40 protein-coding genes (1 of these 40 only partly in view) are annotated in these 45,619 nt (G+C 64.7%); 32 read left to right on the top strand and 8 right to left on the bottom strand.

Features of this window, described 5'->3' with window-relative positions:
- The first annotated feature begins 324 nt into the window (after nucleotides 1-324).
- The 9 genes from ABDB87_RS13515 to ABDB87_RS13475 are packed head-to-tail and all read left to right on the top strand — an operon-like array spanning nucleotide 325 to nucleotide 9,007.
- The gene (locus ABDB87_RS13515) at nucleotides 325-1,470 is read left to right on the top strand and encodes a methyl-accepting chemotaxis protein (RefSeq protein ID WP_345927875.1); all 1,146 of its coding nucleotides are present in this window, start codon (nucleotides 325-327) and stop codon (nucleotides 1,468-1,470) included.
- Between the two features lie 35 nt (nucleotides 1,471-1,505).
- Nucleotides 1,506-1,874, top strand: a complete 369-nt coding sequence (locus tag ABDB87_RS13510; protein WP_345927873.1) for a response regulator — start codon at nucleotides 1,506-1,508, stop codon at nucleotides 1,872-1,874.
- A gap of 47 nt (nucleotides 1,875-1,921) precedes the next feature.
- Nucleotides 1,922-2,239, top strand: coding sequence for an STAS domain-containing protein (locus tag ABDB87_RS13505; RefSeq protein ID WP_345927871.1), 318 nt, complete (start codon nucleotides 1,922-1,924; stop codon nucleotides 2,237-2,239).
- Between the two features lie 3 nt (nucleotides 2,240-2,242).
- A complete protein-coding gene (locus ABDB87_RS13500) occupies nucleotides 2,243-4,396 on the top strand; it encodes a chemotaxis protein CheA (RefSeq protein WP_345927869.1) in 2,154 nt (717 codons plus the stop codon).
- A 23-nt stretch (nucleotides 4,397-4,419) separates the two neighbouring features.
- Entirely contained in the window at nucleotides 4,420-6,036 is a 1,617-nt protein-coding gene (locus ABDB87_RS13495; protein WP_345927867.1) for a methyl-accepting chemotaxis protein, read from the top strand.
- 10 nt (nucleotides 6,037-6,046) lie between these two features.
- Nucleotides 6,047-6,595 (top strand): chemotaxis protein CheW, encoded by a 549-nt coding sequence (locus tag ABDB87_RS13490; RefSeq protein ID WP_345927865.1) that lies wholly within the window; start codon nucleotides 6,047-6,049, stop codon nucleotides 6,593-6,595.
- Between the two features lie 21 nt (nucleotides 6,596-6,616).
- Entirely contained in the window at nucleotides 6,617-7,411 is a 795-nt protein-coding gene (locus tag ABDB87_RS13485) for a CheR family methyltransferase (RefSeq protein WP_345927863.1), read from the top strand.
- Between the two features lie 7 nt (nucleotides 7,412-7,418).
- Nucleotides 7,419-7,931: a chemotaxis protein CheD gene (locus ABDB87_RS13480; protein ID WP_345927861.1), complete on the top strand. Its 513-nt coding sequence runs from the start codon at nucleotides 7,419-7,421 to the stop codon at nucleotides 7,929-7,931.
- Between the two features lie 2 nt (nucleotides 7,932-7,933).
- The gene (locus tag ABDB87_RS13475; RefSeq protein WP_345927859.1) at nucleotides 7,934-9,007 is read left to right on the top strand and encodes a protein-glutamate methylesterase/protein-glutamine glutaminase; all 1,074 of its coding nucleotides are present in this window, start codon (nucleotides 7,934-7,936) and stop codon (nucleotides 9,005-9,007) included.
- Between the two features lie 19 nt (nucleotides 9,008-9,026).
- On the opposite strand, the gene glnE is transcribed toward ABDB87_RS13475, so the two are convergent.
- Nucleotides 9,027-11,690, bottom strand: a complete 2,664-nt coding sequence (glnE, locus tag ABDB87_RS13470) for a bifunctional [glutamate--ammonia ligase]-adenylyl-L-tyrosine phosphorylase/[glutamate--ammonia-ligase] adenylyltransferase (RefSeq protein ID WP_345927856.1) — start codon at nucleotides 11,688-11,690, stop codon at nucleotides 9,027-9,029.
- Nucleotides 11,691-11,892: 202 nt separating this feature from the next.
- On the opposite strand from glnE, the gene ABDB87_RS13465 reads away from it, so the two are divergent.
- From ABDB87_RS13465 to ABDB87_RS13450, 4 genes are all read left to right on the top strand, one after another.
- A complete protein-coding gene (locus ABDB87_RS13465) occupies nucleotides 11,893-15,981 on the top strand; it encodes a YhdP family protein (RefSeq protein ID WP_345927854.1) in 4,089 nt (1,362 codons plus the stop codon).
- Entirely contained in the window at nucleotides 15,978-16,793 is an 816-nt protein-coding gene (locus ABDB87_RS13460) for a carbon-nitrogen hydrolase family protein (protein WP_345927852.1), read from the top strand. The genes ABDB87_RS13465 and ABDB87_RS13460 overlap by 4 nt, the downstream gene beginning before the upstream one ends.
- Before the next feature lie 22 nt (nucleotides 16,794-16,815).
- Nucleotides 16,816-18,270 (top strand): metalloprotease TldD, encoded by a 1,455-nt coding sequence (tldD, locus tag ABDB87_RS13455; protein ID WP_345927850.1) that lies wholly within the window; start codon nucleotides 16,816-16,818, stop codon nucleotides 18,268-18,270.
- 173 nt (nucleotides 18,271-18,443) lie between these two features.
- Nucleotides 18,444-18,875, top strand: coding sequence for an EamA family transporter (locus ABDB87_RS13450; RefSeq protein WP_345927848.1), 432 nt, complete (start codon nucleotides 18,444-18,446; stop codon nucleotides 18,873-18,875).
- 197 nt (nucleotides 18,876-19,072) lie between these two features.
- Here the strand turns inward: ABDB87_RS13450 and ABDB87_RS13445 are convergent, their stop codons facing one another.
- Nucleotides 19,073-20,875, bottom strand: a complete 1,803-nt coding sequence (locus ABDB87_RS13445) for a TolC family outer membrane protein (protein WP_345927846.1) — start codon at nucleotides 20,873-20,875, stop codon at nucleotides 19,073-19,075.
- A gap of 193 nt (nucleotides 20,876-21,068) precedes the next feature.
- On the opposite strand from ABDB87_RS13445, the gene ABDB87_RS13440 reads away from it, so the two are divergent.
- The 4 genes from ABDB87_RS13440 to queF all read left to right on the top strand — a co-directional run bounded on the left by ABDB87_RS13440 (nucleotide 21,069) and on the right by queF (nucleotide 25,569).
- Nucleotides 21,069-21,722: a transglutaminase-like cysteine peptidase gene (locus ABDB87_RS13440; RefSeq protein ID WP_345927844.1), complete on the top strand. Its 654-nt coding sequence runs from the start codon at nucleotides 21,069-21,071 to the stop codon at nucleotides 21,720-21,722.
- Between the two features lie 43 nt (nucleotides 21,723-21,765).
- Complete coding sequence (locus tag ABDB87_RS13435; RefSeq protein WP_345927842.1) at nucleotides 21,766-23,688, top strand: bifunctional diguanylate cyclase/phosphodiesterase; 1,923 nt, start codon at nucleotides 21,766-21,768, stop codon at nucleotides 23,686-23,688.
- A gap of 67 nt (nucleotides 23,689-23,755) precedes the next feature.
- Nucleotides 23,756-24,733: an alpha/beta hydrolase gene (locus ABDB87_RS13430; RefSeq protein ID WP_345927840.1), complete on the top strand. Its 978-nt coding sequence runs from the start codon at nucleotides 23,756-23,758 to the stop codon at nucleotides 24,731-24,733.
- Nucleotides 24,730-25,569, top strand: coding sequence for an NADPH-dependent 7-cyano-7-deazaguanine reductase QueF (gene queF, locus ABDB87_RS13425; protein WP_345927837.1), 840 nt, complete (start codon nucleotides 24,730-24,732; stop codon nucleotides 25,567-25,569). Before ABDB87_RS13430 ends, queF begins: the two co-directional genes overlap by 4 nt.
- A gap of 99 nt (nucleotides 25,570-25,668) precedes the next feature.
- On the opposite strand, the gene ABDB87_RS13420 is transcribed toward queF, so the two are convergent.
- Complete coding sequence (locus ABDB87_RS13420; protein WP_345927835.1) at nucleotides 25,669-27,690, bottom strand: sensor histidine kinase; 2,022 nt, start codon at nucleotides 27,688-27,690, stop codon at nucleotides 25,669-25,671.
- A gap of 87 nt (nucleotides 27,691-27,777) precedes the next feature.
- Nucleotides 27,778-28,539, bottom strand: coding sequence for a uroporphyrinogen-III C-methyltransferase (cobA, locus tag ABDB87_RS13415; RefSeq protein WP_345927834.1), 762 nt, complete (start codon nucleotides 28,537-28,539; stop codon nucleotides 27,778-27,780).
- A 290-nt stretch (nucleotides 28,540-28,829) separates the two neighbouring features.
- On the opposite strand from cobA, the gene ABDB87_RS13410 reads away from it, so the two are divergent.
- The 3 genes from ABDB87_RS13410 (at nucleotide 28,830) to nadC (ending at nucleotide 33,410) form a co-directional block, all read left to right on the top strand.
- A complete protein-coding gene (locus ABDB87_RS13410; RefSeq protein ID WP_345927833.1) occupies nucleotides 28,830-30,728 on the top strand; it encodes a potassium transporter Kup in 1,899 nt (632 codons plus the stop codon).
- 79 nt (nucleotides 30,729-30,807) lie between these two features.
- Nucleotides 30,808-32,313 (top strand): NAD(P)H-hydrate dehydratase, encoded by a 1,506-nt coding sequence (locus ABDB87_RS13405; RefSeq protein ID WP_345927832.1) that lies wholly within the window; start codon nucleotides 30,808-30,810, stop codon nucleotides 32,311-32,313.
- 245 nt (nucleotides 32,314-32,558) lie between these two features.
- Nucleotides 32,559-33,410 (top strand): carboxylating nicotinate-nucleotide diphosphorylase, encoded by an 852-nt coding sequence (nadC, locus tag ABDB87_RS13400; RefSeq protein WP_345927831.1) that lies wholly within the window; start codon nucleotides 32,559-32,561, stop codon nucleotides 33,408-33,410.
- A gap of 72 nt (nucleotides 33,411-33,482) precedes the next feature.
- Here nadC and ABDB87_RS13395 read toward each other — a convergent pair whose 3' ends face one another.
- Together ABDB87_RS13395 and xseA are read right to left on the bottom strand one after the other, a co-directional pair.
- Nucleotides 33,483-34,064, bottom strand: coding sequence for a superoxide dismutase (locus ABDB87_RS13395; RefSeq protein WP_345927829.1), 582 nt, complete (start codon nucleotides 34,062-34,064; stop codon nucleotides 33,483-33,485).
- 101 nt (nucleotides 34,065-34,165) lie between these two features.
- Nucleotides 34,166-35,518: an exodeoxyribonuclease VII large subunit gene (xseA, locus tag ABDB87_RS13390; RefSeq protein WP_345927827.1), complete on the bottom strand. Its 1,353-nt coding sequence runs from the start codon at nucleotides 35,516-35,518 to the stop codon at nucleotides 34,166-34,168.
- Nucleotides 35,519-35,861: 343 nt separating this feature from the next.
- Between xseA and ABDB87_RS13385 the strand changes: the two genes are divergently transcribed.
- From ABDB87_RS13385 to adk, 6 genes are read left to right on the top strand one after another with little or no spacing between them, the layout of a single operon-like run.
- Entirely contained in the window at nucleotides 35,862-36,482 is a 621-nt protein-coding gene (locus tag ABDB87_RS13385; protein WP_345927825.1) for a MotA/TolQ/ExbB proton channel family protein, read from the top strand.
- Between the two features lie 10 nt (nucleotides 36,483-36,492).
- Nucleotides 36,493-36,915 (top strand): ExbD/TolR family protein, encoded by a 423-nt coding sequence (locus ABDB87_RS13380; RefSeq protein ID WP_345927823.1) that lies wholly within the window; start codon nucleotides 36,493-36,495, stop codon nucleotides 36,913-36,915.
- 7 nt (nucleotides 36,916-36,922) lie between these two features.
- The gene (lpxK, locus tag ABDB87_RS13375) at nucleotides 36,923-37,933 is read left to right on the top strand and encodes a tetraacyldisaccharide 4'-kinase (RefSeq protein ID WP_345927821.1); all 1,011 of its coding nucleotides are present in this window, start codon (nucleotides 36,923-36,925) and stop codon (nucleotides 37,931-37,933) included.
- Nucleotides 37,914-38,099: a Trm112 family protein gene (locus tag ABDB87_RS13370; RefSeq protein ID WP_345927819.1), complete on the top strand. Its 186-nt coding sequence runs from the start codon at nucleotides 37,914-37,916 to the stop codon at nucleotides 38,097-38,099. The genes lpxK and ABDB87_RS13370 overlap by 20 nt, the downstream gene beginning before the upstream one ends.
- Nucleotides 38,099-38,884, top strand: coding sequence for a 3-deoxy-manno-octulosonate cytidylyltransferase (kdsB, locus tag ABDB87_RS13365; protein ID WP_345927817.1), 786 nt, complete (start codon nucleotides 38,099-38,101; stop codon nucleotides 38,882-38,884). Before ABDB87_RS13370 ends, kdsB begins: the two co-directional genes overlap by 1 nt.
- An 18-nt stretch (nucleotides 38,885-38,902) precedes the next feature.
- The gene (gene adk / locus ABDB87_RS13360; protein WP_345927815.1) at nucleotides 38,903-39,559 is read left to right on the top strand and encodes an adenylate kinase; all 657 of its coding nucleotides are present in this window, start codon (nucleotides 38,903-38,905) and stop codon (nucleotides 39,557-39,559) included.
- A gap of 74 nt (nucleotides 39,560-39,633) precedes the next feature.
- On the opposite strand, the gene murJ is transcribed toward adk, so the two are convergent.
- Nucleotides 39,634-41,175, bottom strand: coding sequence for a murein biosynthesis integral membrane protein MurJ (gene murJ, locus ABDB87_RS13355; protein WP_345927813.1), 1,542 nt, complete (start codon nucleotides 41,173-41,175; stop codon nucleotides 39,634-39,636).
- Nucleotides 41,176-41,306: 131 nt separating this feature from the next.
- Here murJ and rpsT point away from each other — a divergent pair, with 131 nt between their 5' ends.
- Both rpsT and argF read left to right on the top strand, forming a co-directional pair.
- Nucleotides 41,307-41,579 (top strand): 30S ribosomal protein S20, encoded by a 273-nt coding sequence (gene rpsT, locus ABDB87_RS13350; RefSeq protein WP_345927895.1) that lies wholly within the window; start codon nucleotides 41,307-41,309, stop codon nucleotides 41,577-41,579.
- 151 nt (nucleotides 41,580-41,730) lie between these two features.
- Entirely contained in the window at nucleotides 41,731-42,651 is a 921-nt protein-coding gene (argF, locus tag ABDB87_RS13345; protein WP_345927893.1) for an ornithine carbamoyltransferase, read from the top strand.
- Between the two features lie 49 nt (nucleotides 42,652-42,700).
- Here argF and ABDB87_RS13340 read toward each other — a convergent pair whose 3' ends face one another.
- Nucleotides 42,701-43,465: a hypothetical protein gene (locus tag ABDB87_RS13340; RefSeq protein ID WP_345927811.1), complete on the bottom strand. Its 765-nt coding sequence runs from the start codon at nucleotides 43,463-43,465 to the stop codon at nucleotides 42,701-42,703.
- Nucleotides 43,466-43,622: 157 nt separating this feature from the next.
- Here ABDB87_RS13340 and ABDB87_RS13335 point away from each other — a divergent pair, with 157 nt between their 5' ends.
- From ABDB87_RS13335 to ABDB87_RS13320, 4 genes are all read left to right on the top strand, one after another.
- Nucleotides 43,623-43,856 carry a DUF2788 domain-containing protein gene (locus ABDB87_RS13335; RefSeq protein WP_345927809.1) on the top strand — a complete coding sequence of 78 codons (234 nt, stop codon included), beginning with the start codon at nucleotides 43,623-43,625 and terminating at the stop codon, nucleotides 43,854-43,856.
- Between the two features lie 86 nt (nucleotides 43,857-43,942).
- On the top strand, nucleotides 43,943-44,260 hold the full coding sequence (gene ppnP / locus ABDB87_RS13330; RefSeq protein ID WP_345927807.1) for a pyrimidine/purine nucleoside phosphorylase: 318 nt from the start codon (nucleotides 43,943-43,945) through the stop codon (nucleotides 44,258-44,260).
- 90 nt (nucleotides 44,261-44,350) lie between these two features.
- Nucleotides 44,351-44,845, top strand: coding sequence for a YajQ family cyclic di-GMP-binding protein (locus ABDB87_RS13325; RefSeq protein ID WP_345927805.1), 495 nt, complete (start codon nucleotides 44,351-44,353; stop codon nucleotides 44,843-44,845).
- A gap of 143 nt (nucleotides 44,846-44,988) precedes the next feature.
- Nucleotides 44,989-45,619, top strand: the 5' portion of a protein-coding gene (locus ABDB87_RS13320) for a nucleoside recognition domain-containing protein (protein ID WP_345927803.1). The gene runs 605 nt beyond the window's last position; only the first 631 of its 1,236 coding nucleotides appear in the window; the start codon lies at nucleotides 44,989-44,991; its stop codon lies beyond the right edge, outside the window.

The following is a 45,619-nucleotide window of genomic DNA, read 5'->3' as shown; positions in this document are numbered from 1 at the left end:
CGAGCGCAGATCCCCTCGTGCCGTACGCATGACCAAAACCCACTACCCCATCAAGAAAAATGCCGCTCAGTCTTAACTGAGCGGCATTGCCCGCTTGACGAGGCGTTTTTCATCCTCTTCTCTGCAATGCCCGTAAGGGCATATTCCGTGCAGTTCGCTTTGCTTCCGGCTGTTACGCCTCAAGACAGCACTTGCGCCTGAACCCGGCGGAATGCCGAGGACGGTCTCCCGTTTTCCGGCGTCAGGCGTGCCGTCATGGCCCGGCTCGACGCCTCATCACGGCGCGTGGCGGCTCGAAGGATCCGAACGCGGAGAACGGCAAGGATGGGCAGGCGAACAAGAATCCCGATCCTGCTGGCGGGGGGCGTCAATCTCGTTGTCGTCGCAGCGCTGGCGCAGTCTGTCTGGCTAGGCCTGGCCTGGGGCGTGCTTTGCCTGGCCGCGCTGGGCGTAGTGCTGTTTCTCGCAGACAGAACGCCGCCGGCCAACCCCAACACGCTGCTCGAGCGGGACCCTGCCGAGCCTGCTTTCGGGGAGCGCGCGCGTTTCGAAGACCTCAATGTGCTGATCCTGGAAATCGTGCCCTTGTGGAAACGGCATGTGGCGCTGGCGCAGGACCAGATCAGGCAGGCCATCGAATCCCTTGTCGGCAGCTTTTCGCAGCTGATCGGGATGCTGGCATCGGGGCCTGACGCCGATTCACATGGCGAGGCCAGCGTGATGGGCGCCATACGGCAGGCGGAGCTGAGCCTGCGCGAAATCATCAACACCCTGGACAGTACCCAGAACTGCCGCGAGACGCTGGTGCAGGAGGTGGCAGGCCTGTCGCTGCTTGCCCGGGAACTGTGGTCGATGGCGTCCGAGGTGTCGGCCATTGCCAAGCAGACCAATCTGCTCGCGCTCAATGCCTCCATCGAGGCCGCCCGGGCCGGCGAAAACGGACGCGGCTTTGCAGTGGTGGCCGACCAGGTCGGCGTGCTGTCAAACCGTTCGGGGGAAACCGGGCAGCGCATCCAGAGCACGGTGAGCCGCGTCAGCGAAGCCATCGCAAAGACGCTGGAAATGTCTGAATCTTTCGCAGCCCGGGAAAGCGTGGCGATCGCCTCCTCCCGCAATGCGGCCGAGCAGATCGTGCGCGACTTCAACCAGACGATGCAGAGCCTGACCGACTCGGTCAGGCAGATGAGCGAAGACCGCTCGCATGTGCATCACGAGATCGACAAGGTGATCGTCGAACTGCAGTTCCAGGATCGCGTGCAGCAGATCCTCGATCACGTCATGGCCGACATGGGCCGGATGATCGACGCCTCGATCCGCTCCCGCACCGATCCAGGCAGTCCCTTGCCTGACGTGGATGACTGGCTGGATGCGCTGGCGCGCACCTACACCATGCACGACCAGCGCGTGGTGCATGGCGATACCGCGGCCACTCCGGCCACGCCGGCCGCCAGCGGCGTGATGTTTTTCTGAATCCCCGAACCCCCTGATGACGAGGATGCCATCAAATGAGCAAGACCCTGCTGATCGTGGATGACTCCCTGAGCATGCGCCGGACCCTGGCGATTGCCCTCAATGGCGCCGGCTATGAAGTGGTCGAAGCCGCTGACGGGAAGGAGGGGCTGGCCAGGCTGGACGGACGCAAGTTCAACCTGATCATCTCCGACGTGAACATGCCGAACATGGACGGGATCAGTTTCGTGAAGGCCCTCAAGGCCTTGCCCAGTTACCGCTTCACCCCCGTGATCATGCTGACGACCGAGAGCGACGCGACACGCGTGCAGGCGGGCAAGGAGGCCGGCGTCAAGGCCTGGATCCTCAAGCCCTTCCAGCCGCCTGTGCTGCTTGATGCCGTGGCCAAGCTGGTCGCGCCCTGAACCGAACGCCCCCCGCCTCACGTCTCCACTTCCCAAAGGAGCCTGCGATGAACTGCTTCACGCTGGTGAATGACGAAAGCGATCGCGTGCTGCTCGCCGGCGAGCTCACGATCTATGCCGCCGCCGAACTCAAGCCGCGCCTGCTCGATCAGCTGCACAGGCGCGAGGCGCTCGAGATCGACCTCGCAGGCGTCAGCGAGCTCGATTGCGCAGGCGTGCAGGTCATGCTGATGCTTCAGAACGAAGCGCGTCTGCTGGGGCGCAAGCTCAGCTGGTCCGGGCACAGCGAGGTGGTCAGGCAGCAACTCGGAACCCTCAATCTCGGCCATGCCTTCGATGCGCCGGCCGCGCTGGTGTGGAGCTGAAACATGGACATTTCTTCGGCTCGTGATGTGCTGGTTCAGGAGGCGCGCGAACTGCTCGCCGCGATGGAGTCTGCCCTGCTCGAGATGGAGGCCTCGGGCATCAGCACCGAAGGCGTCAACGCGGTGTTTCGCGCCGCGCACACCATCAAGGGCTCGGCGGGGCTGTTCGGGCTCGACTGGATCGTGGCCTTCACCCATGTCATGGAGAGCGTGCTCGATCGTGTGCGCGCGGGCGAGCTGGGGATGCGGCCGGAGCTCTCCGCCTTGCTGCTGCGCTGTGGTGACTATCTCGGCAGTCTGGTCGATGCCGTCGAGGCGGGCTCCCAGGACACGCTGGCGGATCCCTCCACCCATGAAGCCCTGATCGGTGCCTTGTCCGCCTATCTCGGTGAAGCCCGGGTGCCGGCGCCGGTGGTGGTGGATGCCGAAGGCGAGCGAATCGAGCGTGACGAGGATTCGGTCGCCAGCGATCACTGGCATCTTTCCCTGCGCTTCCGGCCTGATGTACTGCGCGACGGGATGGACCCTTTGTCTTTCATCCACTACCTTGCCGGGCTGGGCGAGATCGTCTATCTGCACACGCTGACTGATGCCATCCCGCCGGTCGCCGAAATGGATCCTGAAACCTGCTACCTAGGTTTCGAGATCGATCTGCGGGCCGACGTCGACAAGCAGACGCTCGAGAACGTATTCGAATTCGTCCGCGAGGGCAGCCAGATCCGCATCCTGCCGCCACGCGCGCGGATCGCCGAATTCATCGCCCTGATCGAGGGGCTGCCCGAATCCGACCAGCGCCTCGGCGAAATCCTGGTGGCCGGCGGCACGCTGACTCGTGCCGAGCTCGATCATGTGCTGGCGCTGCAGCAGGCCGGTGCCGAAGCGAGCGGCGAGGCCGGCGCGCCTCCGCGTCTGGGCGAGCTGCTGATCCAGGAGCGCCTGGTGCAGGCGCCGGTGGTTGCTGCCGCGCTCGTCAAGCAGCGCCAGGGCGAGGAAAAGCGTTCGGCAGAGAGCCGCATCGTGAAGGTGGAGGCCGCCAAGCTCGATCAGCTCATCAGCCTGGTCGGCGAGCTCGTGATCGCCAGTGCGGGCGCACGCATCCTCGCCGAGCGCACCCGGCAGCTGGGGCTGGTGGAGTCGCTTGGTGAAATCGGCCAGCTGGTGAGCCAGATCCGCGACCGCTCGCTGGACCTGCGGATGATCCCGATCGGTGAAGTGTTCCAGCGCTTCCCGCGCGTGGTGCGCGACGTGTCGATGGAACTCGGCAAGAAAATCGAGCTGCAGATTACCGGCGCCGAAACCGAGCTCGACAAATCCATGGTCGAGAAACTCGCCGACCCGCTGACCCATGTGGTGCGCAACGCCATCGATCACGGGATCGAGCCGGTCGCACAGCGCGAGGCCGCGGGCAAACCGCCGGCAGGCCGGGTGCGTCTCCATGCCTATCACGACTCCGGCTGCATCGTCATCGAAGTCAGCGATGACGGCCGGGGTCTCGACGCCCAGCGCATCCGCGCCAAGGCGATCGAGCGCGGCATGATCGCGCCCGACGCCGTGCTCAGTGAGGCCGAGACCTACAAACTCATCTTTGCTGCCGGGTTTTCCACCGCAGAGCAGGTCACCAATCTCTCCGGGCGTGGCGTGGGCATGGACGTGGTCAAGCGCTCCATCGATCAGCTGCGCGGCGAGATCGAACTGGGCAGCAAACCGGGGCAGGGAACCACCCTGCGCATCCGCCTGCCGCTCACCCTGGCCATCATCGACGGCTTCCAGATCGGCGTGGGCACGAGCACCTTTGTCATCCCGCTCGACATGATCGAGGAATGCATCGAGTTCTCGGTGGTGTCCGGGCATGACTACACGAACCTGCGTGGTGAAGTCCTGCCCTTCGTGCGCCTGCGCGAGTTCTTTGAAATTCCGGGCGAAGCCGGCAAGCGCCAGAGCATCGTGATCGTCAAGAACGCCGGCCGCAAATTCGGCCTGGTCGTTGATCGCCTGCTCGGTGAGGCTCAGACCGTGATCCGGCCACTCTCCAAGATCTTCAGTCAGGTCAAGGGGATCAGTGGGTCAAGCATTCTGGGCAGTGGTGAAGTCGCTCTGATCGTTGATGTGCCTTCCCTTGCGCAGCAGGCGGAAGCTTCCCTCAAAACCGCAGTCTGAATCCGTTCGCAAGAGGAGGTCGTATGTCAGTCTTCAAGAGACTCTATCTGCTGGTCGCCATTTCCGCGGCCTGTCTGATCCTGTCGGCCGCACTCGGCTGGTGGCAGATGGGCCGGGTTTTTGAGGCCGCGAATTATTCCAACGTCAATACGGTGCCAAGCCTGATCGATCTGAACGTGGCGACCTCGAACTTTCTGCGTGTGCGCGCTGCGCTCTGGCAGATGTTCTCGGTCAAGGACGAGAAGGCCAGGGCAGGACTGATCAGCCAGATCGCGAGCCTGCGTGCCGCTACGGATGCGGCCGTCAAGAAATACGAGGAAACCGACATTTCCAACGATGAGGACCGCGCTTTGCTGCAGGCCGACAAGGCTGGGCTGTCGGAGTACTGGGCTTTGCTTGACCGCGCCTTGCAGCTGGCTGAGCAAGGCAAGACATCGGAGGCCATCGAGTACATCTTTGCCAATCAGAGCAAGGTCGCAGCGATCATCAAGGCCTTCGACAGCCACAATGATTTCAATGTGAAGCTGGCCGAAGCTTCGGCCAGGGAAGCGCAATCGGTGCGTTCCAGTTCGTCGATGCTGCAGCTCGGGATTTCCGTCCTGGTGACCATCGTCGTGGTGGCGATCGGTCTGGTGATCGTGCAGGGCCTCCGGCGTGTGCTGGGTGGCGAGCCGGCTTATGCCGCCGGCATTGTCAGCCGGATCGCGGAGGGCGATCTGACGGTGCAGGTGGCGACCCGGCCGGGCGACGAATCGAGTCTGCTGTATTCCGTCCGCGGCATGGCTGAAAAGCTCGCGCAGGTGGTCAGCGACGTCAATACCAATGCGCAATCGCTTGCCAGCGCTTCCGAAGAAGTCAGCGCGACGGCGCAGTCGCTCTCGCAGGGCGCCAGCGAGCAGGCGGCGGGGGTCGAGGAAACCAGCGCGTCAATCGAGCAGATGACCGCCTCGATCGGCCAGAACACCGAGAACGCGAAGGTGACCGATTCGATCGCGACCAAGGCGGCGCAGGAAGCCGAGAAGGGCGGCGAGTCGGTGCGCTCCACCGTGGCCGCGATGAAGCAGATCGCCCAGAAGATCAGCATCATCGACGACATCGCCTATCAGACCAATCTGCTCGCGCTCAACGCGGCGATCGAGGCGGCCCGGGCGGGCGAGCATGGCAAGGGCTTTGCCGTGGTGGCTGCCGAGGTGCGCAAGCTGGCCGAACGCAGCCAGGTGGCGGCACAGGAAATCGGCGAAGTGGCGTCCAACAGCGTGGAGCTTGCCGAACAGGCCGGCCGCCTGCTCGACGAGATGGTGCCCAACATCAAGCGCACCTCCGATCTGGTGCAGGAGATCTCGGCGGCGTCGGAAGAGCAGTCGAGCGGCGTCAGCCAGATCAACTCGGCGGTCAGCCAGCTGAGCCAGACCACGCAGCAGAACGCGTCCGCCGCCGAACAGCTCGCCGCGACCGCGGAGGAAATGAGTGGTCAGTCCGAGCAGCTGCAGCAGGTGATGTCCTTCTTCCATCTGGGGGGGAATGCCGAACTGCGCGCCCGGCCCAAGGCGGTGAGCGTGCCGCAGAAACGCGGCCCCGCGCGGGCACGGGTGCTCGCACCCACCGAGGCGCCCGACGAGTCCATGTTCACCAAGTTCTGAGGAGCGCACCATGGAAGCGGTTGTTCAGAGCGGAACTGCTGCACTGCCGGTCGTGGGCGAGACTCGCGCACCGGTCGTGGTGGCCGAGCCTGCGCAATACCTGACCTTCTGCCTCGGGGGCGAGATCTTTGCGATCGGCATCCTGGCGATCAAGGAGATCATCGAGTATCACGCCGTCACCGAGGTGCCGATGATGCCGGCGAGCGTGCGCGGAGTGATCAATCTGCGCGGTGCCGTGGTGCCGGTGATGGATCTGCAGGTGCGCTTCGGGCGGCCTGCCTCCGAGGTGACCAAGCGCACCTGCATCGTGATCGTTGAAGTGAGGATGGGGGACGAGCGTCAGGTCGTCGGCATCGTCGTCGATGCGGTCAACGAGGTGCTCGACATCGCGCCCTCCGAGATCGAGCCGCCGCCGGCCTTCGGCGCGCGCATCCGTGCCGACTTCATTCGCGGCATGGGCAAGGTCCGGGGCCACTTCGTGATCCTGCTCGATGTGGACCGGATCTTCGAACTCGAAGATCTGGTGCAGCTGGCCGAGCTGCCTGCCCTGACGGTGTGAGCGCCAGCCAGTGGAGGGTGGATGAAAGACATCACCGACCGGGAATTCGCGCAGTTCCAGCGGTTCATCTTCGACATCGCGGGCATCAGCCTGTCGGAAGCCAAGAAACCGCTGGTCTGCGGGAGACTCGGCAAGCGCCTGCAGTTTCACGGGCTGTCGTCCTATTCGGAATACTTCGCTCTGCTGCGAAGTGGTCAGCAAGCCGCGGAGCTGCAGATCGCGGTCGACCTGCTGACGACGAACGAAACCTACATGTTCCGGGAGCAGAAGCATTTCGACCTGCTGCGGCAGGTCGCGGCGCAAGCACGTCCGCATGCCTTCCGGGTCTGGAGCGCAGCCTGCTCCAGCGGTGAGGAAACCTACAGCATCGCGATGGTGCTGGCCGATTGCCTGCCCGCGCGCAGCTGGGAGGTGATCGGTTCCGATATCAGCCAGCGCATGCTCGAGCGCGCGAGGACAGGGCATTACCCGATGGAGCGCGCGCGCGATGTGCCGCAGGATTATCTGCGCAGATTCTGCCTGCGTGGCACCGGCAGCTATCAGGGCTCGCTGCTGGTCAGCAAGGATTTGCGCGAGCGGGTGAGCTTCATGCAGATCAACCTGAACGAGGAGCTGCCGGCGCTCGGTGCTTTCGATGTGATCTTCCTGCGCAACGTGATGATCTATTTCAACAACGATACGAAGCGGCGCATTGTCGAGCGCATGGTGCCCCTGCTGCGTTCCGGGGGCTACTTCCTGATTGGCCACTCCGAGAGCCTGAACGGGATCACCGATGCGCTCGTTGCGCGCGCGCCCGCCATCTATGTCAAGCCCTGAGTGCTTCATGGACGGGATCGAATCCGGTCATCACGAGATCTATCTCCAGCCCGGCGAGTACCTCGTGGCCGGGCCCGGATGCCGCATCCGCACGCTGCTGGGGTCCTGCGTGTCCATCGTGCTGTGGCATCCGAAGCGGCAGGTGGGGGCGATGTCGCACTGCCTGCTGCCTTCGCGCGGACGCAAGGCGCGGCCTGACCGCAGCGATGCCCGCTATCTGGACGAGGCCTTCTCCCTGATCCTGGGCGAGCTGGCCGGGCTGGATGTGCCGCTGTCCGGCTGTCAGGCAAAGATTTTCGGCGGGGGCAACATGTTTCCCGAGCATGCGCGCTCCGATCAGATGCACATCGGCCGGAAGAATGGTGACATGGCCCGCCTGCTGATCGAGGCGGCCGGCATTCCGACGGTGTCCGAGCATCTGTTCGGCGTCGGCTACCGCACCATCGTGTTCGACACCGGCAGCGGTGACGTCTGGGTGCGCCAGGTCAGCAATGCCGCCGGCATCGAGGCGGGGAGCTAGCGATGGCCAGGATCCGCGTGTTGATCGTCGATGATTCCGCCGTCATACGGCAGGTGGTGACCCAGCTGCTGTCGGCCGACCCGGGCATCGAGGTGCTCGGTGCGGCGGCGGATCCGCTGATCGCGATGGAGCGCATGAAGAAGGAGTGGCCCGACGTGCTGGTGATGGACGTCGAGATGCCGCGCATGGATGGCATTACCTTCCTGCGCCGGATCATGGCCGAGCGGCCCACGCCGGTGATCATCTGCTCCAGCCTGACCGAGAAGGGCGCGCAGACCACGATCGAGGCGATGTCTGCCGGTGCGGTCTCGATCATCACCAAACCCAAGCTGGGCGTGAAGCAGTTCCTCAACGATGCCTCGGCGGATCTGGTGGCGGCGGTCAAGAGCGCAGCCGCCGTCAATCCGCGCCGTCTGGCCGCCCGCCCGGTCATGCCCGTGCCGGAGAAGCACAGTGCCGACGTGATCCTGCCGGCGCCGACCCGGCCGATGCTCAAGACGACCGAGCGCGTGGTGGTGATCGGCGCTTCGACCGGTGGCACGCAGGCGCTCGAATACGTGCTGACCGCCTTGCCCGAAGTGGTGCCCGGCATCGTGATCGTGCAGCACATGCCGGAGAAGTTCACCGAGGCCTTCGCGCAGCGGCTCGACGGCCTGTGCAAGGTGAAGGTGAAGGAAGCGGCCAGCAACGACCGCGTGCTGCCGGGCCAGGCCCTGATCGCACCGGGCGGGCGTCACACCCTGCTGCGGCTGAGCGGGGCGCGCTATTACGTGGAAGTCACCGATGGCCCGCTGGTGAATCGTCACCGGCCCTCGGTGGACGTGCTCTTCCGCTCTGCGGCGCAGGCCGCGGGGGCCAATGCACTTGGCATCATCATGACCGGCATGGGGGACGATGGTGCGCGCGGCATGAAGGAAATGGCGACCGCGGGTGCCGCAACCCTGGCACAGGACGAGCAGAGCTGCGTGGTGTTCGGCATGCCGAAGGAAGCCATCCGGCACGGGGGCGTCCAGACCGTCGTGAGTCTGGACGAGATTCCAGGCCTGATCGTGCGTTACGGCCGTTCGCTCGGCTGAGCGAGCCTGGCTGGCGGGCTCAGCCGAACACGCTGGTCCAGAGCGCCATGACCGGCTCGCGCAGTTCATCGAGCGAGTCGTCATGCACCCGGCTGCGCTGCTGGTTCAGGCGCAGTCCGTGCTGGGCATGGCGCAGCGCGCGATAGCTGTTGGCACTGCGACGGGCAAGCTCCGCGGGGATCAGGCCGGCGTCGGCCGCGAGCCCCAGCAGCGCGATATTGCCCTTGTTGGCGGTGAGTGCAGGGTGGCGATAGGCATGGGCGAGCACCAGATACTGCACGATGAATTCGACATCGATCAGACCGCCGGCATCATGCTTGAGCTCGAAGCCCGGCCCCTTGTTGGCGAAGGCGTCGCGCATCTTCTGGCGCATCGCCAGCACCTCTTCACGCAGTTTGTCCGGATCGCGCTCGCGTTGCAGCATGCGGGTGCGCAGGGCGTCGAACTTTGCGCCCACCCCGGTGTTGCCGGCACAGAAGCGCGCGCGGGTGAGGGCCTGCAGTTCCCATATCCAGGCGTCATGCTCCAGATAATGTTCGAAGGCTTCGACCGAGACCACCAGCAGCCCGGCTTCGCCATTGGGCCGGAGCCGGACGTCGGTTTCGAAGAGGTGGCCCGCCGCGGTGCGGCTATCGAGCCAGGCGTTGATGCGCTGGGCCAGGCGTGCATAAACCGGCTGACAGGCTGGATCCGGGTCGTCATGGATGTAGACCAGATCAAGGTCCGAGGCGTAGCCCAGCTCCTTGCCGCCGAGTTTGCCGTAGCCGAGGATCGCGAAGCGGTGCGCTTCGGCATGGCGTCTGGCCCGTTTCCAGTTCAGCGCAAGCGTTTCTTCCAGCACCGCGTCTGCGGTGGCAGAGAGATGGTCTGACAGGTGTTCGACGCTCAGCTGGCCGGCCAGATCATGATTGAGCAGGCGGAAGACGTGCGCATGGTGATGTTCGCGCATGAGGTCCATCTGGCGCTCGACATCGTCGCCCTGATCCAGCATGGCCTTGTGCAGCTCGTTTGCGAAGACCTGCTCGTCCGGCATTTCGGTCAGCAGCCGGCTGTCGAGCAGCTCGTCGAGCAGCAGCGGGTGATGCGTGATGTAGTCCGCGCCCCAGCTTGAAGAAGACACGAGCTCCACCACGCGGCTGAGCGCCTGCGGATACTGCTGCAGCAGCGCGAGATAGGCCGGGCGGCGGCACACGGCTTCCAGCAGTTCGATCATCCGGGCCAGGGTGTGGTCCGGATTCTGGCGCAGGCCGGCGAGCTCAAGGATGCGCGGCATGATCGCATCGAGCCGGCTGCGGGCTTCGTCACTCATGCTCCGCAGGCGGGCGCTCTGGCGGAATTCCTGGAGTCTGCCGGTGCTGCCGGCGATATCCCGGTAGCCGATTTCGCCAAAGGCTTCGCGGCACTGTTCGGTGTCGCAGCTGCCCTGCCAGACGGGCGAGAGGGCATGCTCGTCCGCGACCGGGTCGGTGAAGACCTCCGAGAAATAGCGGCTGACCAGCGTGCGATGCGAGTCCAGCACCGCAAGCAGGGCGGGGTAATCAGGCTGCCCCATGGCGATCGCGAGGCGCTGCCGGTCTTCCTCGCTGGCCGGAATCGAGTGGGTCTGGGCGTCGTCCAGATACTGGATGCGGTGTTCCAGCCGGCGCAGGAAGTCATAGGCTGCCACCAGCGCCGCTTCACCGGCGTGATCGAGCTGGCCGCGATGTACCAGGGCGCGCAGCACCGCCAGTGTGGGGCGGATCTGCAGGCCGTGGTCGTAACCGCCCCGGATGAGCTGGAACACCTGCGCCATGAATTCGATTTCCCGGATCCCGCCGGGGCCGAGCTTGATGTTGTCCGCCATGTCGCGGCGCGCCACCTCGCGGCGGATCTGGGCGTGCAGCTCGCGCATCGCGTTGATGGCGCCGAAGTCCAGATACTTGCGAAAGATGAAGGGCCGGGCGAGCGCGTAGAGTGCCTCGTGCTGTTCGCCGGTGAGCGCGCGGGCCTTGATCCAGGCGTAACGCTCCCACTCGCGCCCCTGGGTGATGAAGTAGTTTTCCAGCATGTCGAAGCTGGCAACGAGCGGGCCGGAGTCGCCGTTCGGACGCAGACGCATGTCGACGCGGAACACATAGCCGTCGGCCGTCAGCTCGGAAATGGCCGCGATCAGCGAGCGGCCCAGCCGGGTGAAGAAATCGAAGTTGCCGATGCTGCGGCTGCCATCGGTTTCGCCGTCTTCGGGATAGACGAAGATCAGGTCGATGTCGGAGGACACATTCAGCTCGCCGCCACCGAGCTTGCCCATGCCGATCACGATGAGCGCCTGGCGTTCGCCGGCCGCATTGCGTGGCACGCCGAAGCGGGCTTCGAGCTGGCGGCCGAGCACTTCCTGCGCGCTGCACAGGGCGACTTCCGCCACGAGGGTCATTGCGGTGGTGACTTCCGCAAGCGGTGCCTCGCCAGCCAGATCCCTGACCATGGCGTGTGCGGCGACCCAGCTCTTGAGCGCGCGCAGGCGTGGCGCCAGCGTGCTGTCATCCAGCGGGCTTTCAGCCAGGAAGCGCTCCATGTCTTCCCGGGTCAGGGCGCGATCCAGACTGGCTTCGAGGCGCTCGGCGAGCCAGCTGCGGGCGTTCATCTGGCGTTCGAAATGGCGGCTGTGCGCCAGGGCGGTTGCGATACGCGCGGGGATTGGGGTCATCGGATCGTGAGGCGGAAGGGTTGCGGAAAACGGACACTTTCCGGAGGTTTGCGAAAGCCCGGAGAGGCCGGCAGCACGGGACGAACGGTTCGCCCGTCCTGTCATCGGTTTTTGCCGTCTGCAGCGGGTTCAAGCGCCGGACAGCCTGATAAAATCAGGCAACTTCATCATGCCGCGAGATCTGCGGCGGCGTCCAGTACCGATGTCTCCTACTGCAGGCAAGCCGGAAATCGATGCGCGCCCGCCCCGGGCCTCCTTTCCCCGACGGCTCGGGCTGGCCCTGCTGCGCGTGCCGCGTCACCTGCCGCGCGTCGTCTGGCGCCTGCTCGTCGGCCTGTTTTTCTTCCTCGCGATCCTGTTTCTGCTGATCCGCCATGTGCTCATGCCCCAGGTGGCGCATTACCGGCCCGACATCGAAGCCGCGCTGAGCCGCGGGGCGGGCCTGCCGGTAAAGATTGCCCGGCTGGATGCGGACTGGAACGGGTTGCGGCCGGCGCTGAACCTGCGCGGCGTGCAGTTCATCGACAGCGCGGGCGGAACCGCGCTCGAGCTGCCTGAAATCGGGCTGGAGGTGGCCTGGTCATCGCTCTGGCACTGGGATCTGCGCCTGCATCGCCTGGAAATCGTCCGGCCCGAGCTGGACATCCGTCGCGAACATGATGGGCGCATATTCGTGGCGGGTCTTCCGGTCAGCGGGGGGACAGCTGGCCGGTCGCCCTTCCAGGATTTCGTGCTGCAGCAGGACCGCATCCTCATCCGTGATGGCCGTGTGGTCTGGACCGATCTGCAGCGCGCGGCACCACCGCTCGCGCTGGATCATGTGCAGTTCCGCATCGACAACTTTCTCAACAGTCACCGCTTCGCCCTGCGTGCCGATCCGCCCGCTGCGTCGTCCACGAGTCTTGACCTGCGGGGCGACCTGCGCGGCGCGAGCTTTTCCGACCTCGAAAACTGGCGCGGCAAGCTCTACCTTTCGCTCGACAACGCGGACCTCGCGGTCTGGCAGAAGTGGACCGACTATCCGCTCCATCTGCCGCGCGGGCGTGGCGGCCTGCGTGCCTGGCTCGATTTCAACGGCCGCGACGTGACCGGCATGACCGCAGACGTGGCGCTGGCCGACCTGAGCCTGCGCATGGGGGAAGGCGTGCCGCAACTCGATCTGGCCTCGATGAAGGGGCGGATGAAGTTCTCGCTCAATCAGGGCGTGATGGCGGTGACGGCCGAGCGCCTGACGCTCGCCGCGCAGAACGGACTGCATATCGGGCCGACCAGCCTGAAGCTGCGCTACGCGCCGGCCCGGGGCAAGCAGGGCGCCCGCGGCGAGTTTTCGACCGAGCAGCAGGACGTGCAGGTGCTGGCGCGGCTCGCGGCCTTCCTGCCCTTGCCGGAGGAGGCACGCAGGCATCTCGTCACGGCCGATCCGGCCGGCCGGGTCGAGCGCATCGATTTCAAATGGGAAGGCAGCGCACCCGGCGTGACGCCGGCGCAGCCGCTTGCGCACTTCAGCATCGCGGCGCGGGCCAGCGCGCTGACGCTGCATCCGGTGGGCGGCATGCCCGGCTTCACCGGGCTGGGGATCGAGGTTCAGGGCAGCGAGCGTGCCGGCAGCTTCACCACCACCGTCAATGCCGGTGGTCTCTTCCTGCCGACCATCATGCATGAGCCCTGGCTGCCGCTGAGCGAGGCGCGGCTGGCGGGTGCCTGGTCGCATGAGCAGCCGGCCGGTGAAAAGCACGAACGGCTCACGCTGAAAGTGGAGCAGGGGCAGATCGCAAACGAGCATCTGAGCGCCAGCGTGAGCGGTTTCTGGCAGGCGCGCGAGAACGGCCCCGGCTATCTCGATCTCAAGGCGCGGGCGCCGCTCGCACCGCTCGGGGAAGTCTGGCGCTACATCCCGCATGCGGCCCCGGCCGATGTGGTGGTCTGGCTGCATAAATCGCTCAACGGCGGGCAGGGTGAAAACCTGCGCTTCCAGCTGACCGGGGATCTGGCGAATTTCCCGTTCAACAGGCATCCCGGCGTGTTCAAGCTCGAAACGCGGATCCGGGACGGCGTGATCTCCGAGTTCTCCCATGGCTGGCCGGGCATGCAGGCCCTGCAAGGCAGCTTCGTGCTGGATCGCCAGCGCATGACGATCCTGGCGGAGTCGGGGCGTTACGGCAACGCGGTGGCGCGCGGCGTGAAGGTCGAGATTCCGGACCTGATGAATGAGGGCAAGCAGGTCCTCACCGTGGAGGGCAAGGCCAGTGGCCCGAACACCGATTTCCTGAATTACGTGAATGCGAGCCACCTGCGCGAGATTTCCGGCGGTTTCACGGCCGACATCCGTGCGCAAGGCAGCGGCGAGCTTGATCTGAGGCTTGATATCCCGCTGCATGAGGCCGTGCAGACCCGCGTCAATGGCAGCTACGACTTCCAGGCCGCCAGCCTCCGGCTCACCCCGGTGTTGCCGGACTTCAGCGCGGTGAAAGCGCGGCTGGGCTTTACCGAGCATGGCCTGAGCCTGCCGTCTGCGCGGGCGCAGTTCCTCGGCCGGCCGGTGAGCGCGACCGGCCGCACCGAAGACGACGGCTCGATGCGCTTTGATGCGCAGGGCAATCTCACCGTGGCGGGCCTCAAGGAGCTGGCCCGGTTCAACGGCTGGGAATACCTCAGCGGCGAAAGCCCGGTCAGCGTCGTGGTTCGCGTGCGCAGCGGCGTGCTGGAGGTGGGGGCGGATAGCACACTGGCCGGTATTTCGAGCAGTCTGCCCGCGCCTTATGCGAAGACAGCACTCGAGCGTTGGCCGCTGCGTTTCCTGCTGCGCCAGGAGCATCACGCCAATGCCTCGTCGACGCAGACCTGGCGTGTGACCGTGCCTGCGCGGCTGGACCTGCTCTGGCTCGAAACCTGTGGCGATCACTGCAGCATGTCGGCGGGTGCGCTGGGGCTGGCCGACACGGCAGTGCTGCCGGCCCAGGGCTGGCAGATCAATGCCAGCCTGCCGGAAGTGGATGCGGACCTCTGGCGTCCGGTGCTGCAGCGGATCTTTCCGTCGGGCGATGGCGCGAGCGCCAGTGCTGGCAGCGGTAGCGGCAGTGGTGGAGAGGAGAGCACGGAGATCGCCGGCAATGTGCGCGTCGGGCGCCTGCTGGCCAGCGGCTATGCCTTCCGTGAAGTCGTCGGCCGGATCAGCAAGCGCGGGCCAACCTGGCGCGCGCTGCTCGATGGCCCGGATCTGGCCGGCGAAGTCAGCTGGCGGGATCAGGGCAACGGTGTGGTACAGGCGCGCATGAAGCGCCTGGTCCTGGCCAGCGCCGAGCCGGCCGCGGCGGCCGCGGCCGCCCGGATGACGCCCGAAGCGCTCGAAAAGCTGCCCTCGCTCGATGTGGTTGCCGAGGCTTTCGAGTTCCGCAAGTTCAAGCTGGGGCGTCTGAATCTGGTCGCGCGCAACGAGGGCGGTGTCTGGAAGCTGGATCAGATCGGCCTCAAGACGCCCGACATGGAGCTCAGCGGGGCGGGAGAATGGCAGCCTGCCGGACTGACGCCCGGCACCTCGCTCGACTTCAAGCTGCACACGACCGATGCCGGCACCATGCTCGGTCGTATCGGCTATCCGGACATGCTTCGCGGCGGCGTGGCGGATTTCAGCGGCAAGGCCAGCTGGCGGGCTTCGCCGGTGAGCCTCGATTTCGGCTCGCTCAACGGCCGGGTGAGGCTGGACGCGAGCAGCGGGCAGTTCCGCGAGATGGAGCCTGGCGCCGGGCGCCTGCTGGGCATTCTGAGCCTGCAGTCGCTGCCGCGCCGCATCACGCTGGACTTCAACGACGTGTTTTCGGCCGGCTTTGCCTTCGACCGGATTGCCGGCGGCATGGACATCGTTGACGGCGTGCTGCACGCCAACGATCTGGAAGTCCGGGGGCCTGCGGCACGTGTCTTCATCGGCGGCAGTACCGATCTGGGGCGTGAAACACACAATCTGCACATCAAGATCCAGCCGACCCTGAGCGAAACCGTTGCCGTCGGCGTGATCGTGGGGCAGGCTGCAGTCGGGGTGCTGAATCCGGCAGTCGGGGCCGCGGCCTATCTGGCGCAGAAACTCTTGCGTGACCCTGTCGAGAAAATCTTCAGCTACGAATATTCCATGACCGGCAGCTGGGCGGATCCGAAGGTGGAAAAGATCGGCGGCCTGCTGGTGATGCCGCAGAACCCCGGCGCTGCCGGCGTGTCCAATCTGCCCGAGCGGTCGCCCGACACCAACTGGAACCGCGACAGGAATGACAACAAGACCAGACCCGTGGAGGGACCATGAAGCCTGAGCACAAGACGCGCCTGGCCGCGATCCAGCTGGTATCGGGGCCAGACGTGCAAAGCAATCTGGAGCAGGCCGGGGCGCTCATCGGCGCGGCGGCACAACAGGGGGCCGAGCTCGTGCTGCTGCCCGAGTACTTCGCCCTGATCAGTGCTGACGAAGAGGAAAAGGTCCGCCGGCGCGAACCCGCCGGACAGGGGCCGATCCAGGCTTTCCTGGCCCGTACCGCACGCGAACATTCGGTCTGGATCATCGGCGGCAGCATCGCGCTCGAGGCCGGTGATGCCCATCGCATGCGCAACAGCTGCCTCGTTTTCAACCCGCAGGGTGAGCAGGTCGCGCGTTACGACAAGATCCATCTGTTCAACTTCCAGCGCGGCGACGAGACCTACGACGAGGCGCGCACGATCGAGCCCGGCGCCGACATCGTCTGTTTCGACGCCTCCTTCGGGCGCGTCGGGCTCTCGATCTGCTACGACCTGCGCTTTCCCGAACTCTACCGGCGCATGGGGCCGGTCGATCTCATCGTGGTTCCGGCTGCCTTCACCGCTACGACCGGCCGGGCGCACTGGGAAGTGCTGCTGCGCGCGCGTGCCATCGAGAACCAGTGCTATGTTCTGGCCTGTGGCCAGGGCGGTGAGCATCCTTCAGGGCGAAAAACCTGGGGTCACAGCATGCTGATCGACCCCTGGGGCGAGATACTATCGAGCCTGGCGAGCGGCCCCGGCGTCGTCTGCGGGGACTTTGACCCGGCCCGGATCGCTGCCGTGCGGGAAAGCCTGCCGGCGCTGCGTCACCGACTCTTCACCTGATTTCCAACCGGAACCATTCCGCATGAAGCTTCCTGCTGCAAACAATGCTCTCGGGCTGGCGAGCGAGCTCCTGCTCACGCCTTACGGACTCGGCAACGCCTCGCTTGAGCGCGTGCTGGGCGACATCCTCGTCCACGACGTGAATCTGGCCGACCTGTATTTCCAGTACCAGCGCTCCGAGAGCTGGAGCCTGGAGGAGGGCATCGTCAAGGCCGGCAGTTTCAATATCGAACAGGGCGTCGGAGTGCGCGCCATCAATGGCGACAAGACCGCGTTCGCGTATTCCGATGACATCAGCCTTGCTGCGCTGAAGGAAGCAGCGGCTACCGTGCGCTCGATCGGCGCGCAGGGTCAGCGACGCAAGGTGAAAGTGTCTGCGCCGGCACTGCCGAAGGCGCTGTATGCCGCGGCCGACCCGCTGCCTTCGCTGAAGGATGCCGACAAGATCGCGCTGCTCGAGCGCATCGAACAATACGCCCGTGCGGAAGACCCGCGCGTGGTGCAGGCCATGGCCTCCCTCGCTTCGACCTGGGATGTGGTGCTGGTCGCGCGCAGTGATGGCCACATGGCCGCCGATGTGCGTCCGCTGGTGCGCCTTTCGCTGACCGTGATCATGGAAGACGGCGGCCGGCGCGAGCAGGGCTCGTCCGGCGGTGGCGGCCGGGCCGACTATGCGATGTTCACTGATGCGGTGCTGCGCGAATACGCCCGCCTCGCGGTGCATCAGGCCAGCGTGAATCTCTCCGCCCGGCCCGCACCGGCCGGCACGATGACCGTGGTGCTGGGCAATGGCTGGCCGGGCATCCTGCTGCATGAAGCCATCGGTCATGGCCTGGAGGGAGATTTCAACCGCAAGGGCAGCTCGGCCTTTGCCGGCCGCATCGGCCAGCGCGTGGCAGCCAAGGGCGTCACGGTGGTCGACGACGGCACGCTCGAGGGGCGTCGCGGTTCGCTGACCGTGGATGACGAAGGCAACCCGACGCGCTGCACCACGCTGATCGAGGACGGCATCCTCGTTGGCTACATGCAGGACATGCACAACGCCGGTCTGATGGGCGTGGCGCCCACCGGCAATGGCCGCCGCGAGTCCTTCGCCCATCTGCCGATGCCGCGCATGACGAACACCATCATGCGTGCCGGCGACAAGGCGCCCGGCGAGATCATCGCCTCGGTGAAGAAGGGGCTGTACGCCGTCAACTTCGGGGGCGGTCAGGTCGACATCACCAGCGGCAAGTTCGTGTTCTCGGCTGCCGAGGCCTATCTGATCGAAAACGGCAAGATCACCACACCGGTCAAGGGCGCAACCCTGATCGGCAATGGTCCGGATGCGCTGACCCGGGTCGCGATGATCGGCAACGATCTGGCGCTGGACCCCGGTGTGGGCACCTGCGGCAAGGACGGGCAGAGCGTGCCGGTCGGCGTGGGCCAGCCCACGCTGCGCATTGACGGACTGACGGTGGGCGGCACCGGCGGCTGAGGCGTCTGCCGCGAACGACACCGGCATCGTGGTGCAGGGCCGCGCCGGGCATTGCGAAGCGGCACGCTCCACCTGATCCGGGCCAGCGGCGCGGGGTCACGGGGCGGCGGGCCCGCTCGCTGCCGGCCCGATTGCGCGGCGCTTGGGGTGCCGCAGCTTGGCAGGAGGCAGGGGTGGATTCTTCAGGCTGGTTCATGTGGGCGCTGCTCTCGGCGGTGTTTGCCGCCATGACGGCGATTTTCGCCAAGCTCGGGCTCGAGGGCGTCGATTCCGATTTCGCCACGCTGGTCCGCACGGCGGTGATCCTGATCATGCTGGCGGCAATCGTCCTGGTGCTGGGCAAATGGCGCAATCCCCTGCAGCTGGGGGGCCGCACCTGGTTTTTCCTGGTGCTCTCCGCGCTGGCGACCGGCGCCTCCTGGCTCTGCTATTTCCGGGCGCTGCAGCTGGGCGAAGCCTCGAAGGTTGCACCGGTCGACAAGCTCAGCCTGCTGCTCGTGGCGGTCTTTGCCTTCGTGTTTCTGGGCGAGCGGCCCGGCGCATGGTCCTGGTTCGGCATCGCGCTGGTGGGCGCCGGCGTATTCATTCTTGGCTTGAAGCGCTAGGTACTGGCAGGCCGCGAGGCCAGGCGGACTGTGCCGGGTCTGACGCTATCCGGCCGGGCAGGCAGGCGCCTTGGCCCGAAGGCGTGAGGGCCGACAGAAAGGCTTCCGCGGGCTCGATCTCGTGCACCGCGCGGCGGCATCCAGCACGCAAAAAAACGGGCCCGCTCGGGGCCCGTTCTGGCTCGGACAGTCTTCGCTCAGTTGGTGCCGGACGTGCCGGGGGCCACTTCCTCAACGATCTTCCAGTCTTCTCCTTCAAGTTTCAGCACGAGCGTCTTGGGGCCTTCATGGTTGAAGTCGCTCGAGCGATAGACCTGCTGGAGATTGACCTCGCAAAGCTCGGGAGAAATCATCTTGAAGTTGATGTCCTGCAGCTTCACCGAGATGAAGTTCTTGTTCAGGCGTTCTGCGCGCAGCTTGCGCCAGCCGCTCTGGTCCTTGACCGTGCGGGGTTTGAAGTCCTTCGAGTAGAAGGACAGGTACCTGTCCAGATCCTTCGCCGACCAGGCAGCGGCCCAGTCCAGCACGGCGAAGCTGCACTTTTCGGGCACCGAGGGCAGCGTGGCCGCGGGTTTGGGCGGCGCGGCCGGTACCGGGGCAGGGGCCGGCGGCACCTGATGAGGCGTGTGACCCGCCATCGCGGCCTGGAGATCCAGCGCTTCGTAGGAGGGCAGATCGGTGCCGCAGCGTGCAACGGCGTCGTCGGAGCCGGCCGCGTCGAGTTCGGGGAAGCTGTCCAGGCGCGGAGCGAGACCCAGACCGGGCAGCAGACGGTGGCTTGAGCTCAGCACCTGGTATTCCGCCAGGCGCAGGTCATATTGCGCGTTGGCGTAGGCACGGCGTGCCTGGAAGAGTTCATTCTCGGTGTCGAGCAGGTCCAGCAGGCTGCGCTGACCGATGTCGAACTGCTGGCGATAGGCGTCGCGCGCCTTTTCGGTGGCCAGCAGATGCTGGTCCAGGTAGCGGAGCTGTTCGCGGAGCTTGCGCACGTTGGTCCAGGCAATCGTGGTGGTCTGGCGGATGTCGCGGCAGGCCTTCTCGCGCATCTGTAGCGCTGTCTGGTAGAGCTCCTCTGCCTGGCTGACCCGGGCGCTGTCCGCGCCACCGCGATACAGGTTGTAGTTCATCACGATCTGGACGGCGCCGCTGCCATAGTTGCCGTCGATGCCATTGCGGTTGCGCTCCGAGCCTGCCGAGGCACGGAACTCCACGACCGGGGATTTCGCGGCACGGCGCACGTCTTTCTGGGCGCGTGCCGCGCGCAGATTGGCCACCGAGGCGAGGAAGGACGGGTTTGCGCGCAGGGCTTCGTTGAGGATCTGCGCGTCTTCAGGGAGGTGCCGGGTGAGGTCGGGCGGCACGCCCAGCTCGGGCGGGACTTCACCGACCACGCGCTCGAAGCGCGCACTCACGTCATGCAGATTGCTGGTGTCGGTGAGCCAGTTCGACTGGGCCAGCGCCAGGCGGCCCGAGGCCTGCTCCAGGTCAACGCGACGCCCCACACCGGCCTGCACCTTGGACGCGAGCTGCTCGTAAATTTCCTTGTGCACCGCCCAGTTCTCTTGAGATTGGCGGGTGAGTTGCCGATAACGCAATACATCGAGGTAAGAGCGGGCTGCTTCCAGGGCAATGTCATCGGTGGCCTGGAGCAGTTCGAAATAGCGGGTGGCTTTTGCGTAACCCAGCCGGCGTACGTCGCCGCTGGCCGCACCACCGTCAAAGAGCAGCTGGCGAAGCTGGAGCGAGGCCCCCGGATGATTGAAGTAATTGCTGGTGCCCGGCGTCGGGTCGTAGCGGTCACGACCGCCGTAGGCCTCGAGGTCGAGGCGGGGACGCAGCGCGCCCCGCGCGGCATCCTGTTCGGAGCCGGCGGCGTTGTAGTCGTGAATGCGGATCTGCAGGTCGGGATTGCGGGCCATCGCGCGTTCGGCGATTTCCGCAAGCGTGGCTGCCTGCGCGCTGCCAATGAGCATCAGTGAAAGTACGAGGGGTTTGATCATTTTCTGTACCCTGAGGGACTGCCTGGGAAAGCGGGGGCCGGTTTTGTCCGGCGTCAAGGCCTTGTCGTGTCAGTGGCCTGAGTGTTGTTTTCTTAGCGGATTTTATTCGTTCTGGGCCGGCTGGGTCCGAAAGACTTGCCGGATTCTGTGCGGTATGTCGCCCGCTCATGACTTCTGTCACGCTTTGTGGCGGATGGGTGGGCCCTTCGTGCGCCTGCTGCTGGTGCTGGCGGTTCCGTTCTCGGTGGCATCGGTGGACCTCGATCGCATGCAGGCCACGATGTCGGCACGCTTCGGGGCCGGCGGCGTGCAGGCCCTGCGCGACTGGCGGGAGATGCTCCAGCAGGCAGCCTCGCTCGGCGAGGCCGACAAGCTCCGCCGTACCAACGATTTCTTCAACCGGCGGATCCGTTTCCTCGATGACGATGTCGTGTGGGGCAAGCCTGATTACTGGGCGACCCCGCTCGAGTTTCTGGGCCGCGGCGCAGGCGATTGTGAAGACTATGCCATTGCCAAGTACCACAGCCTGATCGAGCTGGGCGTGCCCTCGTCCCGCCTGCGCATGATCTACGTTCGCGCCACGCTGGGGGCGCCGGGCAGTACGGTACAGGTGGCCCACATGGTGCTCGGTTACTATGCCGAACCGGATGCGGAGCCTCTCGTGCTGGACAATCTCATCAGCGACATCCGCCCGGCTTCACGCAGGCCGGATCTTGCGCCCGTCTTCAGTTTCGGGAGCGAGGGCGTGTTCGTGAGCGGATCGAACAGGCCTTCCTCGCCGGTCGATCGCCTCTCCCTGTGGGCGGACCTGAGGTTGCGGATGAAGGCAGAGGGATACGAACCATGAGCAGGTGTCTGATGAAGCTTGAGCGAAAGGGAATGACATGTCCTTGCTGACGCGTCTTTGGTTGAGTGTGCTGATCGCCATGCTGGTTGCTTTGGGTGTGAGCTTCAGTGTGAGTCTGGTGACTGCCCGGAATTACCTGGAGCAGCAGCTCTTCGCCCAGGCCAGTGACAGCGCGGCCTCGCTGGCCCTGTCGATGTCGCAGCAGAGCAAGGATGCGGCGACCAGCGAGTTGCTGGTCAGCGCGCTCTTCGATTCCGGCCACTTCGAATTCATCCGCTATCTCGACACTGCCGGCAAACCATTGGTGGAGCGGCGCTCCGGCGCGCCGGCGCCCGCCGCTCCAGGCTGGTTCGTGGCCCTCATGCCGATCGAGGCCAGGCAGGGCGAGGCGCTGGTGTCGGACGGCTGGAAGCAGGCCGGGCGGGTCGTCGTGCAGGCCAGCGCGCGTTATGCCTATGGCGAATTGTGGAGCGGAACGCTCAGGCTCGCCGCGACCCAGTTGCTGATCGGGCTGCTGCTGTGTGCGGCGGTGGCCATGCTGATGCGCTGGCTGCAAAGGCCGCTGCGTGCCATCGTCGAGCAGGCCGAAGCCATCGGCCAGCGCCGGTTCGAGACCAAGTCGCTGCCTGTCGTTCCCGAACTCAGGGTGGTGGGGTTGGCCATGAACACCATGGTCGAGCGGGTGCGTGCGATGTTCAGCGAGCAGGCCTCGCGCATCGAGCAGATCCGCAACGAGGCCAACCGGGATTCGCTCACGCGCTTGCCCAACCGCGGCCTGTTCTCCGGCGCGCTGCGCGATGCGCTCAATGACGAGCAGGCCGCCCCGGCGGGCGTGCTCGTCATGTGTCGCGTGCTGGATCTGGTCGCCATCAATCGCGAGATTGGCCGCGAGCGTACCGACATGCTTCTGGCAGCCTGCGCCGACATGCTGCGTGCCGCGGTCGAGCCGCTGGCCGGCGAACCGATGACGGGCCGGCTCAACGGTGCGGATTTCGCGATCCTGGTCCCCGATGCGAGCGTCGATGACGCACATCTGCTGGGGCAGAACCTGCTGGCGGGCTTTGCACGCGTGGCCCTGCAGAACGGTGTCGAACGCGAGCCGCTGGCCGCGATCGGCTGGGCGCGCTATCGCCGGGGCGAGGAAGCCGCAGCGGTGATGCTGCGGGCTGACGCCTGCCTGATGCAGGCTGAAGCCAGCTCACCGCCGGTCGTGGGCAATGCCGGCGAAACGCCGGCCAGTGCCGCACAGGCCGGTGTCTGGCAGGCCAGACTGGAGCATGCCCTGCAGATGCGCGCCTTCGAGCTGGCGTTCTACCCGGTGGTGCGCGCAGACGGGTCACTCCTGCATCAGGAGGCCATGCTTCGGCTGATCGACGAGGAAGGTCAGCGCCTCACTGCGGGCCAGTTTATGCCTGCAGCATTGCGGCACGGCCTCATCGCCCGGCTCGACATGATGACGCTCGAGTTGGCCATGGCCCGGCTCGATCACCAGCCCGGCGACATCGCGGTGAACATCTCTGCGCTGTCGCTCGATGCGCCCGAGTTCCTGCCCGCGTTCAAGGCGCTGCTCGCAACGGCCGGTGCGCGGGCGCCGCGCCTGTGGGTCGAGCTGGCGGAGCGTGGCATCGGCGCTTCCGGTGGGCTGGATGCGCTGGCGCCCCTGGCGCGCCTTCTGGCTGACTGCGGTGCCAAGCTGGGGATCGAGCACTTCGGACGCCACTTCGCCTCGATGCCGCGTCTGCATGCCCTGAGCGTCGATTACCTCAAGCTCGATGGCGCCTTCGTGGCCGAGATCGAGAGCAACGAGGGCAATCAGCGCTTCGTGCGGACAGTGGTTGATGTGGCCGGCAGTCTCGACATCCAGGTCATCGCCGAGCGCGTCACCAGCCGTGCGGAGTGGCGCACCCTGGCCACCCTTGGCGTGGCCGGCATGACCGGACCTGCAGTGACGACCGATCCGCACTGAGGCGCGCCGCAGCAGTGCGCAAGGTGGCCGGGTTAGAATCCGGCCACTTTCCTTCCCGAGATCCACGATGCCGCTGGACCCGAGATCCCAGGCCTGGCTGGCGATGCTGCATCGCATTGATGCGCCGCGCCTGCATGAAATGCCGGTCGAGATTGCCCGCCGCAGCTACTACAAGCTCATGTTTGCCTATCGCGGCGAGCCGGAGCCGGTTGCTGCCGCCGAAAGCCTGCAACTGCCGCGGCGCGAGTTCGAGGGCGGTCCGCTCGAGGCGCGCCTGTACCGGCCGCAGGGCGCCTTGCCGGGCGCCCGTTTGCCGGTGATTCTCTGGTTGCATGGGGGCGGCTGGACGCTGGGCGATCTGGCCGGCTACGACGCCTGGTGCCGCGCACTCTGCAACGCCACTGGCTGGGCGGTGCTGGCGCCGGAATACCGGCTCGCGCCCGAGTCCCGTTTTCCGGCCGGCGTGGATGACGCCTGGTTTTCGCTGCGCTGGCTGCAGCGCGAGGCGGACCGGCTGGCGCTCGACACCTCGCGCATCGCGGTAGCAGGTGATTCCGCCGGCGCCACGCTCGCGGCCGTGCTGGCCCTGATGGCCCGGGACGCAGGTGGTCCCGTGCTGCAGCAGCAGATCCTGATCTATCCTGCCACGGATCTGACCACCAGCTTTCCGAGCGGATCACGCTATGGCAGCGGTCATTTCCTGGAGCGGGAAACGATGGACTGGTTTGCCCATCAGTATTTCGCCACCAGTCTGGAGAAGCAGGACTGGCGGGCCTCGCCCGCCCTGGCAGACAGCCATGCCGGGCTGGCGCCAGCCCTCATCATCAACGCCGAGTGCGATCCGCTGGCCGATGATGGTGCCCGCTATGCACGCCTCCTGCAGGCGGCGGGCGTGGCAGTTCGGCATCTTGAGTACGAGGGCATGGTGCATGGTTTCGTGACCCTGTTCAGCCTTTTTGAAGAATCGCGTCGCGCACTGGCGGACATCGCCGCTGCGCTCGCCATGCCGGCGGCCCGGGCTGCGCGGCGCAGGAAGAAGACATGACGGACGAACTGATCCCCGAAAACTCCCCCCTTGGACGCGCCACCGCCTACCGCAGCGACTATGCGCCCGAGCTGCTGTTCCCGATTCCGCGTCAGCAGAAGCGGGATGAAATCGGCGTAGCGGCAGACGCCTTGCCGTTTTCGGGCGAAGACCTGTGGAATGCCTACGAAATTTCCTGGCTCGGCCCGCGCGGCAAGCCGGTCGTTGCCATCGGTGAATTCCGTGTGCCGGCCCGCTCGCCGCGGCTGATCGAATCGAAGTCGCTCAAGCTGTATCTCAACTCCTTCAATCAGAGCCGGTTTGCTGACCTCGCCACGGTTGAGCGGACCCTGGCCGCCGATCTCTCCGCCGCGGCGGGCGATACGGTGGCGGTGCGCCTGCAGGATCTGCAGACCCGACCCGCACGGCCTTATGCGCTGCCGGCCGGCGAGTGCATCGACGGACTCGACATCGACGTTGAGCGCTATGCGCCGAGCGCCGGTCTGCTGAAGGCGGATGCCACGCGGATGGAGCAGGATGTGACGCTGTATTCGCATCTTCTGAAGTCGAATTGCCTGGTGACCGGTCAGCCGGACTGGGGCACGGTCTTCATCCGTTACAGCGGGCCTGCCATCGACCGTGAGGGCCTGCTGCGGCATGTGATCTCGTTCCGCGAGCACAACGAATTCCATGAGCAGTGCGTCGAGCGCATCTTCGTCGACCTCCTGCGCGATTGCGCGCCGACGCAGCTGGCTGTCTGGGCGCGCTACACCCGACGCGGCGGGCTGGACATCAATCCTTTCCGCACGAATTGCGCGGCATGGACCGCGGAGAATCTGTTCGAGGTACGGCAGTAAGCACGGTTGCAGGAGCATGCCGGTCGGCGCGCGGCCAGTGAAGACCGTCTGAATTTCCGTGGCCCGTCTGAGCCCTGTCCGGACCGGCTTCGTGAGGACTCAGGCGGTCTGCCCGCGAGGCAGGCTGACGAAGAAGGTCGCGCCTTCGCCCAGACGACTGATGCAGCCGACCTGGCCGCCGCTCGCTTCGGTCATGTACTTCACGATCGACAGCCCCAGCCCGGTGGAGTGCTCGCCGCCGGTCGGGCGTGCGGACAGCCGGGTGAACTTGCGGAACAGCTTGCCCTGTTCCTCCTCCGAAATGCCGGGGCCTTCGTCACGGATCTGGAACAGCGCGTGGCCCGATTCCTCTTCGAGCGAAACGTGGATGTTCCGTCCATGCGGCGAGTACTTGATCGCGTTGGAGATCAGGTTGTCCAGAATCTGCAGCAGGGCGGTGCGGTCGATGCGCAGCATGAGGTTATCGCTGCAGAGGGTGAGTTGCAGGCGCAGGTCCTTGGCGTCGCAGCGCTCGCGGTAGTCGTCGCAGACCGAGCGCAGGATCTGTGAAACGTTGAGCGGCGCCGGGCGCAGCACATAGTGACCTGACTCGATGGCGTCGATGTCGAGCAGGTTGCGGATGATGTCGAAAGTCAGCTGCGCCATGCTGCGGATGTTGCCGATCCGCCTGAGTTTCTTTTCCTCGTCCCAGGCGCCCCAGCGCTCGCGCAGCAGATCGGAGTAGCTGATGATCGCCGCCGTGGGGTTCTTCAGGTCGTGCGCGGCGATCTGCAGGAAGGCGCCGCGCTCCTCGTGCAGCACCTTGAGGCGGCGGTTGGTGCTCTCCAGCGTGTCGTGCTGCTGGCGCTGCAGATCGAGCGCCTCCTCGAGCTGGCGGGTGCGCTCCTGCACGCGCCATTCAAGTCGTGCTTCCGATTCCTTGAGCACTTCGATGAGCTGCTGCTCGGCCACCAGCCGGTCGTGGTTGGCCTGGAGCTGGTCTTTCTGCAGGGCGCGCAGCTTGCCGGCCAGCGCCAGCGCGATCATGACCGCGCCGAGCCCTGCGCCGAGCTGGAAGCCGAACATGGTGAGCGGCGAGGGCGCGAGGATGCCGAAATTCCCGCCAACATAAAGCAGCCCGCCCCCCACCAGCGGAATCTGCGCCAGAAGGTAGTAGCGTGCGGGGCGGTAGCCGTTGCGCAGGACGTGGATGCCCGCCGCGATGGTGAGCCCCGAGAACAGCACCGAGACCACGTCCAGCAGCGGGATGGAGGCTTCGCTGCCGCCGATCGCATACACCGGCAGGGGCAGCAGCGAGGCCCAGATGCAGCGGGTCACCAGCGTGTGCAGGGCAGGGCTCTGGTCCGCCAGATTGAGGAAGTTCCGTGCGAAGCGGCAGAGGGTCGCCAGGGCCAGCGTGGGCAGTACGGTCGACAGCAGATCCATCATGAACGGCGCGTTCTGCAGGAAGAGCTCATGCCAGAGCCCCAGCATCTGCGTCTGCAGTAACCCCATCAGGGACAGGAAGTAGAAGTAGTCGATGTAGTTGCTGTCTCGCGTGGTCGCCCAGGCCATCAGGCTGTAGAGGCAGAGCGTGATGAACAGGCCGCAATAGATGCCCAGCCAGATGCGCTCGCTCGAGCTGGTGCGGAAGAATTCGCTCACGCTGTAGAGGCGGGGCCAGACGAGCACCGGGCGCACCGTGTCCACATTGAGGAACAGCGTTGCGCTCTGGCCGGGCTCGAGATCGAACTCGAAGATCTGGTTGTGATAACTGCTCAGCGCCTTGCGGGCCGGTGGCTGCTTGAAGCCGCCGTAGCGGATTTCGGGCGGCGCGTCGTCGCGAAGGATGTAGAGCACGACGCGGTCATGCTGCGGATTGAGCAGTTCCAGGATCTGCTTGCCCGCCTCGGCGGGGGTGTAGTCAGTGCGAAGCCAGAGGGTGTTCCGGGTGAAGCCCAGGTTGGCGATGCCGGTTTCGGGCAGTGTCTGCCACAGCTCGGCGGGGGCGCGTTCGATCTGCTCGAAGGATTGCGAGGGCGGTGTTTCGGCAAAGCGCCAGATGGCCTGGTCGTCAGCCCGGCTCGCCTGGGGAAGGATGCAGCACAGCAGCAGGGCAAGAGTCACCAGATGGCGCAGCATGAAGATCCCGTCCGGAGTCGTTCGGCAGCACCGCCTGCCGACGCGCGAGAGTGCCGCGAAATGCCGGATGAATCAAGCTGCGTCGCATCAGGGCGAAGGCAGGCCCAGCACTTCATGCAGGGTGACGACATTGCCGATGATGAGGATCGCCGGAGGCTTGAAACCGGCCGCCCGGACACGCCCGTCCAGATCGGCGATGCTGCCGGTAATGACTTCCTGGTCTGGCAGCGTGGCGCGCCGGACGCAGGCGGCGGGCGTGGCGGGATCCATGCCGTGCGCGATGAGCTGCCGGCTGATTTCCGGCAGGGACGTCAGCCCCATGTAGATCACCAGTGTCTGGCCCGGGCGGGCGAGGGTGGGCCAGTCGAGATTGCAGCTCTCGTCCTGCAGGTGCCCGGTGACAAGGAAGCAGGACTGTGCGTGATCACGATGGGTCAGCGGAATGCCGGCATAGGCCGCCGCACCCGCTGCGGCGGTGACGCCCGGCACTACGTCAAACGGGATTCCCGCCGCGGCCAGGGTTTCGGCTTCTTCGCCGCCACGCCCGAAAATGTACGGGTCACCCCCCTTGAGGCGGACGACCTGCTTGCCCTGGCGAGCAAGGGTCACCAGCAGGCGGTTGATGTCGATCTGCGGCAGGCTGTGATTGCCGGCTTTTTTGCCGACGTAGATGCGCTCCGCGTCCGGGCGGGCGTAGGCCAGTACGGCTGCGCTGACCAGATTGTCATGCACGACGACATCCGCCGTGGCGAGCAGGCGCGCCGCTTTCAGGGTCAGGAGCTCGGGGTCTCCGGGGCCGCCGCCGACGAGATGGACTTTGCCGGGCAATGGGGTCTGGGTCATGGTCATGCAAACAGGGAATTCGTGTCAGGCCGGAATATTACCCGCCTGCCCGCTCCGGGCGTGAAGGCTGTGCGACCTCTCGGTCTCGGACCGGCTGGGCCGGCAGTTCCGTCCGCCGCCGGCGGATGGCGACTCGGGTAGTGTTGGGGAGCTGGAGCGGGTGTTACCTTGTGTTGTAAATCGAGGCAGTCATCGTTTTTGCTGTTGTCTGTATGTCGGTGCAATGTTAGTTTCGCGCCCGCTGGCCGCAGTGCACCATGGCCTGAGCAGAGTAGCCAGATTGGAGAACCGCAGGAATGTCCCACGACTCGACAGCCCATGGCGAGACCGGATCGCGCAGGCGACTGGCCGCATTGACGCTGGCCGCGACCGGCATCGTCTATGGCGATATCGGAACCAGCCCGCTTTATACGATGAAGGAGGTCTTCGGCGGGCACGGCATTCCGGCGTCGCCGGAGAACGTACTGGGCATCCTGTCGCTGGTGTTCTGGGCCTTGATGCTGGTCGTCTCGCTCAAGTATGTTGTCTTCATCATGCGGGCCGACAACCGCGGTGAGGGCGGCATCATGGCGCTGACTGCGCTGGCCAACCGCGCGGTGGCGGGGTCTGCCCGCAAGATGTGGTGGCTGACGGTGCTGGGGCTTTTCGGTGCCGCACTGTTCTATGGTGACGGCGTCATCACTCCGGCCATGTCGGTGCTCTCGGCGGTGGAAGGTCTCGAGATTGCGGCGCCCTCGCTGCATCCCTTCGTGGTGCCGATTACCCTGTGTGTGCTGTTCTGCCTGTTCTGGATGCAGAGCAAGGGAACGGCCAAGGTCGGTGCGCTGTTCGGGCCGGTGATGGTGATCTGGTTCATCACGCTCGGCGTGCTGGGGCTGCGACAGGTGGTCGACCAGCCTTTCGTGCTGACGGCCATCAACCCGCTGCACGGTCTGGCCTTCTTCGCCGAGCACCGACTGCATGGATTCCTGGCCCTGGGCTCGGTCGTGCTGGCCGTCACCGGGGGCGAAGCGCTTTACGCCGACATGGGCCACTTCGGGCGCCGCCCGATCAAGCTGGCGTGGTTCGGCCTCGTGCTGCCCTGCATCTACATGAATTATCTGGGGCAGGGCGCGTTGCTGCTGTCTTCGCCGGACGCCGTCCGCAATCCTTTCTATCTGCTGGCGCCCGGCTGGGCGCTCTACATCATGGTTGGCCTGGCCACGATGGCGACCATCATCGCGTCGCAGGCAGTGATCTCGGGCGCGTTCTCGCTGACCCGCCAGGCCATGCAGCTCGGTTACTGCCCCCGCATTCCCTATGTGCATACCTCGCACAAGGAAATCGGGCAGATCTACGTGCCTGGCGTGAACTGGACCCTGCTGCTGGCGGTGGTGGCCGTGGTGCTGGGGTTCCGCTCTTCAAGCAATCTGGCGTCGGCCTACGGTATTGCCGTGACCCTGACCATGCTGATCGACACGCTGCTGGCTTTCGTGGTCGTCCAGCATCTGTGGAAGTGGTCGATGACGCGCGGGCTGATGTTCCTTGTCGGATTCCTGGTCGTCGACCTCGCTTTCGTGCTCGCCTGCGCGGTGAAGATCGTCGATGGCGGCTGGTTTCCGCTGGCCATGGGGCTGGCGGTTTTCACGCTGCTCGCGACCTGGCGTCGCGGCCGCCAGCTTGTGACGGCGCGTACCGACAGCGAAACGATGCCGCTGGATCTGTTCATCTCCTCGCTGTTTCATTCCCCGCCGCGCCGGGTCGAGGGCACGGGCATTTTCATGACCTCCGCACCGATGGGCGTGCCGCGTCCGCTGCTGCACAACCTGCTTCACAACAAGGTGCTGCATGAGCGCGTGGTGCTCCTCACCGTGCTGACCGAAGACGTGCCGACCGTGCCTGAGATCGACCGGATCGAACTCGAAGAGCTGGATTACGGTTTCTACCGCCTCTATCTGCGTTACGGCTTCAAGGACGAGCCTGACATCCCGGCTGCCATGCGGCAGATCACTGAAGATGGTCGCCTGCCCTTCAACATGATGGAAACGACCTTCTTCCTCGGCCGCGAGCGCCTGGTGCCGCATATCAAGCCCGGCATGGCGATGTGGCGGGAAAAACTGTTCTTCTTCATGTTCCGCAATGCGGGCAGTGCCGCCGACTTCTTCAAGATTCCGCCGAACCGGGTGGTGGAGTTCGGCACCCAGGTGGAAATCTGAGCATGGGCCGTGTGAGCGGCATCTGATCTAATGAAGGGCGGCAGGAAACTGTCGCCCTTCATGCATTCCGGGGGACATCATGAACGCTCAGTACGGACAGCTATTGCGAAACGGCTTCGCACCTGCCCAACCGATCCTGGACCGGAGCGGGCTGCACGAGCTGGAGGCCCGGCATGCAGGATGCGTGCCGCCCCTGATGGAGCGTGCCGGTCAGGCTGCCGCGAACTGGGCGCTCGAGCTCATTGCTCCGGCGCGTGGCCCGGTTCTGGTGTTGTGTGGCCCGGGCAACAATGGCGGCGATGGGTATGTCCTAGCCCGCCTGCTGCGCGAGCAGGGGTGTGAAGTCCTGCTGGTGAGCCAGAACCCTGCAGGGCCGCTGCCGCCTGATGCTGCGGAGGCGCGTGAGCGCTGGCTTGCGGCAGGCGGACAGATCCAGCGCGACTTTGTCGGCACGCGCTGGGCACTCGTCGTGGATGCCCTGTTCGGCATCGGCCTCAAGCGCAGTCCGGAGGGCCTTCATGCCGAATGGATCACGCGTCTGAATGCCTTTTCCTGTCCGGTACTCGCGCTAGACATTCCGTCCGGGCTGGATGCCGGGACCGGCCGCCTCCATTCCCCCTGTGTCCGTGCGAGCCATACGGCCACATTCATCGCGCACAAACCGGGACTGCTGACCCTTGAAGGGCCGGATCACTGCGGTGAGCTCAGGCTCTTCGATCTCGGGCTCGAGCTGCCGGCCGGCGGTGCCCGCCTCATTGCCCCGGGATTGTTCGCCGGCTGCCTGCGTCGGCGGGCGCGCAACGTGCATAAGGGGCAGTTCGGTGCGGCGGGCCTCATTGGCGGAGCAGAGGGCATGCAGGGCGCGGCCCTGCTGGCTGCGCGCGCCGCGCTGCATCTCGGCCCCGGCAAGGTTTTTCTCGGTTTGCTGGACGCCGCGGCAGGCGGCGTCGACGCGACGCAGCCCGAGCTGATGCTGCGCAGAGCCGGAGACCTCTTCCTGCTCGCGAGCGCCCTGGCGCTCGGGCCCGGCATGGGGCAGTCCGAAGCCGCGATGCTGCTCTTGCGGCGTGGCCTGATTTTCTCCGGCCCGCTGCTGCTGGACGCGGACGCCCTGAACATGCTGGCTGATGACGCCGCGCTGCATGCCCTCCTGAGGCAGCGCGAGCAGCCCGCCGTGCTGACGCCGCATCCGGCCGAAGCGGCGCGGCTGCTGCAAGCTTCGACGAGCGAACTGCAGTCGGACCGTGTGCGCAGCGCCCGGGAGCTGGCACGCAAGTTTCGCTCGGTCGTGGTGCTCAAGGGATGTGGCAGCGTCATCGCAGCGCACGATGGCGCCTGGTTCATCAATGCCAGTGGTCATGGCGGCATGGCGGCCGGGGGCATGGGCGACGTGCTCAGCGGCCTGATCATCGGCCTGCTCGCGCAGGGATGGTCGCCTCTCGAGGCGGCGTGCGCGGCTTGCCATCTGCATGGAGTGGCCGCAGAGGATCTTGCTGCCGAGGGCATCGGTCCGGTAGGGCTCACGCCGTCTGAAACCATTCGTGCTGCCCGCTACCGGTTCAACGCCTGGCTCGCAGCGAGCTGAGCGAGCCTGCGAGCCTCTGCGGTCCCTGCAGGGATTCTCCCGGTAGCAGCAGACCTTGCGCCGGCCGACAATCGGGTAAGTTTCCGGGGCCCCAGACAGCGGGGTGGCGTACTGTCGGCCCTGCAGCACAGGACAATCCCGGCCGCGCGGGCAGCCGGCTCCGGGGCGTGCCCGTGTAGAATCGGCCGCCTGCGCCGGCCAGCCTGTTTCCTGCTGTACCGGGCGCATTGACGCAGAGGAATGACATGAACGGAATGACAGAACAGCTGCGCGTCGAGATCCATCGCAGCGTGGCCCAGGCGCTGGCAGAAGACATCGGCCCGGGTGACTACACCGCCCAGCTCATCGCAGCAGGCTCCAGTGCCCGGGGACGGGTGGTGACGCGCCAGGATGCCGTACTGGCGGGCTCCCAGTGGTTTGATGCGGCTTTCCGCATGCTGGATCCGGAAGCGTCAGTCATCTGGCATGTCCGGGATGGTGAACGGATTGCGCCCGGCCAGGTGCTGTGCGAGATTTTTGCCCAGGCTCAGGCGCTCCTCACCGCGGAGCGGACGGCGCTCAACTTCCTTCAGCTGCTCTCCGGCACGGCGACCATCACCGCCAGCTATGTCGCCGCGGTCGCCGGCACGCGTGCCGACATCGTGGATACCCGGAAGACGCTGCCGGGTCTTCGTCTGGCGCAGAAGTATGCCGTGTCGGTAGCTGGCGGCGTCAATCACCGCATCGGACTGTATGACGGCGTCTTGATCAAGGAGAACCACATCATCGCTGCAGGCGGCATTGCTCAGGCCATGCAGCGGGCACAGTCACTCGCCCCCTCGAATGTCTTCATCGAGATCGAGGTCGAGAATCTCGCGGAGCTTGAGGAAGCGCTGGCTTGCGGTGCAAAGATGGTGCTGCTCGACAACATGTCGCTCGAAGACATGCGTGAGGCCGTGCGGATCAACGCCGGGAGAGCGAAGCTCGAAGCCTCGGGAGGCGTGAGTCTGGAGCGTGTCAGGGCGATTGCGGAAACCGGTGTCGACCGGATCTCCATTGGCGCGCTGACCAAGGACGTGGCGGCGATCGATCTGTCATTGCGGCATATCGAAGCCTGAGGATCGTATCCCTGCCGAATTGAAAAAGCCCGCATGACGCGGGCTTTTTCATTGGCCGGGCTGCCGGGTCGGTCAGGCGAAGTTCGCTGCGGCGAAGTCCCAGTTGGCCAGGCTCGTCAGGAAGGTTTCGACGAACTTCGGACGGGCATTGCGGTAGTCGATGTAGTAGGCGTGTTCCCACACGTCGATCGTCAGCAGGGCCTTGTCACCGGTGGTCAGCGGAGTGCCGGCCGGGCCCATGTTCACGATGTCGACCGAACCGTCGGCCTTCTTCACCAGGAAGGTCCAGCCGGAGCCGAAGTTGCCAACCGCGCTCTTGGTGAAGGCTTCCTTGAATGCATCGAAACTGCCCCACTTGGCGTTGATGGCATCTGCCAGTGCGCCAGTCGGTGCGCCGCCGCCATTGGGCTTCAGGCAGCTCCAGAAGAAGGTGTGGTTCCACACCTGGGCAGCATTGTTGTAGATGCCGCCGGAGCTCTTGCGGATGATGTCTTCCAGGCTGGCGTTTTCGAACTCGGTGCCGGGAATCAGGTTGTTCAGGTTGGTCACGTAAGCCTGATGATGCTTGGCATAGTGATAGTCGAAGGTCTCTTCAGAGATGTGCGGAGCCAGTGCGTTCTTGGCATAGGGCAGGGGCGGCAGGGTATGGGCCATTTCTTCTCTCTCCAGCAAGGGTTATGAATGCCCGACCATTTTAGTCGGGTGAGGGGCGAAAGCGCGATTGTACTTGCAAATGGGATTGATGAATTCCGGCCTCATGGCCTCTCGACCCGTGTCCTGATCCGCCCACGTGCGAGCTGGACGTCGAGGATCTGACCCGACTGGCTCTGGCCGGCGTCCCGCAGGATGCGGCCGGATTCGTCGCGGACGATGGCGTACCCCCGGGCCAGGACGGCGTCGGGATTGAGCCCCTCCAGACGGGCCGCAAGGTGCGCGAGGTGCTGTGAAGCGTTGGCGAGCCGGTCGTCGAGCACTCGCCGAAGGGCGGTAGCCGCGGCGTCCAGCCGTTTCCGCTGCACGTTGGGCCTGGGCGCTGCGTTGCGCAGGCGGACTTCGAGGCCCGCGAGCTTCAGGGTGCGTTCGCGCAGCTTCGCGCGCATCAGCTGGCGAAGCTCGCGCTCAGCGCCCGAGATCCGTTCCTGACCTCTCAGCAGACGCGTGCGCGGGTGTTTGAGGCGCAGCTGAAGTTCGTCCAGGCGCTGGAAGGCGCGTTGCAGACGGAACTCCATCAGTTTGCGCAGGCTTCGCCCGAAGGCAGGCATGCTCTGGCGCAGCTCGAACCAGCCTGACGACGCGATTTCCGCGGCAGCACTCGGGGTGGGAGCACGCAGATCCGCCACGAAATCGGCGAGCGTAGTGTCGGTTTCGTGTCCGATGCCGCTGATCACCGGCAGGCTGGACGCCGCGATGGCCCGTACAACCACCTCGTCATTGAAGGCCCAGAGATCTTCAAGACTGCCGCCACCGCGGCAGACGAGCAGCACATCATTGCCGTCCCGCCCCGCACGCGAGCAGGCTGCAGCAATCGCCCCGGCGATCTGCGCAGGAGCCGCTTCGCCCTGGACGAGACATGGATAGATCGTGACCGGCAGGGCCGGCGCCCGGCGTTGCAGCACGGTCACGACATCGTGCAGCACGGCTCCGCTGGCCGAGGTGACGAGTGCGATGCCGCGTGGCAGGCGTGGCAGGTCGCCCTTCCGTGCAGCCTCGAACAGGCCTTCCGCCTCGAGGCGCGCCTTGAGGCGCAGATAGGCTTCGAACAGATTGCCCAGGCCTGCGCGCCGGATGCTTTCGACCGACAGCTGCAGGTCACCCCGCGCCTCGTAGATCGTGGCCTGGGCGCGGACTTCGACCCGCATGCCTTCCGCGAGACGGAATCCGAGCAGCTGGGCCCGGTTGCGCCACATGGCGCAGCGGATCTGGGCACGATCGTCGCGCAGGGTGAAATAGAGGTGACCCGACCCGGCCTGAACAAGATTGGAAATCTCACCACCGATCCAGCCGAGCGGAACATTCCGCTCGACCAGCGTACGGATCTGCAGGACAAATTCCGACACGCTTGAAACCCGCGCGCCTGCTTGTTCCTGGTTGTTTCGGGCATTGTTCATGAGCGGATTCTAGCGCAATCCACACCCGGGCCCGGCTTGCCGCGCGGGGCCGGGCCCGTCCGCCGTGATTGCGTGCTTGACAACTCTGATCTTTTGCAAGTTATTGATTTTAAAGAAAGTGAAATCTCAGCTTAATTTTTGATCGAAGTGTAAAAAACCTTTGCACAGAGCCGGTTTGTGGCTGTGTCCCGCGAAAAGCTCACAAACTTATCCACAGAATCTGTGGATTACGTGGGAGCGCCCGAGGCCGCCGGAAGGCCGGCGCGGGCAGGACGGGTGCGCTTGCCGGGAGCGGGGTGGAAAGATAGAGTTGCAGGCTTGTCGAATCCTGGGAGGTTGCTTCGTGCTGGAGATCATTCGTGCTGCCGATTGGCCGATCATTCCGCTGCTGTTTGCTTCAGTCATTGCGCTGGCCTTGATCTTCGAGCGTCTCTTTTCCCTGCGCCGTTCGGCCATCGTGCCGGCAGGTCTGCTGGAGAAAGTCCTGGGTGAGCTCCGGCAGTCCGGTCCGAGCGACGAACTCATCGCTCGCGTCCATGCCCATTCGCCGCTCGGGCGGGTACTGGCTGCCGGTCTGCGCAACATGCGCGCCAGCCGCGAAATCATGAAGGAGTCGATCGAGGAAGCCGGTGCAGCCGTGGCGCATGATCTGGGGCGCTTCCTGACCACACTTGGCACGATCGCTTCGGTGGCCCCGCTGATGGGGCTGTTCGGTACCGTTGTCGGGATGATCGAGCTTTTCGGTGCGCAGGGCGGCAACGGGGTCGGAGCAGATCCCCAGCAACTGGCGCATGGCATCTCGATTGCGCTCTACAACACCGGTTTCGGTCTGATGATCGCCATTCCCGCCCTGATCGCCCATCGTCATTTCCGCGCCCTCGTCGACAGCATCGTGGTCGAGATGGAGCAGCAGGCCGTGAAGCTGGTCGAAGTGCTCCACGGCGAACGCCGCAGCGCCAAGTAAGGAGGCGGGAATGAACTTCCGCCGAGGCCGGAGCAAGGAAGAGCTCGAGATCAACCTCATTCCGTTGATCGACGTGCTGCTTGTGATCATCATTTTCCTGATGCTCACCACGACCTATTCCAAATTCTCCGGGCTGGAAATCAGTCTGCCCAGCTCTGACGCGCCGCCCTCGCAAGAGCAGCCGGACGAAATCAGCGTGGTCATCAATGCGCAGGGCGAGGTGCTGATCAACAAGACGCCGGTCGGAGCGCGCGACCTCGACAGCATTGTTGCGGCCTTGCGCCGGGTGGCGCCCGAGAGCGGCGACAAGCAGCCGCTGGTGGTCATCAACGGGGATGCCAAGGCCAATTTCCAGAGCATCTATGACGTGATGCAGGCGGCACAGAAAGCCGGCCTGCCCAACGTTTCCTTCGCTGCGCAGACCAGGAAGTAAGCAGGGCATGGCCCTGAAGCGCCCGTCATGGTGGGAGAGGCGAGCGGGATTGGCCCTGCTTGCCTTGCCTCTGTCCCTGCTCTTCTTTCTCGTCTCATCGATCCGGCGCAGGCTCTATCGCGCCGGTCTGCTGCGCAGCGTGACGCTGCCGGTGCCGGTCATCGTGGTCGGCAATCTTGCGGCCGGAGGAAGCGGCAAGACGCCCGTTGTCATCTGGCTGACCCAGGCCTTGCATGCGCGGGGTTTTCACCCGGGCATCGTGTCACGCGGTTATGGCGGATCGGCGTCCGGACCGCAGAGGGTGAGCGCGGATTCGGATCCGGGGCTGGTTGGAGACGAGCCGGTGCTGCTGGCCCGTCGCACGGGCTTTCCCTTGTGGGTCGGGCGCGACAGGGTGGCTGCCGCGCAGGCCTTGCTTCACGGCTCTCCCGAAGTGGATGTCATTGTCACGGACGATGGTCTTCAGCATTACCGCCTGGGGCGTCGGGCTGAAGTTGTTGTCCTCAATGAACGCATCCTTGGCAATGCTTGGCTCATGCCCTCCGGGCCGCTGCGCGAGCCGCTGGAACGTCTTGCCGGGGTTGATCTGATCGTGGCGAATGGTGAGCTGAGCCCCGCCTTGGAGGCGCGCTTGCCGCGTCCGGCTGTTTCGATGACGCTCGCGCCGGGCGGGTTTTACCGGCTTGACGATCCACAACAGCATTGCGAGGCTTCGCACTTCCCCGCCGGCAGGGTTCATGCGCTGGCGGGTATTGCCGATCCCGAGCGTTTTTTCGCGAGCCTGCGGTCGATGGGGCTCCGGCTCGCGAGTTGCCGGGCGTTTGGCGACCACGAAAACTTTCTCCGTGAAGATCTCTCCGTGCCGGAGGGCGATGTTCTGCTGATTACCGAGAAGGATGCAGTAAAATGCGCCGCCTTGGCCCCGGCAGACTGCTGGGTGCTGCCGGTGGATGCGCAGATCGATGACGCTGCGCTGGCACCCATTCTGGAGCGATTGCATGGATCCGAAGCTGCTTGAAATCCTTGTCTGCCCTGTCTGCAAGGGTGGTCTGGAAATGCACCACAAGGAAGGGGAGCTGGTCTGCAGGCCCTGTCGTCTCGCGTATGCGATCAAGGATGGCATCCCCGTCATGCTGGCAGATGAAGCACGCCAGATTGCCGCCGACGAAGCAGGTGCAGCCTGATGAACATCCGTTTCAAGGCCATCATTCCGGCGCGTTATGCCTCGACGCGCCTGCCCGCCAAGCCGCTGGCCGATATCGGCGGCAAGCCGATGGTCGTGCGCGTGATGGAGCGCGCGCTCCAGTCCGGTGCCGAGGAGGTATGGGTTGCGACCGATCATGAGGAAGTGCGTGCCGTCGTCGAAGCCGCAGGCGGCAAGGTCATGATGACGCGGACTGACCATCCTACCGGCACGGATCGCCTGGCCGAGGTCGTGACCGCTCTGGGATGGGCGCCTGGCGAGATCGTGGTGAATGTGCAGGGCGATGAGCCGCTGATTGATCCGGACACCATCCGCCTGGTGGCAAAGTCCCTGGCAGGGGATGTGAATGCCGAGATTTCGACCATGGCGCATCCGATCACGACAGTGGATGATTTCTACAATCCTGGCGTGGTCAAGGTTGTCTGCGAGAAGATCGGACACGCGCACTATTTTTCGCGCGCCCCCATTCCGTTTCCCCGCGACGCCGCGCTGGCCGGGCTGCTCAAGCCGGGCATGGCCATGCCGGATGGTGTTCCGGCGCTGCGCCATGTCGGCCTGTATGCCTATCGCGTAGGTTTCCTGAAAGCCTTCGCCAGTCTTGCTCCGGCGCCGACCGAACAGATCGAGATGCTCGAGCAGCTGCGTGCGCTCTGGCATGGGTACCAGATTCGCGTCGAGATCCTGAATGAAGCGCCACCGGCCGGGATCGACACTCCAGAGGATCTCGCCCGGGTGAGAGCCTTGTTTGCAGCACACAATCAATAAAGACAGGAGATCGCACAGATGCGTCTGATTCTTTTGGGACCGCCGGGAGCCGGCAAGGGGACCCAGGCCAAGTTCATCGCCGAGAAGTACGGCATTCCCCAGATTTCGACCGGAGACATGCTGCGTGCAGCAGTCAAGGCCGGTACGCCGCTGGGTGTGCAGGCCAAGGCGGTGATGGATGCGGGGCAGCTTGTGTCGGATGACATCATCATCGGTCTGGTCAAGGAGCGCCTGACCCAGCCGGATTGCGCCAAGGGCTACATGTTCGACGGTTTTCCGCGCACGATTCCTCAGGCTGATGCACTGAAAGACTCCGGTGTAGCGCTGGATGCGGTTCTCGAGATTGACGTGCCGGATGCCGAAATCATCGAGCGCATGAGCGGTCGCCGGGTACATCCGGCTTCAGGGCGCACCTATCACATCCGCTTCAATCCGCCGAAGGTGGCAGGCAAGGATGACGAGACCGGCGAAGATCTGGTTCAGCGTGACGACGACAAGGAAGATGTCGTGAAAAAGCGCCTGGACGTTTACCACGCCCAGACCGAGCCGCTGGTGGCCTACTACGGCAAGTGGGCGGAAACCGGCGATAAGGCCGCTCCCCGTTATTCCCGCATTTCCGGCCTTGGCGCCGTGGATGCGGTGCGTGACCAGGCGTTTGCCGCGCTCGAAGGCTGAGCGCGCGTCCTGGCCGTCTCAGACCGCCGCAGCGCCACGCGCTCCGGCGGTTTTGTTTTGTCCGGCCCGGGCGTTCAGTGGGCGAGCCGCTTGAAGTCACGCGGCCGGAAGCCCAGCGCAAAGAGCGTTGCAAAGTAGGCCACGCCGCCCGCACTCATCACGATGCTGAGGCGAATGACGCGCCAGGCTGTGCCGTTGTCGAGCCATGCCTGCTGAGCGCCCATCGTGAAGTGCAGGACGAGCCCCATGACGATCAGGGCCACGCCCAGCTTGCCGAGAAACCCGAACCAGCCTGTCTGGGGGATGAATGCCTGGCGCTTGCGCAGCCCGCGGTAGAGCAGGGTCGCATTGAGGCTGGCCGCAGCGCTGATCGAGAGGGCCAGTCCGGCGTGCTTCATGTCCAGCCCGAAGATGAAAATGGCATTGAGGACCTGGGTCGTCGCCAGTGAAATCAGGGCGTACTTCAGTGGCGTGCGGATGTCCTGCCTGGAATAGAATGCGGGCGCCAGAATCTTCACGCAGATCAGCCCCATCAGGCCCACGCTGTAGGCCAGCAGCGCCTGCCGGGTCTGCAGCGTATCGGCCGCGACAAAGGCGCCGTGCTGGAACAGGGTGGAGGCTAGCGGTATGGCCAGGATCATCATGCCCAGTGCGGAAGGGGCAGTCAGCAGGCAGGCGACCCGCAAGCCCCAGTCGAGGGTCGCGGAGAAACCGTCCGCATCGCCGCTGGCTTTCATCTTCGAAAGGCTGGGCAGCAGGATCGTGCCGAGCGCTGCACCCAGCATGCCCATCGGGAACTCCATCAGCCGGTCAGCATAATTGAGCCAGGAGATGCTGCCGTCCGGCAGCCAGGAGCCGAAGCTCTGGTTGATCAGCAGGCTGACCTGGGCGACCGATACGCCCAGGGTCGCGGGCAGCATGATTTTCAGGATTCTGCGCACGCCAGGATCTGCAAGGCTGATCGAGAAGCGGGGCAGCATGCCGATGCGCGCCAGCGCCGGGATCTGGATGACCATCTGCAAAACACCGCCGATGAATGCTCCCCATGCCAGAGCGTCCACCGGCCGCTCGAAATAGGGCGCGGCCAGCAGCATCATGCCGATCGAGCTGATGTTGAGCAGGGTGGGCGTGAAGGCCGGGATCGAGAAGCGGTTCCAGGTATTCAGGATGCCGGCCGAGACGGCCACCATGGCCTGGAAGAAAATGTAGGGAAAGGTGATCCGGGTCAGTTCCACCGTCAGCGCGAACTTGTCCGGCTGGCTGGCAAATCCGCTGGCGGTGGCGTGGATGACCCAGGGCGCGAAAACGACGCCCAGCATCGAGACGCCGAACACGACGAGCCCCAGCATCGTGCACACATGGCTCACCAGTGCCAGGGTTTCGTCCGGGCTGCGCTGGCTCTTGTACTCGGCAATGATGGGCACGAATGCCTGAGAGAAAGCCCCTTCGGCGAACAGGCGGCGCAGCAGGTTGGGCAGGCGGAAGGCCACATTGAACGCGTCGGTGACCAGGCCGGCGCCGAACAGGTTGGCAATCAGCATTTCCCGGACAAGCCCGAGGATGCGGGAGACCAGAGTCAGGCCACTGACCGTGGCGAGTGCCTTGAGCAGGTTCATTCTTCAGACGATTCGGGGTGTGCGGGAAGCAGGCGGGGATCATAACACCCGGCTCTGCAAAGGGCTTGCAAGAAGCTTCTTGCCAAGCTATCATCTTCGTTTCCGCGTATCTCTTACCGAAGACAGAACAAATGGCCAATTCCGCACAAGCCCGCAAGCGCGCCCGCCAGGCACTCGTGGCCCGCGCTCACAACGCCAGCCAACGTTCCCGTCTGCGTACCGCTATCAAGGCCGTGCGCAAGGCAGTGGAAGCTGGCGACAAGGCATCCGCCCAACAAGTGTTCCAGCAATCTGTCAGCGTCATCGACAGCCTCGCTGACAAGGACATCGTGCACAAAAACGCAGCAGCTCGTCACAAGAGCCGTCTGTCTGCCGCCATCAAGGCGATGGGCGCAGCTGCCTGATTGTGCTTCTTCGCCACTGATGTGGCGGAGTCAGAAGGGGTGTGACGCGAGTCGCGCCCCTTTTTCGTTTTTCAAACCGTGTTGCTGACGCTTGGCACACTCCCTCCCTATTTGGCGGCCCGAGGGGGCCAGCCCGAAAAAGAGCATGATGATGAAAGCGCCCAGACATTTCCTGCAGTTCAAGGATCTCTCGCGTGAGGAGATCGATTACGTCTTTGCCCGTGCCAAATGGATCAAGGACAAGTTCAAGGCTTACGAGACCTACCATCCGCTGTTCGATCGTACGCTGGTGATGATCTTCGAGAAGGCCAGCACGCGTACCCGCCTTTCGTTTGAAGCCGGCATGTTCCAGCTGGGCGGCTCGGCCATCTACCTCAACACGCGTGACTCGCAACTGGGGCGTGGTGAGCCGGTTGAAGATGCAGCGCAAGTCATCTCCCGCATGTCTGATGTGGTCATGATCCGCACCTTCGAGCAGACCATCGTCGAGCGGTTTGCGGCGAATTCGCGCGTGCCCGTCATCAACGGTCTGACCAACGAGTTCCATCCCTGCCAGATCCTCGCAGATATCTATACCTGGATCGAGCGCAACGGCTCCATCCAGGGCAAGACGGTGGCCTGGATCGGGGACACCAACAACATGTGCAATACCTGGCTGCAGGCGGCCGAGCTGCTGGATTTCAAGGTGCATGTCAGCTCACCCAAGGGCTACGAGGTCGATATTGCCAAGGCCAACATTGCGGGCACTGCGCATTTCGAGCAGTTTGCCGATCCGATGGATGCGGCGCGCGGCGCCCACATCATTACGACGGATGTGTGGACGTCGATGGGTTTCGAAGCTGAAAATGAAGCCCGTCTGCGCGACTTCGCTGACTACCAGGTCGATGCGGACATGATGCGCGTGGCCTCCGCGGACGCCCTGTTCATGCATTGCCTGCCTGCCCACCGCGGCGAGGAGGTCACGGCTGAAGTCATTGATGGCCCGCAGAGCGTGGTGTGGGAGGAGGCCGAGAACCGCCTGCATGCGCAGAAAGCCCTGCTGGAGTTTCTGGTCGTGGGCCGCAAGGACTGAGCTTCCAGATCCATCAGAAACCCGCCGATGGCGGGTTTTTCATTTCCGCTCAGGGCTGCATGCCGATTTCGCGCGCTGTTTCACGGCCGATCACGCATTCCGAAAGCGATTCCGGCATGCGTGCTTCATGTCCGGACACCGGGGTGCGCCCCGCCATGATTTCGCAGAAACGTTGCGGAGTGGGCGGATGGGCTTCGGGCTCCGCATAGCCTTCTGGAAAGCGCGGCAGCAGATCCGGCCCGTACTTGTCGGTGGCTCCCATGGTGTGCAGGATTTCATGCGCGATCACGACGCGGTTCGTGTATTGCATGTTGCGGGCGACATGCACATTGCTGATGGCGATCCGCCCCTTGGACAGACCGTGAGAATCCGGCACCCGCCCGCCGGTGCGTTCGGAGTCATGGAAGATCACGAAAGCACGGATGTGCGCGCTGGGCGAGCCGGCCGGTTGCCGCCAGGCCCAGTAGCGGAGCTTGAGACTCCAGATGATGGCGTCAAGCATGCCATGCTGGCGAGGTGGAGCCGGCGGCAGCGTGTCGAGGGCGGGCTGAAGCGACACCAGTGCCGGCCGTGGATTGTCGATGCCATGCGCATGCGCCTGTTCGGCGAGGAAATCCTCGATATCCTTGAAGTCTTCCTGCCGAAGTCCGGCGATGCGCTGAGCGGTGGCAGGGCTGTCGTCCCCGTTGAGGGGGAAAATGGCGATCTGGATGGTGTGAGACCAGTCGCGGACTTGCTGCTGGCCGCGCACGGTATTCAGGGCGACCGTGGCGAGAATCAGCAGCAGGATCGCGATACGCAGTTTTTTCCACATGGGCCGACTCTAGCAGGCGCGCGCTCCTGCGGCACGCGCAGGCTGGAATCCTCCTCCCAGCAAGGGTTTTTCTTTGTCTGCCGGGCGCGTAGCATCGGGGCCGTGTCGTGGCTGATGGCGTCCTCATCGGCATGCACTTTCAAGAGGAAGCCGTTTCATGAATCAGGCTGTCATTTTCGGACTCACCGAACCCGAGTTCGGCGAGCTGTGTCTCAAATTCCTGCTCAGCGGGCTGATCGCCTACATGGTCTTCATCATCTGGAATCTGGCCCGTGAATCCAAGGCGGGAGGCTACGGCATGATGTGGATGTTTCTCGGGCTAGGGCTGGGCATGTTCGGGTTCATTTCCAAGGAGCTGATCATCAAGATGCTCGCGGGCGGTCAATCCTGAGGTGAAAGGGCGCCGGTGCGGGCGCCTTGCCGGCGGGTGCTCCCGCTATAATCCTGCCTCCTTTTCCCTTTCCGGAATCCTGCGCTATGAGCCAGAACCAGTTTGACGGCGTTTCTGTCGTCACCAAAGCGAATGTCTATTTCGATGGCAAGTGCGTCAGCCACAGCATCGTGCTGGCTGATGGCACGAAGAAGTCGGTCGGCGTGATCCAGCCGGCCAGGCTGACTTTCAATACCGGCGCTGCCGAAATCATGGAAACCGTAGCCGGCGCCTGCCGCGTGCTGCTCAAGGGCGAGACCGAGTGGAAGAGCTATGGCGAAGGCCAGAGCTTCTCTGTGCCGGCCAACTCCAGCTTCGAGATCGAAGTCAGCGAGCCGTACCACTACATCTGCCATTTTGCTTAACAGCAGTCCTGGGAGCGGGGTTCTGAGTGCTGAGTAAAGTTGGCTCAGTACGCAGTACCCTGCACTCAGCACTGCTGATCGGAGATCAACATGCCTTCATTTGATTTCACTTCAGAAGCCGACATGGTCGCGATCAAGAACGCGATCGATGTCGCATCGCGTCAGATCGACAACCGCTACGACTTCAAGGGCACCAGCGCGAAGATCGATTTCAACGAGAAGGACAAGCAGATCACCCTGTTCGGTGATTCGGACTTCCAGCTCGATCAGATCAAGGACATCCTTTTCCCCGCGATGGAGAAGAAGGAAGCAGAGAGCTCGAAACGGCTCGATGCCGAGAAGATCGAGTCCATCTCGGGCAACAAGGTCAAGCAGCTCTTCAAGATCAAGAGCGGCATCGAGAGCGAACTGGCGAAGAAGATCGTCAAGCAGATCAAGGATGCCAAGCTCAAGGTGCAGGCCGCGATCCAGGGAGACGCCGTTCGTGTGACCGGCGCCAAGCGTGATGACCTGCAGGAATGCATCGCGATGATCCGCAAGTCGATCACCGACTTCCCCATCAAGGCGGGCAACTTCCGCGACTGAAGGATCACCGGGTCAGCCACCATGATGAGTCCAAGGCTTCAGGTCTTGCGGGTGGAGCGGGAGGCGTTCGATTGCGACAACGCTTTGTCATGGTTGACGGGCGTGCTGCAAGCTCGCCACTCGTCTGAGCTGACCCTGCAGGCATGATCCTCAACATCGTCTGGCTGGGTTTTTTCTTCCTGGCTTTCCTTGCCTGCCTGTATCAATGGCTGGTGAATGGAGACAGCGCCATTTTTTCCCGGGTGCTCCAGGAGTCCTTCACGATGTCGAAAACGGCCTTCGACATCTCGCTCGGGCTGACCGGTGTGCTGACCTTCTGGCTGGGCGTGCTGCGCGTGGGCGAGCAGGCAGGGGCGGTGGCCTGGCTGGCCCGGCTGGTGAATCCGCTGTTCTGTCGCCTGTTCCCGGAGGTTCCGGCCGGGCATCCGGCACAGGGCGCGATGCTGCTGAATATCGGAGCCAACCTGCTGGGGCTCGACAATGCTGCGACCCCGATGGGCCTCAAGGCCATGCGCGCGCTGCAGGAGCTCAATCCCGATCCCGACCGGGCGAGCAATGCGCAGATCCTATTTCTGGTGCTCAATGCGAGCGGGCTGACCCTGATTCCGGTCAGCATCATGACCTACCGTGCCCAGCTCGGCGCGGCGAATCCGGCGGATGTCTTTCTGCCCATCCTGCTGGCGACTTTCTTCTCGACCCTGGCGGGGCTGCTCGCCGTCGCCTGGATGCAGAAGATCCGGTTACACCAGCCGGTGGTGCTGGCCTGGTTGCTGG

The organism is Uliginosibacterium paludis (assembly GCF_039631355.1).
Taxonomy (GTDB): domain Bacteria; phylum Pseudomonadota; class Gammaproteobacteria; order Burkholderiales; family Rhodocyclaceae; genus Uliginosibacterium; species Uliginosibacterium paludis.
Note: the sequence above shows the minus strand (reverse complement) of the source record. Positions and strands in the feature narration are given on the sequence as shown.

Coding starts and splice junctions, on each gene's coding strand:
- ABDB87_RS13515 (WP_345927875.1), top strand. CDS start 325: ATGGGCAGGCGAACAAGAATCCCGATCCTGCTGGCGGGGGGCGTCAAT.
- ABDB87_RS13510 (WP_345927873.1), top strand. CDS start 1,506: ATGAGCAAGACCCTGCTGATCGTGGATGACTCCCTGAGCATGCGCCGG.
- ABDB87_RS13505 (WP_345927871.1), top strand. CDS start 1,922: ATGAACTGCTTCACGCTGGTGAATGACGAAAGCGATCGCGTGCTGCTC.
- ABDB87_RS13500 (WP_345927869.1), top strand. CDS start 2,243: ATGGACATTTCTTCGGCTCGTGATGTGCTGGTTCAGGAGGCGCGCGAA.
- ABDB87_RS13495 (WP_345927867.1), top strand. CDS start 4,420: ATGTCAGTCTTCAAGAGACTCTATCTGCTGGTCGCCATTTCCGCGGCC.
- ABDB87_RS13490 (WP_345927865.1), top strand. CDS start 6,047: ATGGAAGCGGTTGTTCAGAGCGGAACTGCTGCACTGCCGGTCGTGGGC.
- ABDB87_RS13485 (WP_345927863.1), top strand. CDS start 6,617: ATGAAAGACATCACCGACCGGGAATTCGCGCAGTTCCAGCGGTTCATC.
- ABDB87_RS13480 (WP_345927861.1), top strand. CDS start 7,419: ATGGACGGGATCGAATCCGGTCATCACGAGATCTATCTCCAGCCCGGC.
- ABDB87_RS13475 (WP_345927859.1), top strand. CDS start 7,934: ATGGCCAGGATCCGCGTGTTGATCGTCGATGATTCCGCCGTCATACGG.
- glnE (WP_345927856.1), bottom strand. CDS start 11,690: ATGACCCCAATCCCCGCGCGTATCGCAACCGCCCTGGCGCACAGCCGC.
- ABDB87_RS13465 (WP_345927854.1), top strand. CDS start 11,893: ATGTCTCCTACTGCAGGCAAGCCGGAAATCGATGCGCGCCCGCCCCGG.
- ABDB87_RS13460 (WP_345927852.1), top strand. CDS start 15,978: ATGAAGCCTGAGCACAAGACGCGCCTGGCCGCGATCCAGCTGGTATCG.
- tldD (WP_345927850.1), top strand. CDS start 16,816: ATGAAGCTTCCTGCTGCAAACAATGCTCTCGGGCTGGCGAGCGAGCTC.
- ABDB87_RS13445 (WP_345927846.1), bottom strand. CDS start 20,875: ATGATCAAACCCCTCGTACTTTCACTGATGCTCATTGGCAGCGCGCAG.
- ABDB87_RS13440 (WP_345927844.1), top strand. CDS start 21,069: ATGGGTGGGCCCTTCGTGCGCCTGCTGCTGGTGCTGGCGGTTCCGTTC.
- ABDB87_RS13430 (WP_345927840.1), top strand. CDS start 23,756: ATGCCGCTGGACCCGAGATCCCAGGCCTGGCTGGCGATGCTGCATCGC.
- queF (WP_345927837.1), top strand. CDS start 24,730: ATGACGGACGAACTGATCCCCGAAAACTCCCCCCTTGGACGCGCCACC.
- ABDB87_RS13420 (WP_345927835.1), bottom strand. CDS start 27,690: ATGCTGCGCCATCTGGTGACTCTTGCCCTGCTGCTGTGCTGCATCCTT.
- cobA (WP_345927834.1), bottom strand. CDS start 28,539: ATGACCATGACCCAGACCCCATTGCCCGGCAAAGTCCATCTCGTCGGC.
- ABDB87_RS13410 (WP_345927833.1), top strand. CDS start 28,830: ATGTCCCACGACTCGACAGCCCATGGCGAGACCGGATCGCGCAGGCGA.
- ABDB87_RS13405 (WP_345927832.1), top strand. CDS start 30,808: ATGAACGCTCAGTACGGACAGCTATTGCGAAACGGCTTCGCACCTGCC.
- nadC (WP_345927831.1), top strand. CDS start 32,559: ATGAACGGAATGACAGAACAGCTGCGCGTCGAGATCCATCGCAGCGTG.
- ABDB87_RS13395 (WP_345927829.1), bottom strand. CDS start 34,064: ATGGCCCATACCCTGCCGCCCCTGCCCTATGCCAAGAACGCACTGGCT.
- xseA (WP_345927827.1), bottom strand. CDS start 35,518: ATGAACAATGCCCGAAACAACCAGGAACAAGCAGGCGCGCGGGTTTCA.
- ABDB87_RS13380 (WP_345927823.1), top strand. CDS start 36,493: ATGAACTTCCGCCGAGGCCGGAGCAAGGAAGAGCTCGAGATCAACCTC.
- lpxK (WP_345927821.1), top strand. CDS start 36,923: ATGGCCCTGAAGCGCCCGTCATGGTGGGAGAGGCGAGCGGGATTGGCC.
- ABDB87_RS13370 (WP_345927819.1), top strand. CDS start 37,914: ATGGATCCGAAGCTGCTTGAAATCCTTGTCTGCCCTGTCTGCAAGGGT.
- kdsB (WP_345927817.1), top strand. CDS start 38,099: ATGAACATCCGTTTCAAGGCCATCATTCCGGCGCGTTATGCCTCGACG.
- adk (WP_345927815.1), top strand. CDS start 38,903: ATGCGTCTGATTCTTTTGGGACCGCCGGGAGCCGGCAAGGGGACCCAG.
- murJ (WP_345927813.1), bottom strand. CDS start 41,175: ATGAACCTGCTCAAGGCACTCGCCACGGTCAGTGGCCTGACTCTGGTC.
- rpsT (WP_345927895.1), top strand. CDS start 41,307: ATGGCCAATTCCGCACAAGCCCGCAAGCGCGCCCGCCAGGCACTCGTG.
- argF (WP_345927893.1), top strand. CDS start 41,731: ATGAAAGCGCCCAGACATTTCCTGCAGTTCAAGGATCTCTCGCGTGAG.
- ABDB87_RS13340 (WP_345927811.1), bottom strand. CDS start 43,465: ATGTGGAAAAAACTGCGTATCGCGATCCTGCTGCTGATTCTCGCCACG.
- ABDB87_RS13335 (WP_345927809.1), top strand. CDS start 43,623: ATGAATCAGGCTGTCATTTTCGGACTCACCGAACCCGAGTTCGGCGAG.
- ppnP (WP_345927807.1), top strand. CDS start 43,943: ATGAGCCAGAACCAGTTTGACGGCGTTTCTGTCGTCACCAAAGCGAAT.
- ABDB87_RS13325 (WP_345927805.1), top strand. CDS start 44,351: ATGCCTTCATTTGATTTCACTTCAGAAGCCGACATGGTCGCGATCAAG.